The sequence below is a fragment of the Rufibacter sp. XAAS-G3-1 genome, assembly GCF_013623775.1.
In the GTDB taxonomy this organism is placed as follows: Bacteria; Bacteroidota; Bacteroidia; order Cytophagales; family Hymenobacteraceae; genus Nibribacter.
Window position 1 is genome coordinate 1 of sequence record NZ_JABFAM010000025.1, and the last position, 45759, is coordinate 45759.

43 protein-coding genes are annotated in these 45759 nt (G+C 51.5%); 21 read left to right on the top strand and 22 right to left on the bottom strand.

Features of this window, described 5'->3' with window-relative positions; genetic code table 11:
- Positions 1–288 precede the first annotated feature (288 nt).
- The 5 genes from HHO50_RS19985 (at position 289) to HHO50_RS20005 (ending at position 3342) form a co-directional block, all read left to right on the top strand.
- Positions 289–816 (top strand): transposase family protein, encoded by a 528-nt coding sequence (locus HHO50_RS19985; protein WP_181308855.1) that lies wholly within the window; start codon positions 289–291, stop codon positions 814–816.
- Positions 740–1207 carry a transposase family protein gene (locus tag HHO50_RS21650; protein ID WP_370457659.1) on the top strand — a complete coding sequence of 156 codons (468 nt, stop codon included), beginning with the start codon at positions 740–742 and terminating at the stop codon, positions 1205–1207. The genes HHO50_RS19985 and HHO50_RS21650 overlap by 77 nt, the downstream gene beginning before the upstream one ends.
- Positions 1208–1263: 56 nt before the next feature.
- On the top strand, positions 1264–1998 hold the full coding sequence (locus HHO50_RS19995; RefSeq protein ID WP_181308859.1) for a hypothetical protein: 735 nt from the start codon (positions 1264–1266) through the stop codon (positions 1996–1998).
- 758 nt (positions 1999–2756) lie between these two features.
- A complete protein-coding gene (locus HHO50_RS20000) occupies positions 2757–3038 on the top strand; it encodes a type II toxin-antitoxin system RelE/ParE family toxin (RefSeq protein WP_181308861.1) in 282 nt (93 codons plus the stop codon).
- Positions 3039–3042: 4 nt separating this feature from the next.
- Positions 3043–3342, top strand: coding sequence for a HigA family addiction module antitoxin (locus HHO50_RS20005; RefSeq protein WP_181308862.1), 300 nt, complete (start codon positions 3043–3045; stop codon positions 3340–3342).
- A 58-nt stretch (positions 3343–3400) separates the two neighbouring features.
- Here HHO50_RS20005 and HHO50_RS20010 read toward each other — a convergent pair whose 3' ends face one another.
- Positions 3401–4387 carry an IS110 family transposase gene (locus tag HHO50_RS20010; protein ID WP_370457660.1) on the bottom strand — a complete coding sequence of 329 codons (987 nt, stop codon included), beginning with the start codon at positions 4385–4387 and terminating at the stop codon, positions 3401–3403.
- 581 nt (positions 4388–4968) lie between these two features.
- On the opposite strand from HHO50_RS20010, the gene HHO50_RS20015 reads away from it, so the two are divergent.
- The 3 genes from HHO50_RS20015 to HHO50_RS20025 all read left to right on the top strand — a co-directional run bounded on the left by HHO50_RS20015 (position 4969) and on the right by HHO50_RS20025 (position 7570).
- Positions 4969–5958, top strand: coding sequence for a glycoside hydrolase family 5 protein (locus HHO50_RS20015; RefSeq protein WP_181308866.1), 990 nt, complete (start codon positions 4969–4971; stop codon positions 5956–5958).
- 339 nt (positions 5959–6297) lie between these two features.
- On the top strand, positions 6298–6864 hold the full coding sequence (gene dcd / locus HHO50_RS20020; RefSeq protein WP_255478838.1) for a dCTP deaminase: 567 nt from the start codon (positions 6298–6300) through the stop codon (positions 6862–6864).
- A 226-nt stretch (positions 6865–7090) separates the two neighbouring features.
- Entirely contained in the window at positions 7091–7570 is a 480-nt protein-coding gene (locus tag HHO50_RS20025; protein WP_181308869.1) for a hypothetical protein, read from the top strand.
- A gap of 66 nt (positions 7571–7636) precedes the next feature.
- On the opposite strand, the gene gldC is transcribed toward HHO50_RS20025, so the two are convergent.
- Entirely contained in the window at positions 7637–7990 is a 354-nt protein-coding gene (gene gldC, locus HHO50_RS20030) for a gliding motility protein GldC (protein WP_181308871.1), read from the bottom strand.
- A 194-nt stretch (positions 7991–8184) separates the two neighbouring features.
- Here gldC and HHO50_RS20035 point away from each other — a divergent pair, with 194 nt between their 5' ends.
- The gene (locus HHO50_RS20035) at positions 8185–9042 is read left to right on the top strand and encodes an energy transducer TonB (protein ID WP_181308873.1); all 858 of its coding nucleotides are present in this window, start codon (positions 8185–8187) and stop codon (positions 9040–9042) included.
- 121 nt (positions 9043–9163) lie between these two features.
- On the opposite strand, the gene dnaN is transcribed toward HHO50_RS20035, so the two are convergent.
- From dnaN to HHO50_RS20095, 14 genes are all read right to left on the bottom strand, one after another.
- Positions 9164–10288, bottom strand: a complete 1125-nt coding sequence (gene dnaN / locus HHO50_RS20040) for a DNA polymerase III subunit beta (RefSeq protein ID WP_181308875.1) — start codon at positions 10286–10288, stop codon at positions 9164–9166.
- A 656-nt stretch (positions 10289–10944) separates the two neighbouring features.
- The gene (locus HHO50_RS20045) at positions 10945–11103 is read right to left on the bottom strand and encodes a hypothetical protein (protein ID WP_181308877.1); all 159 of its coding nucleotides are present in this window, start codon (positions 11101–11103) and stop codon (positions 10945–10947) included.
- Positions 11104–11227: 124 nt separating this feature from the next.
- Positions 11228–12001: a hypothetical protein gene (locus HHO50_RS20050; RefSeq protein ID WP_181308879.1), complete on the bottom strand. Its 774-nt coding sequence runs from the start codon at positions 11999–12001 to the stop codon at positions 11228–11230.
- 424 nt (positions 12002–12425) lie between these two features.
- The gene (locus tag HHO50_RS20055) at positions 12426–13520 is read right to left on the bottom strand and encodes an AMP-binding protein (RefSeq protein WP_181308881.1); all 1095 of its coding nucleotides are present in this window, start codon (positions 13518–13520) and stop codon (positions 12426–12428) included.
- Positions 13521–13739: 219 nt separating this feature from the next.
- Positions 13740–14564 (bottom strand): 1,4-dihydroxy-2-naphthoyl-CoA synthase, encoded by an 825-nt coding sequence (gene menB / locus HHO50_RS20060; RefSeq protein ID WP_181308883.1) that lies wholly within the window; start codon positions 14562–14564, stop codon positions 13740–13742.
- 103 nt (positions 14565–14667) lie between these two features.
- Positions 14668–14904: a hypothetical protein gene (locus HHO50_RS21100; protein WP_219921609.1), complete on the bottom strand. Its 237-nt coding sequence runs from the start codon at positions 14902–14904 to the stop codon at positions 14668–14670.
- Between the two features lie 5 nt (positions 14905–14909).
- The gene (locus HHO50_RS21105; protein ID WP_219921610.1) at positions 14910–15050 is read right to left on the bottom strand and encodes a hypothetical protein; all 141 of its coding nucleotides are present in this window, start codon (positions 15048–15050) and stop codon (positions 14910–14912) included.
- Positions 15051–15675: 625 nt separating this feature from the next.
- Positions 15676–16197, bottom strand: coding sequence for a DoxX family protein (locus HHO50_RS20070; RefSeq protein WP_181308885.1), 522 nt, complete (start codon positions 16195–16197; stop codon positions 15676–15678).
- Between the two features lie 106 nt (positions 16198–16303).
- Complete coding sequence (menD, locus tag HHO50_RS20075; protein ID WP_181308887.1) at positions 16304–18016, bottom strand: 2-succinyl-5-enolpyruvyl-6-hydroxy-3-cyclohexene-1-carboxylic-acid synthase; 1713 nt, start codon at positions 18014–18016, stop codon at positions 16304–16306.
- The gene (locus tag HHO50_RS20080) at positions 18013–19233 is read right to left on the bottom strand and encodes a chorismate-binding protein (protein WP_181308889.1); all 1221 of its coding nucleotides are present in this window, start codon (positions 19231–19233) and stop codon (positions 18013–18015) included. Before HHO50_RS20080 ends, menD begins: the two co-directional genes overlap by 4 nt.
- Before the next feature lie 62 nt (positions 19234–19295).
- Positions 19296–19520, bottom strand: a complete 225-nt coding sequence (locus tag HHO50_RS21655; protein ID WP_370457655.1) for a DUF5615 family PIN-like protein — start codon at positions 19518–19520, stop codon at positions 19296–19298.
- Positions 19521–19649, bottom strand: coding sequence for a DUF5615 family PIN-like protein (locus HHO50_RS21110; RefSeq protein ID WP_219921611.1), 129 nt, complete (start codon positions 19647–19649; stop codon positions 19521–19523).
- On the bottom strand, positions 19646–19882 hold the full coding sequence (locus tag HHO50_RS20090; protein ID WP_181308891.1) for a DUF433 domain-containing protein: 237 nt from the start codon (positions 19880–19882) through the stop codon (positions 19646–19648). The genes HHO50_RS21110 and HHO50_RS20090 overlap by 4 nt, the downstream gene beginning before the upstream one ends.
- A gap of 57 nt (positions 19883–19939) precedes the next feature.
- Entirely contained in the window at positions 19940–20359 is a 420-nt protein-coding gene (locus HHO50_RS20095; RefSeq protein ID WP_181308893.1) for a hotdog fold thioesterase, read from the bottom strand.
- A gap of 52 nt (positions 20360–20411) precedes the next feature.
- Here HHO50_RS20095 and HHO50_RS20100 point away from each other — a divergent pair, with 52 nt between their 5' ends.
- Both HHO50_RS20100 and HHO50_RS20105 read left to right on the top strand, forming a co-directional pair.
- On the top strand, positions 20412–21026 hold the full coding sequence (locus HHO50_RS20100) for a histidine phosphatase family protein (protein WP_181308895.1): 615 nt from the start codon (positions 20412–20414) through the stop codon (positions 21024–21026).
- 137 nt (positions 21027–21163) lie between these two features.
- Positions 21164–22885 carry a pyruvate dehydrogenase complex dihydrolipoamide acetyltransferase gene (locus tag HHO50_RS20105; RefSeq protein ID WP_181308897.1) on the top strand — a complete coding sequence of 574 codons (1722 nt, stop codon included), beginning with the start codon at positions 21164–21166 and terminating at the stop codon, positions 22883–22885.
- Positions 22886–23435: 550 nt separating this feature from the next.
- Here the strand turns inward: HHO50_RS20105 and nagB are convergent.
- On the bottom strand, positions 23436–25400 hold the full coding sequence (gene nagB, locus HHO50_RS20110; RefSeq protein WP_255478839.1) for a glucosamine-6-phosphate deaminase: 1965 nt from the start codon (positions 25398–25400) through the stop codon (positions 23436–23438).
- Positions 25401–26338: 938 nt separating this feature from the next.
- Between nagB and hslV the strand changes: the two genes are divergently transcribed.
- From hslV to HHO50_RS20130, 4 genes are all read left to right on the top strand, one after another.
- Positions 26339–26878 (top strand): ATP-dependent protease subunit HslV, encoded by a 540-nt coding sequence (hslV, locus tag HHO50_RS20115; protein WP_181308901.1) that lies wholly within the window; start codon positions 26339–26341, stop codon positions 26876–26878.
- Between the two features lie 102 nt (positions 26879–26980).
- A complete protein-coding gene (locus tag HHO50_RS20120) occupies positions 26981–27952 on the top strand; it encodes a deoxyhypusine synthase family protein (RefSeq protein ID WP_181308902.1) in 972 nt (323 codons plus the stop codon).
- A gap of 310 nt (positions 27953–28262) precedes the next feature.
- Positions 28263–28856, top strand: coding sequence for a DUF4136 domain-containing protein (locus HHO50_RS20125; RefSeq protein WP_181308904.1), 594 nt, complete (start codon positions 28263–28265; stop codon positions 28854–28856).
- A gap of 187 nt (positions 28857–29043) precedes the next feature.
- On the top strand, positions 29044–30471 hold the full coding sequence (locus HHO50_RS20130; protein WP_181308906.1) for an aminotransferase class V-fold PLP-dependent enzyme: 1428 nt from the start codon (positions 29044–29046) through the stop codon (positions 30469–30471).
- 35 nt (positions 30472–30506) lie between these two features.
- Here HHO50_RS20130 and HHO50_RS20135 read toward each other — a convergent pair whose 3' ends face one another.
- Complete coding sequence (locus tag HHO50_RS20135) at positions 30507–31082, bottom strand: 2'-5' RNA ligase family protein (RefSeq protein WP_181308908.1); 576 nt, start codon at positions 31080–31082, stop codon at positions 30507–30509.
- Between the two features lie 675 nt (positions 31083–31757).
- Here HHO50_RS20135 and HHO50_RS20140 point away from each other — a divergent pair.
- Positions 31758–33683 carry an ABC-F family ATP-binding cassette domain-containing protein gene (locus tag HHO50_RS20140; RefSeq protein ID WP_181308910.1) on the top strand — a complete coding sequence of 642 codons (1926 nt, stop codon included), beginning with the start codon at positions 31758–31760 and terminating at the stop codon, positions 33681–33683.
- Between the two features lie 239 nt (positions 33684–33922).
- Positions 33923–35248 carry a DUF5103 domain-containing protein gene (locus tag HHO50_RS20145; RefSeq protein WP_181308912.1) on the top strand — a complete coding sequence of 442 codons (1326 nt, stop codon included), beginning with the start codon at positions 33923–33925 and terminating at the stop codon, positions 35246–35248.
- Between the two features lie 518 nt (positions 35249–35766).
- On the opposite strand, the gene HHO50_RS20150 is transcribed toward HHO50_RS20145, so the two are convergent.
- Genes HHO50_RS20150 through rsmA form a run of 3 tightly spaced genes read right to left on the bottom strand, consistent with a single transcriptional unit; the run spans position 35767 to position 38900 of the window.
- Positions 35767–36732, bottom strand: a complete 966-nt coding sequence (locus HHO50_RS20150) for an NAD(P)-dependent oxidoreductase (RefSeq protein ID WP_181308914.1) — start codon at positions 36730–36732, stop codon at positions 35767–35769.
- A 43-nt stretch (positions 36733–36775) separates the two neighbouring features.
- The gene (gene mgtE, locus HHO50_RS20155) at positions 36776–38128 is read right to left on the bottom strand and encodes a magnesium transporter (protein ID WP_181308916.1); all 1353 of its coding nucleotides are present in this window, start codon (positions 38126–38128) and stop codon (positions 36776–36778) included.
- Positions 38118–38900: a 16S rRNA (adenine(1518)-N(6)/adenine(1519)-N(6))-dimethyltransferase RsmA gene (rsmA, locus tag HHO50_RS20160; protein WP_181308918.1), complete on the bottom strand. Its 783-nt coding sequence runs from the start codon at positions 38898–38900 to the stop codon at positions 38118–38120. Before rsmA ends, mgtE begins: the two co-directional genes overlap by 11 nt.
- A gap of 55 nt (positions 38901–38955) precedes the next feature.
- On the opposite strand from rsmA, the gene HHO50_RS20165 reads away from it, so the two are divergent.
- The 3 genes from HHO50_RS20165 (at position 38956) to HHO50_RS20175 (ending at position 43361) form a co-directional block, all read left to right on the top strand.
- A complete protein-coding gene (locus HHO50_RS20165) occupies positions 38956–40392 on the top strand; it encodes a M17 family metallopeptidase (RefSeq protein WP_181308920.1) in 1437 nt (478 codons plus the stop codon).
- A gap of 3 nt (positions 40393–40395) precedes the next feature.
- Complete coding sequence (gene pdxA, locus HHO50_RS20170) at positions 40396–41403, top strand: 4-hydroxythreonine-4-phosphate dehydrogenase PdxA (RefSeq protein ID WP_181308922.1); 1008 nt, start codon at positions 40396–40398, stop codon at positions 41401–41403.
- A gap of 1130 nt (positions 41404–42533) precedes the next feature.
- On the top strand, positions 42534–43361 hold the full coding sequence (locus tag HHO50_RS20175; protein ID WP_181308924.1) for an IS5 family transposase: 828 nt from the start codon (positions 42534–42536) through the stop codon (positions 43359–43361).
- Between the two features lie 244 nt (positions 43362–43605).
- On the opposite strand, the gene HHO50_RS20180 is transcribed toward HHO50_RS20175, so the two are convergent.
- On the bottom strand, positions 43606–43980 hold the full coding sequence (locus HHO50_RS20180; protein WP_181308926.1) for a hypothetical protein: 375 nt from the start codon (positions 43978–43980) through the stop codon (positions 43606–43608).
- A 105-nt stretch (positions 43981–44085) separates the two neighbouring features.
- Here HHO50_RS20180 and HHO50_RS20185 point away from each other — a divergent pair, with 105 nt between their 5' ends.
- Positions 44086–45540 carry a tyrosine-type recombinase/integrase gene (locus HHO50_RS20185; protein ID WP_181308928.1) on the top strand — a complete coding sequence of 485 codons (1455 nt, stop codon included), beginning with the start codon at positions 44086–44088 and terminating at the stop codon, positions 45538–45540.
- Positions 45541–45759: the final 219 nt, after the last annotated feature.

Sequence of the window (45759 nt, forward strand, 5' to 3'; positions counted from 1 at the left end):
GCGCTCCGGAACGTGCGCCGAGAGCGAGAAGCGCAGCTCCTTCTCATCGGCAAAGTGCTTCCTGCCCTGCATCGGTAAAAAGATTTGGTGCTACATCCTTTAACGTTTATCTTCAGTCGGTTGTGCAACAAGCACAACACCTAAACGCCAGCATCGGCCGACGGCCTTCTGCCGCCGTTTAGCCAAGGCGTTGTGTGTAATTTATAATATGATATGGATATTTTTTATTAGACATTAAATATTATGTAGAATAAGGAACTATAGGCTAATGGAATATTTTGGTAGAGTATGCCTTTACGATATTCAGATATTTCATCAGAGGAGAAAGCCATACGTTCTCACACGGGTTTAAGGGGGGTGGAGTTCAAAGCCTTAGCTGGGAAGTTCGAGCAGGAATGGGAGCAGTATATGCGCTGCTTCACCTGGGAGGGCAAGCCTCGTGAGCGGCAAGGCAAAGGGCGCAGGAACAGCGTTTTGGGAAGCATTGAGGATAAACTGTTGTTTCTGCTTTACTATCTGAAGCTTAACCCACTACAGGAAGTGCTGGCGACAGCATTTGGGATGGGCCAGCCCCAGGCAAGCCGCTGGCCGGAAGTGCTTCGGGCAAGGCTAATAGCTACCTTAGCAAAAGAGAAAGTGCTGCCGGAGCGGAAAGCCGAGCGCCTGTACCGGCTGCTCGAGGATGAGGGGCGGGTTTTGATCGATGCCACTGAAAGGGGCGTTGGCCGCAGCATTGATGATGAGACGCAAAAGGAGTATTATTCAGGTAAAAAAAAGCCATACCATCAAAAATGTGGTACTGGCTGGCAGCAATAAAAGAATCCTTTACCTGAGCCAGACCTACGAGGGCAGCGTACATGACAAAAAGATAGCTGATGAAGCGGAAATTGAATTCGAGAAAACGATAGAGTTGCTGCAGGATAGCGGCTTCCAAGGCTTCTGCCCACAAAGAGCCATTCTGCCCATGCCCGAGAAGAAACCCAGAGGCAAGGAGCTAACTTGGGAGCAAAAGCAGCAAAACAAGCACAAAGCCGCTCAAAGGGTAGTCGTTGAACATGCCATCGGGGGCATTAAAAAGTGGCGCATCGTTAAAGACAAAATCAGAAGCTACCGCCATAAACTCAGAGATGAAGTCATGCTCATTGCTTGTGGACTGCATAACTTCTTGATAAATCTAAACGAGCCAATAAAAGCTTATTCTACATAATCTCTATTATTCCAAAGATTCAAGCATATAGTAAAAAGCTTGATGATACCACTCTATTGACTAATCAACATTGGGTTTCAGTAAATGAGATTGATGCTTTCAAAACAGTATATATTTTCAGAGGTAACTCTCAGCTGATAATCTCTGAAAATGGGAAAGTTACACGAGGAAGTTGGGAATACTTGAGCCACAATAGTATCATCATCGAAAGGCAAGAAGAAAGCTATCTGTTCAAGCACGGCTTTCTGGACGAATCAGTTTTAGCATTGAAAGTTGACGGATTAAATGAATATGCTGTTTTCGTCAATGAGACCAAGTATGGGAATGAGATAAACAATATCAACGATTTAATAAAGTTTCTGGAAGCAAAGTACACTCTTAAAGAGAAACAAAATCTATCAAATCGCTCTACTCAGCCTATCAATGACAATAGGTTAGGCAATGTAGAATTAGTGAATGGGGACTCAATTACTTTTTACCCGACAGAGAAAAACCAAACTACGATTATAGAAGGCTGTAAAGTTTTGATAAATGGCCAAAAACCACAAGACGGGTTGTATAAGTCTATTTTAAATACAAGATATGAAGTTGTTGACGGGATTCTGCATAAGGAATACCGCATTGAAAAGCATACTCAATCGAATGGAGCTGTAATTGAAATTGATAATTATAGAATGCAGACTTCAAAAAAAGGTAACAGGGTATGGCTAAACGACAACCCAGCTCCAGACGGAGAATATAAGACGGGTATTTTTAGCAGTTCAACAGTATCAAATGGCTTGATAGTATAAAAAAAACTACACACAATCGAGTAGACGGCCCCGCCAGCGTTAACTGACGGGGTGCGCCTCTCACACCACCGAACGTACGGGTCGCGTATTCGGCGGTTCGTTAAGGATAGCACAGTCGCTCTTTACACCAGCTGTGCCCTTGCCCTAGTTTGGGATAAGGCTAGCAAACTCCTGCGTTTGAACCTCCTTATCGGATTTCGGGCAACTTAACGTTCGGCCCTTCATCACCCTGTGAGGCCTCCGTAGCGCTTACGGCTCGTTCCCGGGTGACTACTATGGCTTCTGCTGACTTCTCCCCCCGTGCACGACAGGGCGAGACCTCCCCAGGTAAGACGCTTATCCTTCCACCTAACCCCGCTGCATCTACAGAGAGTCGTTTGTTGGCCAGGGGCTTCGCAAAGATGTGCTTGCTCACCCACGGCTCCCTGCCTCTTATGCAGTTTCTGTTCGTCGGTTCAGGTATTTGCAGTCCTGCTTCCTTCACTGCTTGCCTCACGGCAAACCAGCTTGCAGCTTGCTAATCGGCTTCACCAACTTGCCGATGAGGGACTTGCACCCTCTGGATAATCTGAGTACATTTCATGAGAAATATACTCGCGCCATGCTGGGCGCACACAATGTGCATAAGTCATGCTTCGGCCGACGGCCTAGCACGTTGTTTACACTAAAGGTTAGGCTGCATTTAAAAAACTTCTTCTTGGATAAGAATTAATAAAAACAATTGCTTACTTTTGGCGTTACTACCGTAAAGCAACAGTATGATTATATCTTTTGGCTCAAAAGAGACAGAAAAGATTTGGAACGGGGTACGAGTCGCTAAACTTCCTATGGAAATACAGGCAATTGGAAGGCGCAAACTTAGGATGCTGAACAACTCCCAGAACATCGCGGATTTGCGGATTCCCCCTTCTAACCGATTGGAAAAACTATCAGGAAACCTTAAAGAGTTCTATAGTATCCGGATTAACGACCAATGGAGAATCATCTTCCAATGGAACAATGGACAGGCCTCAGAAGTAGAAATTGTTGACTATCATTAAAAATATGGAGAAGCTACCCAATATACACCCAGGAGAAGTACTACAGGAGGAATTTCTTATTCCACTCAACATTACCGCTTACCGACTCTCCAAAGACATAAGTATTCCCCAAACCAGAATATCGGAGATATTGAAAGGGAACAGAAGAATTACGGCGGACACTGCCCTAAGGCTAAGTTACTATTTCGGGAACTCACCAAAGTTTTGGCTCGGCCTTCAGGACGATTATGACCTGGAAGAAGAGAAAGCCAATAAGCAGCACGAATTGGAAAGTATAAGGAGATTTGAAAAAAACGCAGCCTAACATTGTGTTCTATGGTAAAAGCAAGTAAAACCGCATAATATTCCCCAAGAACCGGCCCCTAGCTCTCACTCAGCCCTGCAGGCACACGTAGGGCGTGTTCCTCTCGATTACGGCCGGCGAACATGCGGCTCACGATCTTGTTCTTGATGGCGTTGAGCGCGGCCATGGGGTGCTTTCCCTCGGCGGTCTTTCTGTCATAATATTTCCGGTACTCGTTGCCCGCCTTGATGCTGGTCAGCGCGCCCATGGTGAGCAGGGCCTTTATCTTCTTGTTGGCGATCTTGGACACCCTCGTCCTGCCCCTCACGCTGGTGCCCGAGGAGTACCTGAAGGGCGCAAGGCCCGCGTAGCAGGGGAACTTGCGCCAGCAGGGGAACCGGGTGAAGCCCCTGGTGAGCACGAGCATCTGGTTGGCCGTCTGCCCGCCCACGCCCGGCACCGTGCACAGAAGCTCCTTCTTCTCCCTCAGTTCCCGGCGCTCGGCGACCCTGCGGTTCATCTCCGCCTGCACCTCCTTGAGCTTCCTGTCCAGGAGCGCCACCATTTCTTTCTCTATCCTCAGCAGGAACCTCACGTCCAGGCAGCCCCCCAATACTTTCAGTTCCTTGATTCGGGTCTTATGCGCCGACTTTTCCTTCAGCAGCCGCTCCCGCTGGGAGGAGAGCTGGCCCAGCTCCAGAAGAAGGCCGGGGGCGGCCTGGCCGAAGGTGAGCTCGTCCAGGTTCCTTTTCAGGTAGCGGGCGATCATCAGCGAGCCCGCCTGGTCGTCCTTTCCCCGGACGACGCCCACGGGGCGCCGGATGCGGTAGGCGCTCTCCGAGACGAACCTGAGCCCCTTCCCGGACAGGAACCTGCCCAGGCCGACGGAGTAGACGCCCGTGTCCTCGAAACCGAGGATAAGGCCGTGGTCCGGGCTGAGCTTGGCGGCCCACCTGACTAACTGGCCGAAGCCCGCCTTTGTGTTCTTGAACTGGGAGTGGCAGTGCCCGTTGTCGGGGAAAAGAGCGGTGGCATCCAGCACCATCTTGCTGACGTCGATGCCGATGAAAAGGTTTTTCCCATATCCTTCTCCTGGGTTTAAAGGAAGATCGGGCGACTCTCACCTTTAGCAGGCATGCAGGCCTAGTGTTCTATCTTGTCAGGGCCGACCGGAAGAAATGGGGGAGGACTAACACAATGTAGGGGCATGAAAACCTATGTAAACGTTTAGTTCTCCTCTCCCTTTTCTAATATAGTAAATCGCACTCTCGCAGGGTATAAACACCATGCCACGGCCGACGGCCTAGCACGTTGTTTATACTAGACATTGGGTTTAATACATTGTACTTCCTTTTACCAAAATCATCCTGGCCGGTATTGCGCATGTGATGGTGCGACCAAGTGAAGGATGGAGCTACATCAAGGCTGGTTTCTAAAAGACCCTTATTCTGTAAAAGCAGAGCAGATTCAGGAACTTCCTGTACCTGCTCTGCTTACTTACCACAGGAATTGCCTTTCTTTCTGGTGATGCCCACACCTGCCATACCTACCGGGTAAAAGTCTTATTCCATTCTAATGTTTGCTAAACAAGTATTATAACACACCTTTAAAAAATCACTTCCTTTAAGCTTCACCTCAGTCTCATCTATGTCGCTCAAGAAAATAATTCCAGCCCTGCTTTTGGTGGGAAGCAGTTTTGCAGCATCCGCCCAGGCGGTGAAAGAACATGGTGCCCTACGCGTGGAAGGCACCCAATTAGTAGACAAAGCCGGTCAGCCGGTTATGCTCAGAGGCATAAGCTTCGGCTGGCACAATTTCTGGCCCCGTTTTTACACGCCACAGACCGTGGGTTGGCTCAAGAAAGACTGGAAGATAAACGTAGTACGCGCCGCAATGGGCGTAGAACCCAAAGACGGGTACCTGCAAAAGCCGGAATGGTCTACCGAGAAGGTGAAGGCGGTGGTGGACGGAGCCATCAAAGAGAACATTTACGTGATCATTGACTGGCACAGCCACAACATCAACCTGCCCGAGGCGAAGGCTTTCTTCACCCAGATGGCTCAAACCTACGGCAAGAACCCACACGTGATCTACGAGATCTTCAATGAGCCCGATGAGGAAACCTGGCCGCAGGTGAAAGCCTACTCAGAGGAGGTGATCTCCACCATCAGAGCCATTGACCCCGACAATCTTATTCTGGTGGGCACGCCGCGCTGGGATCAGGACGTGCACCTGGCCGCCGATGATCCTATCAGGGGCGAGCGCAACCTCATGTACACGCTGCACTTCTACGCCGCCACCCACAAGCAGGAACTGCGTGACCGAGGAGATTACGCGTTGCGCAAAGGCCTTCCGCTGTTCATCTCAGAGTCGGCGGGCATGGAAGCCAGCGGAGACGGGCCTTTGAACGAAGCAGAATGGCAGAGATGGCTTGACTGGGCCGAGGATCGTCACATCAGCTGGGTAACCTGGTCGGTGTCTGATAAAAATGAAACCTGTTCGGTACTTCTGCCCTCGGCTTCGGCCACCGGCCCATGGAAAGACAGCGATCTGAAGCCATCGGGGCTTAAGAGCCGCGAACTCATCAGAAAATACGCCTCTCAGCCGGTAAAGAAGAACCAGGCAAAATCAAAGTAAGCGCTGGTTTACATTTCAGGCTTGCTGGCTCAACTAACCAGAGAAAGGTTCTGCGGAAGCATTTCTTGAGCAGCGTAGCAGCGCTACGGGGCAACGCAACCGCGCCCGCAGGGTTCTTTTTAGGATGGTTTGCAGCGCAAAAATGAAATCTAAACCAGCTCTAAGCCCAGCCGTACCATCGCTGGCTTTCTTCCGGCTTAAGATGGTTTTCGTGGAAACGCCCGGTGCTCTCTTGGGAAAAGAAGCACCGGGCGTTTTTGGCTTATTTTAGGCAAAACACGCGGTAAACGCATCCTCTCACCTCCAAAGCCGTGGCAAGAACCGGATTTTACGTGTACCTTGCACCTTTACTTTAAGCGCACCACCCGCATGATCCTCACCGACCTTCAGATTCTGGAAGAGATAGAAAAAGGCACTATCCTGATTGAGCCCTATGACCGCACCTGCCTGGGCACTAACTCCTATGACGTGCATTTGGGCAAGTACCTGGCTTTCTACAAAGACGAAGTGCTGGATGCCCGCAAACACAACCACATAGAGGTATTTGAGATTCCGGAGGAAGGCTACGTGCTGGAGCCCGGCAGATTGTACCTGGGGGTCACCGAAGAATACACTGAAACCCACGCCCACGTGCCTTTTCTGGAAGGAAAATCCAGCGTAGGGCGTTTGGGCATTGACATTCACGCTACCGCCGGAAAGGGTGATGTTGGGTTCTGCAACCATTGGACGCTGGAGATCTCAGTAAGCCAGAAAGTACGCGTGTACCACAACATGCCAATTGGCCAGTTGATCTATTTTGTGGTGAACGGCGGCATTGAGAACTACTATAACCAGAAAAGCAACGCCAAGTACAACCAACGCTCAGTGTACCCGGTGGAGTCTATGATGTGGAAGAACAAATTCTAGATTTTTCCAGGTTCACCCCCCTCCTTTGCCGTTAATTGGATATATTTTACCTGGGGTTGGTAGAACATCAAGAACTTTGCTCTCAGGCAATTATAATAGGCTCTAAAAGAAACAAACTACCCGCTGGCACGTTCTTTTCTTACTGGCCCTCAACTTTTTTGCTATGGGTTTTGTTCTAAAATAGATGGCACAGGAATTGTATAGAAACTCTCAAAACCGAACAACCATGAAAAGATTAGTGTATACCTTAGCCCTTGTTCTCTCTGTGAGCTTCGCGTCTTTCGCGCAAAGCGGAGGCACCGCTGAACAACGCGCCAAGAGCCTGTCTGATAAGATGATTAGAGAACTGCAACTGAACAATTACCAGTCGCGGAAACTTAGAGAGCTCAACCTCATGAACGCCAAGAAAATGGTAGACTTTGAGGCGAAACATGCCAATAACCCTGCCGAACTGGAGAAATGCATCAATGGGGTTTGTAAAGAGCGGGACATAGCCCTGGAAGACCTTTTGAGTACCGCCCAGTACTCACGCTATTACAGTGCCCGTAAATCTTTCAACAACTTTGACCGGCAATATGCCCAGCAGTTACTGAAAGAGAACGGAAAAGCCGCAAAAACGCTGATAGCTCAGGATAAAACCGATACCAAACGTACTTTCCCGCAGCCAGAGACCGCTCTTATCAAAGAGGCTGCGCCTAGAAACTAGCCTATTGTAAGTACCAACAAAAAAGCCGCTTTCTCAAGCGGCTTTTTTGTTGGTACTTTTTGAAGCTTACTGCGGGTTCTGGGCCGCGTTCCGGTTTTGCTGCTCCTCTACGTGCTGCATCAGTTCCTGGCACAGGCTGCGCATTTTCTCGGCCATCAGTTTGTCATTGGTGGCGGTTTCAATGCTTTGGGCCATGGCGCCAATAGTATCAATGCAGAAGTACTTCATCTCATCTACCGGCATGTCTTTGGTCCAGAGATCGATCTTCATGGTTCCGGAATCATTGCGGTCCCAAAGCGAAATATTGATGGCTTTGGCGAAATGGATGTCGGTACCGGCATCGGTAGCGGTCCAGCTGATGGCCTCCGGAACGCGCTGGTCATCTAAGGCAATGCTGAAATGTATCTCTGATTTTTTCATTTGTTTCATGGGTTGTGCGCTGCCGCGCAGGTTACTGAAAAACAAAGGTAAAATGTTTTTCTTTGTTGCAAGAGAAAGTTTGGGCATAAAGACATATAAGCCTCCAGTAATATAGACGATAGTTGAATTCTTTTTCTAGATTAGGTTCTTGAACTATAAGCTCTTGTATAAGATAACTATTCAAAATATCTTTTATGAAACGAATACTCCTGTTTTGTTTTCTACCACTTTCAGCCTTAGCTGCGCAAAGCCAAACAGATACTGTTTACCTAGACAAATACTACAGGATTAAACCAGACAGAAAAGAGGCTGAGTATTTTAGGCTAACTACGTATTCTGGCTCTAAGGAAGAGAAGAGACGGCTTGATACGTACTATTTAACTGGGGAGAAGTTTTACGAAGAGGATGCTGTCAAAGAAGCCAAAGGCAAGTATAAGAAGGAAGGCCCTACCAGGTACTTCTACAGAAATGGGCAAGCAAAGGAAGAACAGCTTTTCACAGGCAATGAGGTAAAACTCACCAAGTGGCATGAGAATGGGCAAGTGTATTACAAGTGCCTCAAGATAGACGGAAAAGAAGAAGGAGAAGCTTTAGGTTATTACCCATCTGGTAAATTACGAAGACGTGAGCAGTTCAGTAAGGGAGAACTTACAAAAGGAGAATGTTATGCAGAAAACGGCGAAGTTGTACCTTATTACCCGCACTTTACACATCCCGAATTCCCAGGTGGCACCAGCGCACTCATGAAAATGATTAATAACAGGTTTAGAATACCCCTTGAAGCAGCGAGAAGTGGTGCTTCTGGTATTACAGTGGTTCAGTTCCTGGTATCAAAGGAAGGAAAAGTACATGATCCAGAAATAATTAAATCCATACACCCTGCTTTGGATAAAGAAGTATTAAGAGTGGTGAACTCGTTGTCATACTTTAATCCAGCCACTGAAGAAGGTCAAGCATTAGAGTATGCCTTTTCTTTTCCATTTAATGTAATACAACGCAATGAAGTAAACCATCAGAATCAAATCAATAGGAATGGGGTAAGAAACAGGTAAGCCTATATAGTTGTCACTTTGGAGTTATTCATCTTCGTGGATAATGAAATACCGCTTTAAAACAGGAAAGCCTCTCCAAAATGCTTGGAGAGGCTTTCCTGTTTTAGCAGAATTTCTACTCTTACACGTAGTTGTTGAGCATGACCGGCATCACCAACATCAAGATGCTTTCCTCCTCGTCGTTGGTAGAGGGCATGAGCAAACCGGCGCGGTTAGGCGTAGACAGCTCCAGGGTGATTTCGTCTGAGTCAATGTTGCTCAGCATTTCGGTCAGGAACTTGGCGTTGAATCCTATCTCCATGTCCTCGCCGTCGTACTGGCAAGTCAGGCGCTCGTTCGCTTCGTTGGAGAAATCCAGATCCTCGGCCGAAATCTGTAGTTCGCTGCCCGTAATGCGCAGACGTACCTGGTGCGTGGTTTTGTTGGAGTAGATAGAGATCCGTTTCACCGAGCTCAGGAAATCGTAGCGGTTGATCACCAGTTTGTTCGGGTTCTGGGCCGGAATCACATTCTCGTAATCTGGGTAGCGCTCATCAATGAGGCGGCAGATCATTCTAATGTTGTCAAAGCTGAAGAACGCGTTGGAAGTATTGAACTCTACCCGTACCGCCGTGGCCTCATTAGGCAACGTGGACTTGAGCAGGTTAAAGGCTTTTTTAGGGATGATGATGGAAGCGGCATTGTCACTGCTCACATCTTGGCGGCGGTAACGCAGCAAACGGTGTCCGTCTGTGGCCACAAACGTGATGTTCCCGCTACTTAGCTGTACAAAAATACCGGTCATGGCGGGGCGTAACTCATCATTGCTCACCGCGAAGATGGTTTTGTTGATGGCGCGGCCCAGTACGTTTGACGGAATCTCAATGGCGTTTCCCCCCCGCACCACCGGTACCTTCGGGAAGTCGGTGGCGTTCTCACCAGAGAGTTTGTAACGGCCGTTGGATGAGCTGATCTCAATGGTGTAGGTTTCCTCGTCAATGGTAAAAGTTACCGGCTGATCCGGCAGGTTTTTCAAGGTATCAATCAGGATACGGGCCGGCGCCGCAATACGACCGTTTTCGCGGGCTTCCACGTGTATCTCCGTGATCATGGAGGTTTCCAGGTCACTTGCCGTGATGGTCAGGACACCGTCGTGGATCTCGAACAAGAAGTTCTCCAGAATCGGCACCACCGGGTTGTTGGCCACTACCCCGTTGATGCTAGTAAGCTGCTTGAGCAGCGCCGTAGAAGATACAATGAATTTCATCCGTTATAGTAGGTTTGGGAAAGGTCTTATATCGGGCAAAGTTAACCAAAAAAGGATTTTATCCTATGTTAACGGCGGTTTTGTTTGCGTTCCTCTCCTATTTTAAGCCCGTTTTTCTGAAAAGATGACAAAAAGGAGCATGGGGCTTTCAGTGCCCGGGAGAAGTAGCGTAAGTCTGCCTGATAATACTCTTTTCTGAGCTTTGAACTGGCTTCTGTAGAGCGGTTGACAGGTATTCACATGATATTGCGGTTGGTGGGTGCATGACTTACGTTGTTCCCTTAGCTTGCCGACTTTTGCGTGGAATTGGTGGGTGCACGGAATACGCTGTTCCCTTGGCATGTCCGCTTTTTGCGTGGGTGCAAGTGCTACATTGTTTCATCTGTTCCGCTAAGCGCTCACGGCCGCGGGGCCCCGTCTTCCCCTCTCGCACTGCCCTTTCGGCCTGAGACGTCTTTTTGGCTTAGTTTTGCCAATCTAAGGCCGAAAGCGATGCGCGCTCGGGGAAGACTGGAACTGGGGAAAGTAAATAATGTAGTTGTAGTGGCAGTAGCGGTTATGCCCACCAGTATTTACCTGTTTCCATTGGTTTTCTGGCGCAAGCGGCCGCCTGCACGTCGTTTTTAGGCTACTTTTATGAAAACAGGCATAAAACTTTAGTGCTTGTCTAAATTTGAAGTTTGCAGGCGAAAATGACCTGAGAGCGGTTCTGCAGAAGCGTTTTTTGAGGGGCTAAGCAGCGCCACGGTGTGATGCAACCGTGCACGCAGGTTCTTTTTAGGATTGTTTGCAGCGCAAAACTCAAATTTAAACATGCTCTTAAACAGCTTTATTGTCTGGGAAAGCTCTTTTCAACAGAAATCATGCTGCATAAACAGTTCTGCCCAGGCCATGTATCACATAACCTGGGCAGCTCCTGGCATGGAAGAATTTATGACGTTATTTCTGGAGGGCGTTTGCCTGCTTTAAAGGTTTAAACGAGCCAACTCCCAATGCTTTCGCGGTCTTAGCACCGGTGGCTTGGGGTTCTATTCCGGAAGAGGTGAAATAAAAGACTACGTTTGGCTCTGCTACCGTGATATAGGGCTGTTTATTGAAAACGGTTAAGACGTCTAGCACATTTCCAATGGAATTTTTATCGGCGCTTAGCACGTGGATGTTCTCGTCAAAAGAAAAGACCAGTTTGGTTCTGGTTTTGGCCATCAGTTGTTTCAGCTGCGCATAGGTTCCGCTGCCTTCAATGGAAACCATGAATTCATTGGTCAACCCTACCCACATTACGTCAGGATTGGTGGGTTCTTCGCCAAAGTAGGGATACGCGAAAGAAACAGTATGTTCTTTGAGCAGTTTTGCCATCAGTTTCTCCACGTCTGAGCAGGTAGAACCGGGGTATAAACTTATGACGGTGATTACCCCAGAATCCATTGTTATCTCGCTGTATATGGCCTTGAACTGCGGGAATCTTCCTATTACCTGCCTACGAGCCTTCAAAGACATACCATCGGCAAAGCCAACCAACAGCATTTCGCTTCTGGCCTTCCCGTACTGTACGGTACCAGATGCTTTATTGAAATAAGAATAGTTTTTACAAGCTGCACCACGTTTATCTGAGAACGTCGTTTCACTTAGGTTTGGCTCTACTTCCTCCTTTTCGCAGGAAAGAAGAAACATGGAAGCAAATGCCAGGCAAGTCAGAGAGAAGAATTTTTTCATTGTAAGAGGGGGAAATAGGGAATTAAAAATCGGTTTCTTGTCTCTCTTACGTTTTCTAGCTAAAAAAGAAGCATCTATCTAACTAATCTCAAAAATTTTCAGCTAACTTCCTCAGGGTCAGCCTTAAGCCCCAGAATCACTTAGTCGCTGGTCGGGTGGTTCTTCAATACTCCAACGCTTCTACCCACCCTTACGCTTTGGCCCTGATGCTTTTCCCTTTTCTCCGTTGATGTGTACTGCGTCTGTTTTAGTAGCTAATTGAAGAAACGCTCATGCGCAGAGTTGATAGGGAACTGCTTTGGATCCATGCCTACGGTTGGGCTCGCCGCCACAGACTCATCAAAAAAATAAGCCTGACTACTCCATTTTCATCTTCCAGACTCTAGCGTTTAGGGCCTGTTTTCTGAAAAACAGGCCCTAAACGCTAGAGCAAAGTCATGCCGCTGCGCCGATCAATCTTGCCGGTGGCGGTCTCCGGTAGACGGGGCAGATAGCCAAACTGTTTGGGGATCTCATATTTAGAAAGGCTTTCGCTGAGTTTGCCTTTGAGGTTGGTTTCCTCTTCCTGGGTGAGAGGGCTGCCTTCCAGTACCGCAATCAGCCGCTCGCCCAGCGTTTCATCTGGCAAGGCGGCGGCAAAATACCGGCGCGAGATTCCTAGTTCGGCTAGTGCTTCGCCCAAGGCTGCTTCTACTTTCTCCAATTGTACTTTCACCCCGCCCGAATTGATGGTGTTGTCGGCACGGCCGAGCCAGCGAAAAGAATTGTTATCCAGCAGTTCTACCAGGTCATTGGTGACCAAGGTTTCGCCACCCGTCACTTCCGCCCAGATAGTGAGACAGCCGCGCTCATCCTGGCCCAGGGTTACTTCCGGCGGCGCGGTATAGTAATCGGTTTTCTCGGCTCCATTCAGCCGCCGGACGGCAATGTGCGAGATGGTTTCGGTCATGCCGTAACTCTGGTACACCGGCACTTCCAACTTCTGCACAGCTTCTTCCAGCGTCTTGCCCACGGCGGCCCCGCCCAGCAGAATGGCTCTCATCTGGTTTAGTTTGGCCACCTTTTCGGGCGTCTGTTCCAGAATGGTTTGCAGTTGCAGCGGCACCATGGCTATGAAATCAAACTCGGCGTCTGGGTCTACGCTGGCCAAAGGGTTCCCGGTGGGCTCAATGATGGTCATGTGCAGGTTGCCCACCAGGCCGCGCACCAGCATCATCATGCCGGCAATGTATTCGGTGTTTAGGCAGACCAGCACCCGGTCTTCGGGCTGCAAGCCGAAAATACCCAAGGTTCGCTTGGCACTCGCCTCCATTCTATCGCGGGGCAGTTCCAGGAACTTCGGCGTGCCGGTACTGCCCGAGGTCTGCACCGGATATTCCTGCACGCCCTGCAGCCAATTCTTGCAGAATTCCAGCGTTTTGGCCTCATACCCGTCAATGGGAATGCTCTCCCGGAAAGAGTAATGCTGGATTTCGTCTAAAAAGAATTTCTTGCCATTCAGGAGCAGGTGGTCGGGCATGAGGGTAGCACGTAGTGTGTATCAGGTATCACGATGAAACAAAGTAAGAGAACAATTTCCTTTCTGGTGCGCTCTCTTATGCTCTCTTACTAGAAAAAGCCCTTAAAAAGTTACGGAGCAGCCATGAAGTTTGCCTTCAGCACTGCCCCGCGCATAATCTTTCTTGCATTACAAGCACCTATACCTTCATCGTGATACCTGCTACTTGCTACAAACAAATCAAGGAAACTTAGGGTACTTGGAGAAGTCTGGTTTGCGTTTCTCCAGGAAAGCGTTTTTGCCTTCTTTGGCCTCGTCAGATAAGTAGTAGAGCAAGGTGGCGTCTCCGGCCAATTGCTGTACCCCGGCCTGGCCATCCAACTCGGCGTTGAAAGAGGCTTTGAGCATGCGCAGGGCCAGCGGACTTTTCTCCAGAATCTTCTGGCACCATTCTACGGTGGTTTCCTCCAGTTGCTCCAACGGTACTACTTTGTTGACTAAGCCCATGTCCAGGGCTTCCTGGGCATTGTACTGGTCACAGAGGAACCAGATTTCGCGGGCTTTCTTCTGCCCTACCACGCGCGCCAGGTAAGATGCCCCGAAGCCTCCGTCAAAGGAGCCTACTTTGGGGCCGGTTTGCCCAAAACGGGCGTTATCTGCGGCAATGGATAGATCACACACCACATGCAGGACGTGTCCGCCGCCAATGGCCCAACCGGCCACCATGGCAATCACGGGCTTGGGAATACGCCGGATCTGCATCTGTAAATCCAGCACGTTCAGGCGGGGCACCGTGTCTTCGCCTATGTAACCGCCGTGCCCGCGCACGCTTTGGTCGCCGCCGGAACAGAAGGCTTTGCCGCCCTCGCCGGTGAAGATGATGACCCCAATCTCGGGATTGTCGCGGCAGATGTTCATGGCATCAATCATCTCGGCCACGGTGCGCGGGGTGAAGGCGTTGTGCACGTGCGGCCGGTTGATGCTGATTTTAGCGATGCCGTTATAGAATTGGAAGAGAATCTCTTGGTATTCTTTGAGCGTTGTCCAGTTGAATTTACTTTGCATGAACCTCGGTTTAAATGAAAACAATGAGGGCATAAAGGTAGTGTGCCCTTGCAAGATTATGCAACGGTATGCCCGGAAATCGGTTCTTCTTTCAGAAACCTTTTTACTCGCGTGAGCGCTTTTTCTGGTTCAGCCGCTTCTCGTTCATGGCAAACGTATGGCCTACCGAGTAGTAGCCGGAACCGCCCACAAAGTAGAAAATTAGCGCCAGAAGAGTGATGAGCGAAAGGGCAAACTGTGGATTAACCGAGAAAAACCCATGGCCTGCATTAAAGAAGAAAACCGCCCCAATGAGGTCAGGAATCTGAAAACCAATGGCTACCCGCGTAATGAGGCCCAAGGCAATCAAAACACCGCCACCAGGTGCGCAAAGGCCACGTAATGCGCCAACCCAATAAAATGAAACTGGCTGTTCTGAATGATTTCGGCTAGCGCCGAGGTATCAGCAATAAAGGTCAGGCCTTTGTAGAAGATAAACAGACCCAAAAGAATTCTTCCGTAGTCATAGGCTACGGGGTGGTGCTCATGTTGCCACTGGTCAACTTGGTGTACCCAGGCGCTGTTCTAAGTAGCGCCTCCGTTCAAGGTTATCTGTTCTTTCTTAGCGACAGACAAACAAGATGCGGGAGTTCTAACTTAAACAAACTCGCGGGCATCCAAAGAAGGGCAGAAATACAGGAACTCAGAAGAGGTTAAAAGTAGAAGCTGTTTAGAGTTTATGCCTGTTTTCATAAAAACAGGCATAAAACGGGGTAGAGTAGAAGTTTGTGCCCATGTCATAGATAAACCTCCTGTTTTTGGGCTGTTTTCATAAAAGTAGCCTGAGAGCCTGTTTAAATTTCATCTTTGCGCTGCAAACGGCCATAAAAAGAACCTGCGTTCACGTCTTTCTCACACCGTAGCGCTGCTACGCTGCTCAAAAAACGCTTTCGCAGAACCTTTCTTTGGTTAGTTGAGCCCGCAAACCTCAAATGTAAACAAGCTCTGAAAACGACGGCACAAGCGGACGCTTGCCCCAGAAGAATTGCTTTAAAAGCCGGTTAGTGAAAAACTCTAAACAGGTTCGTAGGCTTGGTAAAAAAAATCTACCTGACGCGGAAAGATGTATCATTCACGGGTGGTGCAGTTCAGTGTTCACCACCTGGTCTTCATTGGCCAGGCGGGCTTTGAGGGAGTGCGATTTATTTTTCTTGAGCAGCCGTTTCCGCTCGGTCAACGCTTTGTCATCAAAGGAGTAATACCCAGACCCGCCCACAAAATAGAAGGCCAGGAAAAACAAGGTATAAAGGGCCACCGCGAAGGGTGAATAAAGCGAGAACAGATCATGTTCTGGGCTGAGGAACAGGACGGCACACATCACAATAGGGATTTGGGCCAGGCAGGCTAAACGGGTATGCCACCCCACCATAATCATGATGCCCCCAATCACGTGGATGACCGCGATGGCATACGCAAAGAAGGAAGCGGCAGAATACAGTTTGCTGTCTAATAAAATCTGCTCCAGAGCCGTGATATTCAACAGGAACTGCACTCCTTTGAACAGGAGAAAGCCTCCCAAGGCAATGCGGCCGTAATCATACAGCACCACCCGGTGCTTATGATGCCATTTTTCTACCTGATTTGTAAACTCCATGATTTTACCGCCTTTACAACAGCGTCTCCATCAGTAATTTACGACTTCTTCCAGCTTAAGTCAATGAATACTTTGTTAATTTTTATATAAAATTCTTAGAAGTGTATTATAGTTGAATACCTGTCGCAACTTGCTCTCTGTAGGCGGCAAAAACGGCATAATTCTCTGCGCTATCTGTCTCTACTTCTATCAACTGAGGCCCTGCGGTTGGCTCAAAAAAGGCCGGCAACAAGGCAGCCAAAGCATCTCCGTCCGTTACCTTGTGGTAGGTTAACCCCATGTCCTCAGCGGTTTTCTGGGCCGTTTGCCGCTGATCGGTCTCAAAGTAGGGTCTCAGTTCCGGCTGGCTGCGCGGGCCTTCAATGATCCTGAAAATGCCGCCTCCGTGGTTGTTCAGTACCACAATGCGCAGGTTCTGGGGCAGGTAGTTGTGCCATAGGGCGTTTCGGTCATACAGGAAAGCCATGTCACCGGTGACTAGGGTTACCAGTTTATTTGTGCGCAAGGCCGAACCTACGGCCGTGCTGGTGCTACCGTCAATGCCGCTGGTGCCCCGGTTGGCAAACACCTCCACGCCCTCGTTTTCGGCTACGCCGATGAGGTTGGCATAGCGCACGCTCATGCTGTTGGCTACGTGCAGCAGACTGTTAGCGGGCAAACTCCTGAGCACCTGGTAACACGCCTTGAATTCTGAAAACGGGCTGTTTTCCTGAAAACACTCCAAAACCGTTCTCCCCTGTTTTTCCAGCCCCCGCCAGGTCTGACTGAATTCCGGCAAAACCTGTCTTCCATTGGCGTTTGCAGCTACCTCCCGGAAGAAGTCCTGCGGGGTAGTTCTGATGATGCGGGTGAGTGCCTGAAACGTGTCGGCTACTATTCCGGCGGGCTGCACGTGCCAGTGCGGCAGGCTTTTCTGCTGACGCAGAAATAATTTCAGGTTTTTGGAAATCAGCGACTTATGAAAGGTGATCAGCAAATCTGGTTTAAGTTCTTCTGAGGCGTGCAGGTGCTTGGCACCCAGAAATACATCATGGTAGTTGATGGTCTCTCCGGCGGCCTGCTGGTTGCTGATGGTATCTGTGATGAAGACGGCACCTGTGGCACGGCAGAACCGCACAATTTCAGTGTGCAGGGCCTCGTCCCGCCTACCCTGCCCGGCCACTACCAGCACTCTTTTGTATTGCGGCAGTTCCTCTTTCAAAGTCTCCCAGGCCTGGGCAGGCAATCCGTAACCAGAGGGCCACTCTTCCATGATTTTCACATCAGAAGAATAGGCGAACTCCTCTCCTTCCTGGGGGTAAAATGGCTCCCGCAGTGGGATATTCACGTGTACCGGCCCCTCTGGGAAAGCGACTACTTCATTCAAGGCCTCATTGAGCAACCGGGCAGCATACCACTGAGAATCAACATGATTCGTGTCTACCGGAAAGTCCAGGCTGCGTTTCACGTGCCCCCCGTAGATTTTTGATTGCCGAATGGTTTGCCCGTCCAGTTGGTCTATCCACTCGGGCGGTCTATCGGCGGTGAGCACCAGCAGGGGGATGTTCTGGTAGAAGGCTTCGGCCACGGCCGGGGCGTAGTTGTAGGCGGCGGTGCCGGAGGTACAAACCAGAACCACCGGCTTGCCGGTCTGCTGGGCAATACCTAAGCCAATAAAGGCGGCGCTGCGCTCATCGGGCACGGTGCGTACGCGTAGCTGCGGGTGCCGGGCGAAGGCCAGCGTCAAAGGCGCGCACCGGGAACCCGGCGACAGCACCACCTCCTCTACCCCTTTGCGGGCACAGATTTCGGCAATATCTATAACGGCTTGTAAAATCATGATTCAGACGCTTGAAATAAACGGAGCACGGTTTGCATCTTGAGTTCGGTTTCCACCCACTCTTTGGCCGGGTTGGAATCTGCGGTCATGCCGGCCCCGGCATACGCCGTCACGGTGTCCTGCCCCAGTTCCACGCACCGCAGGTTCACGAAAAGGTTCGTCTCCTCCCCCAACTGCACCGGCCCCATAAAACCGCTGTAATAACGGCGATCATGTACCTCCAGTTGGTGTATCATTTGCAGGGCAGCCGCCTTGGGCATTCCCCCTACCGCCGAGGTGGGATGCAGCAGTTCCAGCATTTGGGTGCCCAGTTTGGGGAAACCCACCTCGTCCATGGCGGCGCTAAAATCGGTGCGAAGGTGCAGCAGGTTTCCGGCTCTGATGGTACGGGGGCCCATTTCCACGTATTCGCGCAGCCGCAGGTGCCGGAAGCAACTCACCACGTACCGCTGCACCAAAGCCTGTTCTTCAATTTCTTTCTGCCGCCAGATGGCATCGGCGGGCGTCAGGCCATCGGTAATCGGTTGTGTGCCAGCAAGAGCCATCGTGCGGAACACCCGGTGCCGGTCAATCTGCACCAGCAACTCGGGTGAAGCGCCCAACCACGTACCCAGCCCCGGAATGGCCACCAGCGAGACAAAAGCCGTGGGATACAACTGGGTAAGTTGGGTAAAGGCATTCAGCAAATCAAAACCCTCAAACAGGGGCAGCGTTTTGGTGCGCGACAAGACCACTTTCTCCAGACACCCCGCTTGCATGGCCTTTACGGCAGTGGCTACCGTTTGCTCAAAGGAATCGCGGGTGATGGACTTTACGGCTCCCGCCGGATGGCTGGGCCACTTCAACTCTGAATGCTGTTTTTGGTCTGTTTTCTGAATATTGGCCCAAAAAACGGAGGGTAAATGGCTCTCTCCCCTCTCTAGTGAAGCATCTGGTTTACCAGAGAAATACAGGTCAGCGGGCAGAAACGTGCCAGGGGCTGTGGTGGCGTTTTGGAACGGACAGAAGGCAAATCCCTGTTGTGGCCCTTCCATAGGCGGCAGCGTCTGCTTTGCCTGGGCAGCTACCACCGCCTGTACTTCTTTGGTGTTGGGCAATCGCCAAAGCGCCACCGGCAGTTCAGCCGCCAAGGCTGCTTGAAAAATCTTGAAAGCCGTTTCTTCGGGGGAAGTTCGGTCAGTGAGCGGGGGGATGGAAGAGGTGGTTTCTAGGGACATTTACGGGTGCTTGCAGAGCAACTACAAAGTTTCAGTTTAAAGCAAAACAATGGTAGGTAAGCTTAATTATGGACTACTATCTCCTCTTGGGTAATCTCTAGTAAAGAATGCTTTGAGAACAACTCCTGAATCAAGGAAAGATGCTTCTCAAAAAGATTCAGGAGCACTTGGTTTCTGATGTTTCCTGTTTTGACCAACAACAATTGAGGTGGCACTTTCTTAAGAAGGTATGACTCCAGGAAATCTGAATCTTTTGAGATGACGATTCTCTGTTCATCCGCTGCCAACTAAGCAATAAAGCCATCTTTCGTTTTATTCTTATCTGGCAAATCTAAGGTATGAACAGACTCGATTCCTTTTGAACGAAGGAGGTCTGAGAGGCTTTTGGGCAGTTGCGCATCTACAATAAACTTCATGAAGCAATCCGGTAGATGCCTTTTACCTGCATCAGCTTTGCGGCATACTGCAGACAGGCCAGAAAATCTTCCCTCTCCAGGTCTGGAAAGTCTTCAAGCAATGCTTCTATGGACATACCGGATGCTAGCAACTCCAATAGGTTCTCTACCGGACAACGCAGCCCCCGGATAGTGGGCTTGCCATGGCAGATTTCCGGTTCAATGGTGATGCGGCTTAATAAGTTATCTTGCATAATGTATCTTCGTAATAAAGGCTTACTCCAGCTAACACAATTCCAATTCAATACGCATTATCTATCCAGAATAGCCATGGTGATGCGGCTGATGCAGATTAAATCACCGGCTTCGGAGGTAATACGGATTTCCCAGACGTGGGTCTTACGGCCTATGTGCACCGCACTGGCTTTGCCGTACACGTAGCCGCTCCGGGCGCTCTTGATATGGTTGGCGTTTATCTCCAGGCCAACGCAGTATTGCTTGGTCAAATCCAGGAACATGGTAGCACCAATGCTGCCCAGGGTCTCGGCCAGGGCCACCGAGGCACCACCGTGCAGCAGGCCCAGGGGCTGGTGCGTGCGGTGGTCAACGGGCATGCGGCCAATGAGGTAATCATCGCCAATCTCGGTGTATTCCATGCCCAGATGCTCGCCCATGGTGTTTTTATTTAAAGCATTTAACCCTTCCAGGGTGATATCGGCGCGTCTTTTCATCCAGAGTTCTCGTATTTATGGCCTACCTTAGAGCCTGCAAATTAGCGTAAAATTGAGCCTCAAAAAAATCTACCTCGTTCGGCACGGCCAGACAGACCTTAACCTGCAGGGAATTGTGCAGGGGAGCGGCATTGACAGTTCCCTCAATGAAACCGGCCGCTGGCAAGCAAATAAATTCTTCCAGGCCTACCAAGACATTCCCTTTGACAAAATCTACACCTCGGCGCTGCAGCGCAGCGTGCAGAGCGTGCAGGGGTTTATTGACCTGGGCATTCCGCACGAGCAACACGCGGGCCTGAACGAGATCAGCTGGGGAACCCGCGAAGGCACCCGCATCACCCCAGAGGAAGACGCGTACTACTTTGACATGCTCCAGCGGTGGCAGAACGGCGAGACCAGCGTGCCCATTGAAGGCGGCGAAAGCCCCCAGAACGTGGCCGACCGTCAGAAACCCGTCATCGACCTGATTCTTTCCCGCCCCGAGGAAAAGACCATTCTGGTGTGCATGCACGGCCGGGCCATGCGGGTGTTACTCGCCCAATTGCTGCGTTACCCGCTGCACCAAATGGATAGGTTTGTGCACCATAATCTTTGCCTGTATGAGCTGAACTACACCGGCTCTATGTTTTGGGTGTCGCGTTTTGCCGATGTCTCACATTTGACCTAGAAAAAAGAACAAGATTCCTGATTTTGGCCTCATTTCTTGAAAACAAGCCAAAAACAGCCGCAGAATCTCTTAAAAGCATATTTGTATTACAGCATTTTTGCCTCTATTTTTGAGGCCTTAAACCCGAGCAAAAAACTATGGCCGAAATCATCCGAATGCCCAAGATGAGTGATACTATGACCGATGGGGTCATTGCCTCATGGTTAAAGAAAGTTGGTGACTCTGTGAAATCTGGGGACGTTCTTGCCGAAGTGGAAACCGATAAGGCGACCATGGAATTGGAGTCTTATGAAGATGGGACGTTACTGTACATCGGCCCTAAAAATGGTGAATCTGTACCCGTAGACGGCGTGTTGGCCATCATCGGGAAACAAGGTGAAGATATCTCCGGCCTTATGGCCGAAGTAAACGGTGGTGGCGCTGCCCCTGCCGCCCAGGAAGCCCCTAAAGCCGATGCGCCGAAGGAAGAACCGAAAGCAACTCCTGCCCCTGCTGCCCCATCGGCACCTGCCGCAAACGTGAACGCCGAAGTGGTGCGCATGCCCAAAATGAGCGACACCATGCAGGAAGGCACCATTGTGGCCTGGCACAAAAAAGTGGGCGACAAAGTAAAATCCGGTGACCTGCTGGCTGAGGTGGAAACCGACAAAGCCACCATGGAGCTGGAGTCTTATGAAGACGGTACGCTTTTATACATTGGGGTGGAAGCCGGTGCCTCGGTTCAGGTAGACGGCGTTCTAGCCATCATCGGCGAAGCCGGTGCCGATTACCAAGCCTTACTGAACGGCGGTGGTAAAGCGGAGGACAAAGGCCCAGACGTCATGGTTGGTTCCATAGAAGAAGTTACCCGTGCCGAGAACCATAAATCTGACGCGCAGTCGCAGTCTGGCGACGGCGTAAACCAAACCGTTGGGGCTCCGGTACCAGGCCAAGGTACTGAAGCCACTTCTGGTTCTTCTGCCAACCAAGGCCGCGTATTGGCTTCCCCGTTGGCGAAGAAGGTTGCCCAGGAAAAAGGCATCAGCCTGGCAGACGTGAAAGGCTCCGGTGAGAACGGCCGCATTGTGTTGCGTGACGTGGAGAACTTCACCCCTGGCGCCGCGGCCCCTAAAGCCCAACCACAGACTGCTTCCGCTCCGGCCCCGGCTCCGCAGGTATCTGCTCCGGCTCAATCCGGCGAAGCCTTCACCGAGGTTCCGGTATCACAGATGCGTAAGGTAATTGCCCGCCGTCTGTCTGAGAGCTTGTTCACTGCCCCGCACTTTTACCTGACCATGGAGATTGACATGGACAAAGCCATGGAAGCCCGCGTGAGCATGAACGAGGTGGCCCCGGTGAAAGTCTCTTTCAACGACATGGTGATCAAAGCCGCTGCCGCTGCCCTGCGCAAGCACCCGGCCGTGAACTCATCCTGGTTAGGCGACAAAATCCGCTACAACAACGTCATCAACATTGGCGTGGCCGTAGCCGTGGAAGAAGGCCTGCTGGTACCCGTGGTGCGCAACGCCGACCAGAAGTCACTTTCTACCATCTCTGCCGAAGTGAAAGACCTGGGCGGAAAAGCCAAATCCAAAAAGCTTCAGCCGTCTGACTGGGAAGGAAGCACCTTCACCATCTCTAACCTGGGCATGTTCGGGATTGAGGAATTCACCGCCATCATCAACCCACCAGATGCGTGTATCTTAGCCGTAGGCGGGATCAAGCAGACACCGGTGGTGAAGAACGGACAAATCCAGATTGGAAACGTGATGAAGGTAACCCTTTCCTGCGACCACCGCGTGGTGGATGGTGCCGTAGGTTCCGCCTTCCTGCAGACCCTCAAAGGCTTCCTGGAAGACCCGGTAAGAATGCTGGTTTGATTTGGTGTAGTTGTTAGTGATTAGTTGTTTGTTGTTAGAAGACAAACTTTATATAAGAAAGAGCCGATGGAAAATTCCATCGGCTCTTTCTGTTTAGAGCTTGTTTAAATTTGAGGTTTGCAGGCGAAAATGACCAGAGAAAGGTTCTGCGGAAGCGTTTTTTGAGCCGCGTAGCAGCGCTACGGGGCGAGAAAAAGGTGAACGCAGGTTCTTTTTATGGTCGTTTGTAGCGCAAAGATGAAATTTAAACAAGCTCTTAGGGGCTGTTTTTTGGAAAACAGCCCCTAAACAGAATTACTTCTAATCCTTCAGGTTAAATGGAGGGGCAATCCCTTGTGGTTGCCCTTTTCGCGTATTGACATTGGGTGCCGTAACTGGGTGGGGAGCCGTGAGGGCAACCACAAGGGATTGCCCCTACAGCATGGTGTTTAGAGCCTGTTTTTGGGAAATGAGCCGGAAAACACTTTTCGCATTCAGGAATACCAACCATGCAAAAAGCCGCTTCAGGCTGTACCCGAAGCGGCTTTTTTAGAAGGCAATCAGAAGAAAGTTAGTAATGGAACCGCACGAAGGCCTCCATGGCCTCGTAATCGGCGAGGCCGAGACGGTCGTAGCGGCGGGCGGTCTCACGGTTGCGCTCCTGGGCGCGTACCCAGAACTCGCGCTCGTCGTCGCCGGGGAACACGGGACGGTCTTTCTGGCTTTGGTGCTTGAAGATGGCGTTCCGCTTACGTCCTACTTCCTGCGGGGAGAGCGGCACCGCCATCTCAATCTCGTGCGTCTCAAACTCGTGCCAGGCCCCCCGGTACATCCAGAGCCAGCAGTCTTTCACCCATTCCTCGGTTTTGCTTAGTCGGCGAAGCGCTTCTACTATAATATTGAAACATACGATGTGCGTACCGTGCGGGTCTTCAAAATCGCCGGCGGCGAACACCTGGTGCGGCTTCACTTTTTGCAGCAGATCCATGGTGAGTTCTATGTCCCGATCTGTAACGGGGTTCTTCTTGGTCTTACCGCTCTCGTAGAAAGGCAGCGCCTGGAAGTGGATGTGGTCGTCTGAGAGACCGGCGTAGCGCGCGCCCGCAATCGCCTCGCTCTTCCGGATGAACGCCTTTACGTCCTGAATTTCCTTGGTGTCTACCTGGTTAGGGTGCTTCTGCCCAATGAACGTCCGCATCTGCTCGTACACGGATGAAAGTATCTCTCCGTCTTGGCCAATGCTTCGGCTGAAGTCTATGGCAAATTCCATGTAGCGCAGCACGTCATCGTCCCACACGGCCGTGTTGCCGGAAGTCTGGTAGGCCACGTGTACATCATGCCCCTGGTCTACCAAGCGGATGAACGTACCGCCCATGGAAATCACGTCATCATCTGGGTGCGGGGAGAAGATGAGCACACGTTTCTGGGCCGGTAATGCCCGCTCCGGACGACCGGAATCATCGGCGTTCGGCTTGCCGCCGGGCCAGCCCGTGATGGTGCGTTGCAGTTGGTTGAAAACGTCAATATTGATGTTGTAGACCGGCCCCCGGTTCACGCCCAGTTGGGCCATGCCGTGGGCGTTGTAATCTTCCTCGGTCAGCTTCAAAACCGGCTTCTTCACTGTGTCTGAGAGCCAGATGACCGCTTTACGGGTTAATTGGGTATCCCAGTGGCAGTCTTTCACGAGCCACGGCGTGCCGAAACGGGTCAGGCCCATAGCGGCATCCTGGTCCAGCACGAACTCTACGTTGTCAGAAAGCTGTAGGTAGGTGGCCGGCACCTCGCCGGAGATCTCGCCTTCCACCGCCTTGCGCACGATGGATGCTTTCTTCCCGTTCCAGGCCATCAGCACAATCTCGCGGGCCTTGAAGATGGTACCTATTCCCATGGTGATGGCCTTGGTGGGTACATTCTCCTTGCCCCCGAAATCGCGGGAGGCGTCGCGGCGGGTCAGATCGTCTAGGGTGACCAGGCGCGTACCCGAGTTGGGTGCCGAACCGGGCTCGTTGAAACCGATGTGGCCCGTTCTACCAATCCCCAGTACCTGCAGGTCAAGCCCGCCCAGTTCCTCTATCTTGCGCTCGTACTCCAGACAGAAAGCCGGAATGTCCTCCAACGGCAGTGTACCGTCTGGGATGTTCACGTTGGCTTTGTCAATGTCAATGTGGTTGAACAGATTTTCGTCCATGAAGCGCACGTAGCTTTGCGGGGCCGTGGGCTGCATGGGGTAGTACTCGTCCAGGTTAAAGGTGATGACGTTCTTGAAACTCAGCCCTTCTTCGCGGTGCAGTCGCGCCAGTTCGGTATATACGCCAACGGGCGTCGCACCAGTGGCCAAGCCCAGCACCGTTTTCTCTCCCCTCGCCTGCTTTCCCTTAATCAGATCCGCAATGCGGTGGGCCACCGCCTTTGAGGCCTCTTGCTGGTCTGCATAAACGGTTACCGGCACCTTCTCGTAGCGCGTTTCCTCCAATAGGTTAAGCCTGCTCATAGTAGTATCTTGTTTTAATAGGTTGTGGACGTGTGGAATCCGCAAAGGTAAAAAGTCTGACTAATTCACAAAATTTAATAACATTTAATTTATTTTAAAATTTATTAAATAACTCCCGCCTTTGGGTATCGCCCAGTGCATGTCTAGCTTTAAATACTGTAAATCTACTGATCTCTTCTTATCTACCCCATAAAAGTTGGAGGGCCTGGAGGAAATAAGTAATGGACAGAAGTAACTATACCTTCTTCTCTCTTTGCCATCCTGGAAGGAGCTCGGTGGCGAACTAGAAAAGCTCTTATTGCAAGTCTTTGCCGTTCATGACCAAGATCCTTTCAGGAAAACAAAATAGACAGTTTAATTTGTTCTGCTACGTAACTGTTCCACCGCTTCAGGTGCAGATAGATAAGTTTTGAGTGGTTGAACAACCAAGAGCGTGTATGAATTTTGGGTTTGCTGGCTCAATTGGCTTTGACAGGTTCTTTCTATGAAGCTGTTTAGAGCTTGTTTACATTTCATCTTTGCGCTACAAACGACCATAAAAAGAGCCTGCGTTCACCTTTTTCTCGCACCGTAGCGCTGCTACGCTGCTCCCAAAACGCTTCCGCAGAACCTTTCTCTGGCCGTTTTCGCCTGCAAACCTCAAATGTAAACAAGCTCTTAGAGTTTTTAGGCTGTTTTCCTAAAAACAGCCTAAAAACGGCGGTATAAACAGATGCTTGTGCCAGTGTACAAATAACCTTCCTGTTTTATGCCTATTTTCCTAAAAACAGCCTAAAAATGAAGGCATTAGTGGACACTTGCACCAGAGGAATTGCTTTAGATGCCGGTTAATGAAAAACTCTAAACAGGTTCCATGGCCGTTGGCAGCACAAAAGCCATAGTTTAAACAAGCTCTACAGGGCAGGTTCGGGTATTCAGAAAGTTTGTCGTACTTTCGCGGCTGTAAACGGGTGGCAACGCCCTCTCACTAAGAAAGGTACCTCATGACGAAAATACGTTCTACCACCGTACTGGGAATTTACCATAACGGCGAAGTGGCTTTGGGAGCCGATGGCCAGGCCACCATGGATAAATACATTGCCAAAAGCAACGTGAAGAAGATTCGCAAACTGCAGGACGGTAAAATAGTGACAGGCTTTGCCGGCTCCACCGCCGATGCCTTTACCCTGCTGGAGCGCTTCGAGGAGAAGCTTAACGCCTACGGCAACAACATGAAGCGGGCGGCTATTGAACTGGCCAAAGACTGGCGCAAAGACCAGTACCTGCGCAAGCTGGAGGCCATGATGGTAGTCGCCAACAAAGAGGAATTGCTCATCATCTCGGGCACCGGCGACGTGCTGGAACCAGACCACCAGATTGCCGCCATCGGGTCGGGCAGCACCTACGCGCAGTCGGCGGCGCTGGCCTTGAAGAAACACGCACCCCACCTCACCGCCGAGGAAATGGTACGCGAATCGCTCAACATTGCCGCCGATATCTGTATTTACACCAACCACAACCTCATCATAGAGAAACCGAACTAACCCCGGTTTTTTCCTGTTTGCCCCATAGTTTCGCGCTTCTTTCGCTAAAACAGGGCAGAAACATTTAAACCATTCCGTTAAAAAATCAACTAATTGAACAGCATGAAGGTAACGCAGTTCCTGAAAGATCATTACAAGCATTTCAACGCAGCCGCACTCATTGATGCCGCTGAAGGCTATAAAACCCATTTGAACGAAGGTGGCAAGATGATGATCACCTTGGCCGGGGCCATGAGTACCGCCGAACTGGGAATTATTCTGGCTGAGATGATCCGGCAGGACAAAGTGCAGGCCATTACCTGTACCGGGGCTAACCTGGAAGAAGACATCTTCAACCTGGTGGCGCATGATTTCTACGAGCGCATTCCTAATTACCGCGACTTAACGCCGCAAGACGAGCAGGATTTACTGGCGCGCCACATGAACCGCGTGACCGATACCTGTATTCCAGAGGAAGAGGCCATGCGCCGTCTGGAGCACACGGTTCTGAAATACTGGCAAAAAGCCGATCAGGCCGGCGAAGCGTATTTCCCGCATGAATTCTTCTACCAAATCCTGAATTCCGGCGATTTGGAGCAGTATTACCAAATTGACCCCAAAAACAGCTGGATGCTGGAAGCGGCCAAGAAAAACCTGCCCATCTTCGTACCGGGCTGGGAAGATTCTACGCTGGGCAACATCTACACCGGCCACGTGATCACCGGTGACATCAAGAATGTGCATACCATGAGAACCGGTATCCAGTACATGATGGAACTGGCCGAGTGGTACACCAACACGGCCAAAGAAGATTCCACCATTGGGTTCTTCCAGATTGGCGGCGGTATTGCCGGTGACTTCCCTATCTGCGTGGTGCCTATGCTGCACCAAGACTTACAGCGCACCGGGGTTCCGTTGTGGGGCTATTTCGCCCAGATTTCTGATTCCACCACCTCTTACGGTTCTTACTCCGGTGCGGTGCCGAACGAGAAGATCACCTGGGGGAAACTGGGCATCAACACACCTAAATTCGTGATTGAGTCTGACGCGACCATTGTGGCACCCCTGGTGTTCGCCATCGTTCTGGATTACTAGTCCATCTGAATAAAAGTGCTATGGCAAGGAGGCAGGATTTGATCCCGCCTCCTTTTTTTATGTCCAGTCCTCACGTAAACGCCAGGCTGAACAACGCAGTACACCTTCCAGAAGGTACGTAACCATCACTCTCCAGCCTTCACAAGAAAGCCGATTATTTAATTGGATATTATTGCTGATAATCAGAACAATAGCTATATTGTTTTTCTAATAAAGTTATTTGAATTTTCTTATAACTTTTAGAACCCCTCGCCTATTTTATTTCGTAAGTAGCGGAGCACCAGTTTATTAAAACTAGAGAGATCAAGCCATGAAACACACTTACTTTTTATCCAAGATTCTCATTTTGATAGGGGCCTGCGCGTTGAGCAGCTGCCTGGGGTTCGGAAACCGTAAATTCGGATCTGACTACAGTTATGCCGGGGCGTTCCATAAATACCGGACGTTTAACTTCATCACCCACGCCTCAGAGGAAGACAGCGTCACCCTTCAGAATTACGAGGTGCTTAAAAAGTACATCAGGGAACGGCTAGAGATTCAGGGATATGAATACAGTGACAAGAAACCCGATCTGTTGGTGAGCTATTACATCTACTACAATGACCTTAGCATGAAAGGCTATGAGCAGGAAGAGTTTGATATCTGGCTGGTGAACAATGAGGAGCCTACCAAAGAGCATGAGGCCTATAAACCCATCAAAATGTACATGAGCCAGGGCACGTTGCTGGTGACGCTGCTAGACCATAAAAAGCAGAACGCCGTCTGGCAGGGCTATACCTCTGGCGTGCTCTCAGACCCCACTACCGAGAATACGGCCTACCTCAACCGAGCCGTGAGAACCATCTTTGACCAGTACCGGGTTTTCCGGAAAGGCTATCTGAGAGAGAACTCCTCGGCTAATTGATGGGAAAGAAGTAGCTGATTCTTATTCAACTGAAGTGGGTTTGGGGGCTGTTTTTGAAAAAACAGCCCCTAAACCCACTTTTATTTTATAGCTTCATTCTTTAAAACAGCCCCAAAGGCAATTAGAAATCTAAGGGGCTCCGCCTTTTCCGGCGTGAACTTTTGCAACCTAAGAATTAACCTCATCTATGACGCTTTCCCGCTTTCCCCTGGAACCCACCGAACAAGAACGTGCAGTGGTGCAACAGGCCGTTGAAACCTACGTCCAATCCTTCCTGACCCAGTTACCGTCGTTGCCCGCCTTTGTAGATTCTCCTGAGAAAGGAGCCGGGCTGCTGGAGAGTCCCATAGAAGAAAACCCAATTGACATAGAAGAGGCTTTAGCCTTGCTGAAAACCGAGGTAGACACACCGGGCATTACCGCGGCCTCTGGCGGACACTTAGGCTATATTCCGGGCGGCGGGCTTTACTACTCTGGGCTGGGTGACTATCTGGCGGCGGTTGCCAATAAATATGCGGGTATCTTCTTCGCAGCACCGGGGGCGGTACGCATGGAAAACCTGCTGCTCCGCTGGATGGCTAGTCTGATTGACTTTCCGGCAGACGCGGCCGGAAACCTGACTTCGGGGGGCAGCATCGCCAGCCTTATTGCCTTGGCCACCGCCCGCGATGCGCAGAAAATCACCTCCCGCGTCATCCCAGATGCCGTGGTCTACACCACTGCCCATGCCCACCACTGCCTGGACAAAGCCTTGCGCATTGCCGGTTTGGGGGAATGCCCGGTGCGGCATATTCCCATGGATGCCCAGTACCGGATGCGGCCCAAGGAGCTGGAAAAAGCCATTACCCAAGACAAAGCGGCCGGGTTAACCCCCTGGCTTATCATCGCCTCGGCCGGAACCACAGACGTAGGGGCCATTGATCCCCTCCCCGCCATTGGCCAGATCGCAAAAGCGTTTAACCTGTGGTACCACGTAGATGCCGCTTACGGCGGATTCTTCGCCCTGGCGCCTTCCGGCAAACCCAAATTGGAGGGCATCGCCTCGGCCGACTCTGTGGTGATGGATCCGCACAAAGGCTTGTTTATTCCCTACGGTTTAGGCGCGGTGCTCATCAAAAACCGTCAACAAACCGCCCAGACGCATCATTATCTGGCCAATTACATGCAGGATGCCCTCTCCGCCACCGACGAAGCCTCTCCGGCCGATCTGTCGCCCGAGCTGAGCAAGCATTTCAGGGGCTTGCGGCTGTGGCTTCCGCTTAAACTGCACGGGGTGGGCGCTTTCCGCGGCGCGTTGGAAGAGAAGTTAGGTTTGGCGCAGTACGCGTATCAGCAATTGCAGCAAACCCCTGGCTTTGAGGTGCCTGTGGTGCCGGAGTTATCAGTAGTGATCTTCCGCTACGTTCCCCCGCCCCCCGAAGAGGCAAATACCTTCAACCAGAAGCTGATCAAAGCGGTGCAGCAGGACGGCCGCGTATTTCTATCCTCTACCCTGCTGGACGGGAATTTCATGCTACGGCTGGCCATTCTTTCCTTTAGAACGCACCAACCTACCATTGATCTGGCCTTGGAAATTCTGAAGGAGAAAGCGGCGGCACTTGAACAGGCAGGTTAAAGCCGGGGATGTGGCAGAAAGGAAAAGAGCAACGTCTATCTGGAGGCCGAGAGTTTGATGGCATCCTGCGCCTCTGTCTCTACCAAAGGGAAAACGCCGTCTTCCAGAAACAGCTCCCCTTTTTTGGTGAGTAGCGTGAGGTTGTCCAACTCAATCTTCCAATGGAAGTTCCTCTGGTTAAGGTATAGAACGGCCTGGGAAATTACTTCTGGGCTGGTATCGCCAAGGGCCAGCGAAAGATGCGGCATCCAGACGTCTGGGTGGTAGTAGGGATTGATCTCCTGGCACACGAGGCCCACCGCCGTATGCAACTGGCCGTGAAACTGATTGACGTTTTCGGTGCGCACCACGGGAATATACAGCACGGGCTTCTCTCCCGGGAAGATCCCCAGCCCGGTGGTGCCAATCATGAACCGGCAACAGATTCCCGCCGCCTCTCCCAGGGTCTTCTTCAGGTGCTGCAAGCTGCCGTCATTCACCGTAAGCCAGGTGATATGCGGATAGGGGGTTTTCTGCACGTCTTTCAGCCCAAACTCACGTTCCAATTCAAACACCAACTGGTTCACCCTGTCTGAGTGTTCGGCATCAAGTAAAGATACAATAGCTACCATAAGAGGTAAGATTAGCGTTTTTGGGCTGGTTTTCCAAAACTAGCATATATACGGGGCATAGGCCGGAATGGAAAGGCACCTTTCTCAGAATGTTCTTCAAATTACAGAGAACAACCTGTGGTTGGCAGACTTCCTCTAACCCCTCTCCCACGGAGAACGAAACCCCGCTGATGCGTTTTGGGGCTGTTTTGCGGAAAACAGGCCAGAAACGGTACTGGCACAGACGCTCGTAGGAGCTGCGCACACTACGAGGTCTTTGGGCAGGCGGCATCGCGGAAGCAGGCCTAGAACGCGGAAACCTGTGAGGTCTTGGAGACCTCACAGGTTTAGGTAAACTGGCGCGAGATTCCAGTCTCGTGCCATGGGATGAAGCGAGTCTCCAGACTTGCCGGGAACCACCGCCGGGAGGGCGTAACAGCAGTAAATAGCTCTACACCCATTCTTTCTTTAAACCAACCGCCAATACACGTTTCTCCCTTTGCGTTTAGAGCCTATTTTCTGGAAAACAGGCCTAAAACGGATTCCTCTACCTTTCTCTTCCATGGCAAGGCATGATTTTCAGCTATCGCGTGTTAGAAACATGCTCTATACTCTCAACAAAAAACAGTAACCGCAAAAGGCGAACGCCTGATAATTTTCAAAGTGTTACCTTTGTGGCTTGACAAGAATTGATCCATGATTTCCATTAATAACCTCAACTTCCATTTCGGGAGCCGCACCCTGTACGAAGACGCTAACCTGCACATCAAACCCAAAGACAAGATTGGGCTGGTGGGCCTGAACGGAACCGGTAAATCCACGCTGCTGCGCCTGCTGGTGGGCGAATACAAACCCGACGGGGGCAGCATCCAGATGGGCCGCGAAACCACGCTGGGCTTCCTGAACCAGGATCTACTATCTTACGATACCCATGAAAGTATCCTGAAGGTGGCCATGCAGGCGTTTGAGGAGGCCATCCAGGTGCAGCACAAGATAGATGCGGTGCTGCACGAGATGGAAACCAATTACCAGGACGAACACATTGACAAACTGGCCCGCCTGCAGGAGCAGTTTGAGGCGCTGGACGGCTACAACATCCAGGTAAAAGCGGAGGAGATTCTGGAGGGCCTTGGCTTTACCACCGAGGAGTTGCAGCAACCGCTCAAAACTTTTTCCGGGGGCTGGCGCATGCGCGTGATGTTGGCCAAGATCCTGTTGCAGAAACCCTCCCTCCTGCTGCTGGATGAGCCTACCAACCACTTGGACTTACCTTCTATCAAATGGATTGAGAATTATCTGAGTGCCTATGAGGGCGCCTTGGTCATTGTCTCCCACGACCGCGAGTTCCTGGACAGGACTACCAACACCACGGTAGAGGTGTCTGGCCAGAAACTGAACGTCTACGCGGGCAACTACAGCTTCTACCTGGAGGAAAAGGAGCTCCGCAACGAGATTCAGAAAGGCGCTTACGAGAACCAACAACAGCAGATAAAGCAGGCCGAGCAGTTTATCGCCCGTTTCAAGGCGAAAGCCACCAAAGCAAAGCAGGCCCAAAGCCGCATGAAGGCGCTGGACAAAATGGAACGCATTGAAGACGTGGCCGGTGATGCGCCGGTGGTGAACTTCAAGTTCCAGTTCACGGTACAACCGGGCCGCAACATCCTGCGGCTGGAGAATGTGGCCAAAAGCTACGGCGAAAAACTCATCCTGAAAAACACCAACGTCAACATAGAGCGCGGCGATAAAATAGCCTTGATAGGGGCCAACGGAAAAGGAAAGTCCACGCTCATGCGCATCATCGCGGGTGATGAGCCCATCAAAGGCGAGCGGCAACTGGGGCACAACGTGATCATGGCCTTTTACGCGCAGCACCAGTTGGAGAGCCTTACCGTGGAGAATGAGGTGCTGCAGGAGATGGTGCAGGCGGGCAGCCGCCGTACCGAGATGGAGTTGCGCGGCGTGCTGGGTTCCTTCCTCTTCACCGGCGACACTGTTTTCAAGAAAATCAAAGTCCTTTCCGGAGGTGAGAAAAGCCGCGTGGCCCTGGCTAAAACGCTGATCTCCGAAGCTAACTTCCTGTTGCTGGATGAGCCCACCAACCACCTGGACATGCAGAGTGTGAACATCCTCATCCAGGCCCTGGAGCAGTACGAAGGCACGTTTGTGGTAATTTCCCACGACCGCTACTTCGTGGAGAACGTAGCCAACAAGATCTGGTACATTGAAGACTACGAACTGAAGGAATATCCCGGCACCTACCACGAATACGAATACTGGATGGAGCAGCGCGACAAAGGCCTGAAGCGCCCAGCCCCCGCAACAAATAGCCCCAAAGCCCAGCCCAAGCCCGCCCCCACCGCGGGCCAGCAACAGCAGTTGGAGCAGGAACTGAAAAAAGTAAACCAGAAACTGAAGCAGGTGGAAGGCTTGGTGAACGAACTGGAAAGCAAACTCAAGGGCTGCGAAAGCAAACTCGCCCTCCCTAGCACCTACGCAGACCCCAACGCCCTGCACGAAACCACCCAGCAGTTCAACAAAATCAAAACACAGCTGGACAAAGAGCAGAGCGCCTGGGAACAACTCATGGAGCAGGTAGACGAACTGGAAAGCCAACTGAAGTAAATGGAGTTAAACCTCACAGGTCTTAAAGCCCTGTGAGGTTTTCTGTTTCAAGGCTGTTTCCTGTAAAACAACCTAAAAATAGCTTTATGTTGCAAGCGTCTGCACCTGCCAACCGTTAGAAAGGGGTTCACTATCTTCTGATACAAACAACCGTTCTCTAGCGTATGCAAAAGCGTTCACCCAAACAAACTACAAAAATCAGGTGAACGCAAACGCCTCATGGATTAGAAAGACACCTTATGATACAAAAAACAAACTGGAAACGCGGAATCTTGCTCTTTGCTCTGGCCGCCACCTCCCTCACCGGATGCGTACCCGTAGAGTCAACGGGCACAGGAACCGGAACCGTGGGCTATGGTTCCATACGCTATGAAGATGCCGTGTATTCCACCGATGTCCGCTCCGTTCAGTTTTACGCCCAAAGCTACAACGTGGGGGATGTACTGGCACCGCCGGTGGTTTCCCTTGAGCAATCCAGCCCTTTGGTGCTGGAGTTCGACCGCATGACGGCTCCCCGGGGCCGGGCGGTGGTGAAATTCTACCATTGCAATGTCAATTGGCAGCCCTCACAATTGCAGCCGCTCCAGTACGTGCAGGACTACAACGAGTTCTTTATCAATGAAGTGGAACCCTCAGCGGGTACCAAAGTTCCTTACTGGCATTACCGGTTCCAGTTGCCCCGCGTGAAACTCAGCGGAAACTACGTCATGGAAGTCTCTGAGGAAGGCGGAAACCTGTTGCTAAGCCGTCGCTTTGTCATATTTGAGGAACAGGTGCAGGTGGGCTTACGTCCGGTGGCCACGCCGGGAGCCGGTGAGCGTTACGAACGGCAGCAACTGGACTTCAACATCTTCTATGCTCAATACCCGCTGGTGAACCCTGCGCAGGAGATAAAGGTGGTCATGCGCCAAAACCACCGGTGGGACAACGCCAAGTACTTCACCCGCCCTACGTTCATTCAGGAAGCGCAGCGCCGCCTGGAGTACCAACTGTTTGAGCCGGAGCAAGCGTTCCTGGGCTTAAGTGAATTCCGCCCCCTTGACACGCGCAGCGAACGCTTCAGTGGCCTGGGCGTAGAACGCCGCGATAACTCCACCGTCCCAGACCGCGTGTATGCCTCTGTTGGCAGAAGCCGCGCCCGCGAAGTGTACAGTTCCCAACCAGACGCCAACGGCAAGTTCATCTTCGGGAGCCGCGAGTACGGCAACGCTCCCCTCAACGCCGACTACCAGCAAGTCACTTTCCAGCTTCAGGCCCCCGAACCCGCTCCCGGCCCGGTCTATGTGTTCGGCGGTTTATCTGACTGGCAACTGCAGGAACCCTTCCGGATGACGTATGATGCCGAAAAACAACTCTACACCGGCACCGTTCTCCTCAAACAAGGCTACTACAACTACTACTTCGCCCTGAAAGAGGCCAACGGCCAAGCCGACGCCCGCTATTTTGAAGGCAGCCACTTCGCCACCGAGAACGTGTATGATGTGCTGGTCTATTACCGTCCGCCGGGCACCAGAGCCGATCTGATTATTGGGTACTCCACCCTTCAGTTCAATCCGCAGCGGTAGGAGATAGTTGTTCGTTGTTTTTGGGGAAGAAAACCAATATCATTGCCCCCCCCAAACCAAAAGGAGATTTTTTTATCTGGCGCCGCTATATTGACCTCGTAGCGTCTGAAAAACCTGCGAGCGTCTATGCCACTAGCCAATCAGGAGATGGACTTTCCGGCTCGTGCGTAGAGTGCTGGCGCTACCTCTACGCACAACAATAGTGTGGTTCCCGGCCAGTCTGGAGACTCGCTTCATCCTTTGTCATGAGGTGGCAGTCTCGCGCCAGTTAAGAGCATGTTTAAATTTTGGATTGGTAAGCGAAAATGGCAAGAGTAAGGTTCTGAGAAAGCAGTTTTTGAGCCTCGTAGCAGCGCTACGAAGGCGATAAAACTGCTTTCTCAGGTTCTTGCTATGGCCAGTTGCAGCACCAAAGACAAATTTTAAACATGCTCTTAACATAATTTACTGGAAGAACTCTATTTTATATATTTTTCTGCTGTTTTGGGCCCGCTTTCCTTAAAACAGCCTGAAAACGCTTAGTTGTTTCTGCTGGTCAGGTATGCTTTCAGTTTCTCCACCAACACTTCGTTTATGCGCACATAGGACTCCCGTGTCCAACCGGCAATGTGGGGCGTTAACACCACGCGGGGGTGCTCAAATAAATACGATAGCCGTTCCTGCTGCTCTGGGGTCAGCGTTTTCAGCTTTTCGTTTTCCAGCACGTCTAAGGCCGCGCCGCGTACTTTCCCGGTTTTTAGGGCTTCTACCAAGGCGGCATGATCCAGTACTTCGCCGCGGGCGGTGTTCAAGAGCCACAACGGGTGTTGGAACCTAGAAAGCACTTGGTTATTTATGTAATGATGGTTTTCTTTTGTGTACGGAAGATGCAGGCTCAGCACCTGGGCCTGCTGCTGGAGTTCCTCTAAAGAAGCTAATTGAACGTGCGGGAACGGGTTTTCTACCGGTTGCCTGTCATAGGCCAGCACTTCGCAGTCAAACCCCACCAGGCGCTTGGCGAAGGATTTGCCCATGTGGCCGTACCCGATCAGCCCGATGGTCTTGCCTCCTATTTCCTCGCCGCGGTTGTCTTCCCGCCGCCACTGCCCCTGCCTGATCTGTCGGTCTCCCTGGGTGATTTTCCGGAACAAGGTTAAGAGTGAGCCTAAGGTGTGTTCGCCCACGGCGTCCCGGTTGCCTTCGGGGGCGTTGATCAAGGTAACGTTTCGGGCTTCCAGCACGCCATCGTCAATGTTGTCTACGCCGGCCCCGGCACGGGCTAGTACCTTTAGGTTAGGGGCATGGTTCAGTAAATCAGCCGTAATCCGCATTTTGCTGCGCACCACCAGCATCTGGTACTCTGGGAGTAAGGCGGGAACATCCTCTTTCTTGACTTCGGGCAGGTACGTCGCCTCTACGCCTACCTCTTTCAACATGGGCAGCAGACTCTCGTGCATGAGGTCTATGATGAGGCAACGGAAGGGAGAATCAGTTGGAGTGGGCATGGAAGGGGGGTTTTAGGGCTGGTTTTGGCAAAACAGGCCAAAATCAGAGATTCAACAAGAGGTGGGCTACCATAAAATACACGGCCAGCCCCAACAGGTCATTGGCAGTGGTGATAAATGGCCCGGCGGCCACGGCGGGGTTAATGCCGTATTTATCTAAGATCATGGGCGTCACCGTTCCCATAAAAGAAGCCAGCAGCACCACACTGAACAAGGCCACCGCTACCACTATAGACAAGGTCAACTGCACTCCTAACAGCAGGTTGAACCCCAGCACCAACCCAGACATCACCACCCCATTGATCACCGCTACCAGTAACACTTTGATGATACGGGAGGTGAAATTGTCAAACATGATGGTTTTGTTGGCCAGCGTCTGGATGATAATGGACGAAGACTGGATACCCACGTTTCCGCCGGTGGCGGTGATCAAAGGAGTGAACATGGCCAGCGCGGGAATAATGGCGATGTCGCCCTCAAACAACCCTATGAACCGGGCCCCAAGAAGACCGCCTACCATGCCCACCATGAGCCAGGGCAAACGGGCGCGCGAAAGCCGGAAAACGCTGTCGTCTTCCTCAATGTTCTCGGTGATACCGGTCATCAATTGGCGGCTCAGTTCGGCCTGTTCCTGGATCACGTCAATCACGTCATCAATGGTGATGCGGCCCAGCAACCGGCCTTGGATGTTCACGACCGGGATGGCCTCCAGGTCATATTTCTGCATGACGGTGGCTACTTCCTGCTCGTCTTTATAGGACTCAATGGAAATCACATCTGGGTCATACACCTTATTGATGGGTGTCTCGTCGCCGCAAAGAATAAGGGTTTTCATGCTCAGGCGGCCTACGAGTTTGTCGCGGTCATCCACCACGTACACGGCGTAGACTTTCTCCACTTCCTCGGCCTGCCGCCTGATTTCATCAATGCACTGCCCCACGCGCCAGTTGATGTTGACCTTGATCAACTCTTTGGCCATGAGCCCGCCGGCGCAGTCTTCGTCATAATGCAGCAGTTCAATAATGTCGGCTACGTGCTCCTGGTCTTCCAGCAGGGCGATGATTTCCTCTTTGCGTTGTACGGGCTGCTCGTTGAGCAAATCCACGGCGTCATCAGAGTCCATCTCGCCAATGTAGCGGGCAATCTCCTCAATGGTGAAGTTCTTCAGGAAATTGGTGCGCACGTCAGAGTCCAGGTCGCTGAGGATCTCGGCGCCTACATCAGGAGGAAGAATGTCCATCACGTACTTGCTTTGCTCGGTGTTGAGCTCGTACAAAACGGTGGTGATGTCTACGGCGTACATTTCCTCCATGTTGGAGAGAATGAACTCCGCGTCGCGCCGCTCAATGGCGTCCTCTATCTGGTCAATAAACTCACGGGTGATTTCAGTCTGCATGCTGCTGGATCAGAAGGGTCAGGTTAATAAAATCAGTCACGGAAAGCTGCTCGGCGCGTTTGTCAAACAAAGCATCCTGGGCTACTTCCAGGGGCAGGTTAAACGGTTTCAGGCAATTGCGCAGGGTTTTACGGCGGGTGGCAAAACTGGCCTTCACCACTTTAAAGAACAACTTCTCATCGCAGGGCAGTTGCGCCACGGCATTGCGGGTAAGCCGCACCACCGCAGATTTTACCTTGGGCGGCGGGTTGAACACGTGCTCATGCACCGTGAACAGATACTCAATGGTGTAAAAGGCCTGCAACAGCACGCTCATGATGCCATAGGTTTTGGAGCCGTGGGGCGCGGCAATGCGTTCGGCCACCTCTTTCTGCAGCATGCCCACCACCTCGGGCACCTGGTCGCGGTGCTCCAGCACTTTGAAGAAGATCTGGCTGGAGATGTTGTACGGAAAATTCCCAATGACGGCAAATGGCCCGGTGAACAGCGTTTTCAGGTCGGTTTTCAGAAAATCGGCGAAAAGCACGCGGCCCTCCAGCTGCGGGAAATGCTCGTTAAGCCACGCAATGGATTCCCGGTCAATGTCCACAATGGTGGTTCTGTATTGGGGGTGTTTTACCAAAAACTGGGTTAAAACGCCCATGCCGGGGCCTACCTCCAGCACCTCCTGCACGCCGTTGGGCAGCCGCAGCGCCTCCACTATGTTCTGGGCGATGTTGAGGTCGGTGAGGAAATGCTGACCTAGGTGCTTCTTGGGCTGGACGGGCTTCACTGGTTTTCGGTTTCCGTTTGTTAGGGCTATATTGCAGCTCAAAGATACACATCTTATGCGCACAGAACTGACCTACGTTGCAACATTACCCGCTAATACCAGCACCGCGGTGTTGGTACCGGGCCGCGAGCACCTCCCCGTGGAGCTTTTCTCCCAAGATGAGCTGGAGTACATTACCCGCCAACTGGAGCTGAAAAGCACGTTGGTAGGCCTCAATAGATTCACGCATCAGCTGTATCTGGTGCTCACTGAGCCACAAACCAAGGAAACCCAGACCCAGGAAGCCCTGCGCAAAGCCGGCCATTCCCTGCACCAACGCCTTTCGGCCGATAAGGTGGAAAGCGTTGTCTTGTTGGATGGGGCCGATGGCGAGGCGTCTTTGTTTGTGGCCGAGGGACTGGTGCTGAGCAACTACTCGTTCCAGCGCTACAAAACCCAGAACGCCACCCCTCCTACTTTAAAGTCGGTGACCATTACGGGGGTGGGCGTGTCGCAGACGCAGGTAACAGAGCTGGCGCACCTGCTGGAAGCCGTGTGCCGTACCCGCGACCTCATCAATACCCCGCCCAACATGCAAACCGCCACGCTCCTGAGCGAACAGATGCAAGAGATGCTGGACGGTTCTGGCGTGCAGATAGAGGTGCTGGATCAGGTGCAGATCCAATCCCTCAAAATGGGCGGTCTGCTAAGCGTAAACCAGGCTTCTGATGAATCTGCCACCTTTAATATTCTGGAATGGAAACCAGAGAACGCCACTAATACCCAACCGGTGATTTTGGTAGGCAAAGGCGTGGTTTACGATACCGGCGGCCTGAGCATCAAACCCACGCCCAACTCCATGGATTACATGAAGTCAGACATGTCTGGGGCGGCCGCCGTAGCCGGAACCCTGTACGCCTTGGCCCATAACCAAGTGCCCTTGCACGTCATCGGGTTGATTCCGGCGACCGATAACCTGATCAGCGGCAAAGGGTTCGCCCCCGGCGATGTGATCACCATGCACAGCGGCCACACCGTGGAAGTGCTGAACACCGATGCGGAAGGCCGTTTGATTCTAGCCGATGCCCTGCATTTTGCCAAGCGCTACAACCCGGCCTTGGTCATTGACATTGCCACCTTAACCGGAGCCGCCGCCCGCGCCGTGGGCCGCGAAGGCATTGTGATGATGGGCACCGCCGATGATTTAATCAAAACAGACCTGAAACTGGCCGGTGACCTGGCGCACGAGCGCCTGGTGGAATTCCCGCTCTGGGACGAATACCAGGAGCACCTGAAATCAGACATCGCGGATCTGAAGAACATCGGCGGAGCCGAAGCGGGCGCCATCTCCGCGGGCAAATTTCTGGAGTTCTTCACCCACTATCCCTGGATTCACCTGGACATTGCGGGAACCGCCTATCTGCTGAGCCCAGATTCTTACCGCGGCAAGCACGCCACCGGCAGCAGCGTGCGCCTGCTGTACCATTTCCTTTCTTCACAAGCCACTGCTTAATCAATGGAGCACAAAACCAAGCCCCGTATAGGGATTACCATAGGAGATATTGCTGGCATTGGGCCGGAAGTGGTACTGAAAACCCTTTCAGATAACCGGGTGCTGCATTACTGCACCCCCATTATCTATGGGACGGCCTCGGTGGTGAACAAATACCGGAAACAGTTGAACCTGGAGAACTTCAGCTTCCAACAACTTCCCTCCTTTGACCAACTGCACCCCAAAAAGGTAAACGTGCTCAACTGCCTGGAAGAGGAGATTGACTTCACGCCCGGCACCCCTACGGCGGCCACCGGGGCCCTGGCCCGCACCGCTTTGTTGCGCGCCGCCCAGGATCTGAAAGACGGGCACATCCAGGCGGTAGTAACGGCTCCCATTGACAAAGACAACACGCAGGGCGAAGGCTTCGAGTTTCCCGGCCACACCGAGTTCTTCACCACCTTTTTCAATGCGCCGGAGAGCCTTATGTTCCTGGTAGCCGATAGGTTTAGGGTAGCCACCGTGACCGGGCATATTCCCTTGAAAGACGTGGCTACCCGGCTCACCCCTGAGCTGCTCATCCGCAAACTCACCATCCTGGACAATTCCCTGCGCAAGGACTTCGGGATTCAGAAACCCCGGATCGCGGTGTTGGGCCTCAATCCCCACGCCGGAGAAAACGGGTTATTGGGCACTGAGGAAACGGAGATTGTCATCCCGGTGATTGAACAGCTCAAGAACAAAGGAAACCTCATTTTCGGGCCGTTCCCCGCCGATGGGTTCTTCGGCACGCGCAGTTACCAGAAGTTTGACGCGACCCTGGCCCTCTACCATGACCAAGGGCTGATTCCATTCAAGACCCTCGCGTTTGAACGGGGCGTGAATTTCACGGCCGGTTTGCCCATTGTGCGCACCTCGCCCGACCACGGCACCGCCTATGACATTGCCGGGCAGAACAAAGCAGACGAGACCTCGTTCAGGGAAGCGCTGTTCGCCGCCATTGACATTCTGCGGGCGAGGGCTGGGGTGTAACTTTCACTTTTTGAACCTGTTTAGAGTTTTTTATTAACCGGCTTTTAAAGCAATACCTCTGGTGCAGGTGCCCGTTGGTGATGTCATTTTGGGGCTACTTTTATAAAAACAGGCCTAAAACACGAAACAGCTTCTTTGCTTAGAATAAGCATCCGCTAATCAATGATAATGCCTTTGTGAGGGGCACGGGAAGAGGTACTTCGGCTTTGTGTTGCCCACAAAGCCGAAGTACCTCTTCCCTTTTTTGTTCTCTCCCTCCCAAAATTTTCACCAAATCAGTACATTGGCTTTCGGGTGAAGTTTAAAGCCATTGACTCTCTCTCTTAATCATGTTCAATTTTCAACAAAGAATAAGATAAGTTTAAAAGAAACATTTCCGATAATCAAAGAACGCAATCCGAGAAATCAATCTTAATAAAGAATTGGCGGACAGGGATTCAATTGTTAAAGAGCTACTAAAAATAAAGGAATTCACAGCTACCTTTCCATGCTGGATACCGACAAACTGGATAATGAGAGAAGTGGATTGGTTTAGCGCACATTTCACGACTTAGGCTGAATGCATGCATGAATATTTGTTGGAGTTTGAGAGAAAGCAGATGGAGGCAAAGTCCAGCAAAGGGATAAAAAGGAAAATCTGAGCTTACAAAGTATTGACTGCCAAAAAAACAGAAGAGATAGATGCCACAGAAGTAGATACATTTAGAGCTTGTTTCAATTTGAGGTTTGCAAGTATTCTAGTCAATCAAGATTCTAGTCAATAAAGATGAAAGGAATATAGAAGCAAGAAATGCCTATATCACCCATCATGGATTGGATTGCGCAGTATGCAACTTTAACTTCAAAAAAGTATGGTGCTATTGGGGGAAGTTCCATCCATGTTCACCACGTGTAGGAAATAAGCAAAATCAGGAAAGAATATACAAACAACCCAATAATTGATTTAATACCAGTTTGCGCTAACTGCCATGCAGTGCTTCATAAAAACGAGCTGACAATTGAAGAGTTAAGGCAATAAATAAAAAATAGAGCATCACCTCGTATCGAAGCTGTTTAGAGTTTTTCAACTTCCAAAGAATTAGGTGGGTAAAAGTGTTTGCAAAGACATTTTCAACTCCAACCCTAATCCAATGGAAGTCATAAGTGAAGGTAACATTAATCGCTGGATAGTACCTCACCTGAGCGTGGGTAAAAGAGGCTCCAAGCCGCAGGTAAAGCCCTCAGCAATCATGTCGGCCATTCTCTACAGGCTCAAAACGGGCTGCCAATGGCGGGAGTTGCCCACCAGGGAGTTCTTCGATGGGGCTGGTTTGAGTTGGCAGGGAGTATACCACCATTTCAGGAAGTGGGCCGCCGACGGCAGCCTGAGAAAGGTGTGGGTGAATCTGCTCAGGAGCAAGCGCAGGCTGCTCGACCTCTCCTGCGTGCAGTTGGACGGGAGCCAAACGCTCTGCAAGAACGGCGGGGAGCATGTGGGCTACCAGGCCCGGAAAGCAGGCAGGACCTGCAACAGCCTGTTTCTCTCCGACAGCAGGGGGCTCTTGCTGGCCTGCAGCGAGCCTGTGTCAGGTGCCCACCACGACCTGTTCGGGATAGAGCAGGTGTTCAGGGGGCTGTGCGCCCTACTTAAGGAGGCGGGCATCGAGACGGAGGGGCTGTTCCTGAACGCTGACGCCGGCTTCGACTCCGAGGGCTTCAGGCGTCTGTGCTCGGAGATGAAGATTGAGGCCAACATTGCCTTCAACCCCAGAAATGGGCAAAGTGAAGATGGGTACGTTTACTTTGACGAGGAACTCTTCAAGAACAGAGCCGTCATCGAGCATGCCAATGCCTGGCTCGACAGCTTCAAAGCCTTGCTGATCAGGTTCGAAACAAAGGCCAGGCAATGGGTGGCACTGCATCTACTCGCATTCACGGTGCTTTTTATCCGGAAAATAACTAAAATGGAAAAACTCTAAACAGGTTCATCAACATCATGCTTCGACCGATGGCTTTGCACGTTGTTGATACGAGGCCGTTGATGATTGCATGGGGTTGAAGGAATCTCTGGAAGAAGGTAGTAGTGTGAACGTAATGCCCTCCCAGGGTATTAAAATTGAATTTTAATTTTCCTACTGCTTGCTTAGAACGGGTATTGACACGGTGCCATCTGCGGTTTTCATTGCAAGAACCAAGGGGGGGAAATACATTGCCCTTCCTCCCCTACTTCTCCATGTAAGGTTGCCAATTTACAATCAATACTTTGCCTTCTGGTAGCAGCAGGTAGCCGTAGTCATAGCAGAAGTGGTAGGTGTTGCCTTTCTGGGTGCGGTAGAGTTGGGTCAGGTAGCGGAAGTCGAACCCCGCCAACTCCAGGTACTGCCTGGGGACGGTGGTTTTCCCCTGCGGGCTAAGCTGCCTGAGAATGCTGCGGTTTTTCCTGAGCGCGGCATTGACCTGTTGGATGCGCCGCTCACCCAGACTTAAGCGTTTGGCCGTATTGTTGGCCAAGTGGCGGCACTGGTCAGAGCAGTAACGCTTGTCACTTCTCCCCATGATTCCCGCGCCGCATTGCAAACATGTCTTTCCTTGTTCCATAAGCCCTAGCCGTGTTAATACCCGCGTATATCCGGGTGTACACGGGTATTAACACGGCTAGGGAAAAGGAAGGTTGTATTTTGCGAACCCAACTCCTTCATTCCCATGGCTTATCGCTCTGAATTACCTGTTCTTTACCTAAACCCGCTGGAACACGGTGGTAAGACCTTTATCCGTATCTGGTATAAGCCCAATCCTTTCGTTTCCAAGCGGTTGAAGGAGGCCAGTTGGATCAGGTACAGCAAAACTTATAAGTGCTTTGTGATGCACCGGAGCAACCAGGCTATTGAGATGCTGCACAGGCATTTTCAGGATCTGGCGAAGGTAGATTCACGTTACCTACATAGGCCCAGGCGCCTTCGCCCCGAGCAGGGGGCGGTGATCCTGCGTGAAAGCGGTGCCGGAACCGAGCCTTTGGAGAAGCTGCCCAGGCGACCCATTGTGCGGCTACAGCCCTTGGAGTATGGGGGCAAGACACTTGTGCAACTGAGCTACCCCTATGATAAAGTGATCTACGCCTGTCTGAAGCGCAGCAAGACAGCGCGGTGGCTGCCCCAGATGCAATGCTTTGTCACAGTAACGGACAGTGGTAGCCTACTCACACTACTTTCGGAAATGGAGCCTGTGGCGCAACTCTGGCTTGCGCAGGCCATACAGATCCGGGATATGGCGCTGCAGGTCAGGCTTTGGGAGCAGGTCTACAGAAAAGGAGACGGCTACCTTTCCTGCCCCATTCCTTATCTGGAGAAGCTGTATCTGCTCAACTACAGCCTCAGTACCATCCGCACCTACCACAGCCTGCTCCTGCGTTTTCTGAACTCCTATAAGGAAAGAGGACTGGAGGCAATCAACCTGTTCTCAGAGGAGGAGATCAATACCTATCACCGCCAAATGGTACAGGCAGGCACCTATTCCTGCTCGTTGGTGAACCAGAGCATCAATGCCGTTAAGTTCTATTACCAACGGGTATTGCTGCGGCACGAGGTACGGCTGAACCAGGTGGAGCGCCCCGGGAGGCCCGAGTGCCTGCCCCACGTGCTCAGCAAGCAGGACGTGGCAAAGATCCTTTCCGCTACCGAGAACCCCAAGCACCGTTGCCTCCTGCAACTGCTCTACGCAGGTGGCCTGAGGATTGGGGAAGTGATCAATCTTAAGATAACTGATGTTCAGTCTGGGCGAAACCTGCTGCTGATCAGGGGTGGTAAAGGCAAGAAAGACCGTACCACGCTGCTCTCCCAGAGACTGCTGGAATGCCTGCGAGCCTACTATAAACAATACAAACCCAAGGTATGGCTCTTTGAGGGGCAGGCAGGCGGGCAGTACACGGTGGAGAGCATCCGCAACGTGTTCCGGGCCAGCAAGGAGAAGGCCGGAGTGAAGGCGCAGGCTACACCCCATACTTTGCGCCACTCCTTTGCCACCCACCTTCTGGAGCAGGGAACCGACCTAAGGTACATTCAGGCCCTGCTGGGGCATAAGTCCAGCAAGACCACTGAGATCTACACCCATGTCACCACGCATGCCATGGAAAAAATCATTAGTCCCTTGGATAGCCTTTAGCAAAACCTTACATTAGCTTGAACAGAGATAGGCATGGACACTCTACATCCTAGGACTAGGCATAAAACCTGCTCCAGCTCAAGTTTCCGGAGTTCGCACAAAGTGCCGATAAGCGTATGTTGACGTTTACACTGTAGTTGGGGCAAATTTGAAGAACCTTTCATCGGGCTTCACGGCAGAAAAAAGAATCTGCAAGAGAAGCAGAAATAAACCAGCAGA

Excerpts from the sequence above, each read along its gene's own strand:
- HHO50_RS20050 (WP_181308879.1), bottom strand. The coding sequence starts at position 12,001 with ATGAAAAAATTCTTCTCTCTGACTTGCCTGGCATTTGCTTCCATGTTT.
- dnaN (WP_181308875.1), bottom strand. The coding sequence starts at position 10,288 with ATGAAATTCATTGTATCTTCTACGGCGCTGCTCAAGCAGCTTACTAGC.
- HHO50_RS20000 (WP_181308861.1), top strand. The coding sequence starts at position 2,757 with ATGATTATATCTTTTGGCTCAAAAGAGACAGAAAAGATTTGGAACGGG.
- HHO50_RS21650 (WP_370457659.1), top strand. The coding sequence starts at position 740 with ATGAGACGCAAAAGGAGTATTATTCAGGTAAAAAAAAGCCATACCATC.
- HHO50_RS20150 (WP_181308914.1), bottom strand. The coding sequence starts at position 36,732 with ATGCCCACTCCAACTGATTCTCCCTTCCGTTGCCTCATCATAGACCTC.
- HHO50_RS20175 (WP_181308924.1), top strand. The coding sequence starts at position 42,534 with ATGGAAGTCATAAGTGAAGGTAACATTAATCGCTGGATAGTACCTCAC.
- HHO50_RS20185 (WP_181308928.1), top strand. The coding sequence starts at position 44,086 with ATGGCTTATCGCTCTGAATTACCTGTTCTTTACCTAAACCCGCTGGAA.
- HHO50_RS20015 (WP_181308866.1), top strand. The coding sequence starts at position 4,969 with ATGTCGCTCAAGAAAATAATTCCAGCCCTGCTTTTGGTGGGAAGCAGT.
- HHO50_RS20125 (WP_181308904.1), top strand. The coding sequence starts at position 28,263 with ATGAAACACACTTACTTTTTATCCAAGATTCTCATTTTGATAGGGGCC.
- menD (WP_181308887.1), bottom strand. The coding sequence starts at position 18,016 with ATGATTTTACAAGCCGTTATAGATATTGCCGAAATCTGTGCCCGCAAA.
- HHO50_RS20140 (WP_181308910.1), top strand. The coding sequence starts at position 31,758 with ATGATTTCCATTAATAACCTCAACTTCCATTTCGGGAGCCGCACCCTG.
- HHO50_RS20145 (WP_181308912.1), top strand. The coding sequence starts at position 33,923 with ATGATACAAAAAACAAACTGGAAACGCGGAATCTTGCTCTTTGCTCTG.
- mgtE (WP_181308916.1), bottom strand. The coding sequence starts at position 38,128 with ATGCAGACTGAAATCACCCGTGAGTTTATTGACCAGATAGAGGACGCC.
- HHO50_RS20070 (WP_181308885.1), bottom strand. The coding sequence starts at position 16,197 with ATGGAGTTTACAAATCAGGTAGAAAAATGGCATCATAAGCACCGGGTG.
- HHO50_RS20180 (WP_181308926.1), bottom strand. The coding sequence starts at position 43,980 with ATGGAACAAGGAAAGACATGTTTGCAATGCGGCGCGGGAATCATGGGG.
- HHO50_RS20135 (WP_181308908.1), bottom strand. The coding sequence starts at position 31,082 with ATGGTAGCTATTGTATCTTTACTTGATGCCGAACACTCAGACAGGGTG.
- hslV (WP_181308901.1), top strand. The coding sequence starts at position 26,339 with ATGACGAAAATACGTTCTACCACCGTACTGGGAATTTACCATAACGGC.
- HHO50_RS20055 (WP_181308881.1), bottom strand. The coding sequence starts at position 13,520 with ATGCCCGACCACCTGCTCCTGAATGGCAAGAAATTCTTTTTAGACGAA.
- pdxA (WP_181308922.1), top strand. The coding sequence starts at position 40,396 with ATGGAGCACAAAACCAAGCCCCGTATAGGGATTACCATAGGAGATATT.
- HHO50_RS20120 (WP_181308902.1), top strand. The coding sequence starts at position 26,981 with ATGAAGGTAACGCAGTTCCTGAAAGATCATTACAAGCATTTCAACGCA.
- HHO50_RS20005 (WP_181308862.1), top strand. The coding sequence starts at position 3,043 with ATGGAGAAGCTACCCAATATACACCCAGGAGAAGTACTACAGGAGGAA.
- HHO50_RS20045 (WP_181308877.1), bottom strand. The coding sequence starts at position 11,103 with ATGTTTAAATTTGAGTTTTGCGCTGCAAACAATCCTAAAAAGAACCTG.
- HHO50_RS19985 (WP_181308855.1), top strand. The coding sequence starts at position 289 with ATGCCTTTACGATATTCAGATATTTCATCAGAGGAGAAAGCCATACGT.
- HHO50_RS20095 (WP_181308893.1), bottom strand. The coding sequence starts at position 20,359 with ATGAAAAGACGCGCCGATATCACCCTGGAAGGGTTAAATGCTTTAAAT.
- HHO50_RS20105 (WP_181308897.1), top strand. The coding sequence starts at position 21,164 with ATGGCCGAAATCATCCGAATGCCCAAGATGAGTGATACTATGACCGAT.
- HHO50_RS20035 (WP_181308873.1), top strand. The coding sequence starts at position 8,185 with ATGAAACGAATACTCCTGTTTTGTTTTCTACCACTTTCAGCCTTAGCT.
- HHO50_RS21110 (WP_219921611.1), bottom strand. The coding sequence starts at position 19,649 with ATGAAGTTTATTGTAGATGCGCAACTGCCCAAAAGCCTCTCAGACCTC.
- gldC (WP_181308871.1), bottom strand. The coding sequence starts at position 7,990 with ATGAAAAAATCAGAGATACATTTCAGCATTGCCTTAGATGACCAGCGC.
- HHO50_RS20130 (WP_181308906.1), top strand. The coding sequence starts at position 29,044 with ATGACGCTTTCCCGCTTTCCCCTGGAACCCACCGAACAAGAACGTGCA.
- HHO50_RS20090 (WP_181308891.1), bottom strand. The coding sequence starts at position 19,882 with ATGCAAGATAACTTATTAAGCCGCATCACCATTGAACCGGAAATCTGC.
- HHO50_RS20080 (WP_181308889.1), bottom strand. The coding sequence starts at position 19,233 with ATGTCCCTAGAAACCACCTCTTCCATCCCCCCGCTCACTGACCGAACT.
- HHO50_RS20025 (WP_181308869.1), top strand. The coding sequence starts at position 7,091 with ATGAAAAGATTAGTGTATACCTTAGCCCTTGTTCTCTCTGTGAGCTTC.
- HHO50_RS20165 (WP_181308920.1), top strand. The coding sequence starts at position 38,956 with ATGCGCACAGAACTGACCTACGTTGCAACATTACCCGCTAATACCAGC.
- menB (WP_181308883.1), bottom strand. The coding sequence starts at position 14,564 with ATGCAAAGTAAATTCAACTGGACAACGCTCAAAGAATACCAAGAGATT.